The sequence below is a fragment of the Pasteurella oralis genome (assembly GCF_042681465.1).
Lineage (GTDB): Bacteria > Pseudomonadota > Gammaproteobacteria > Enterobacterales > Pasteurellaceae > Pasteurella > Pasteurella oralis.
The window spans coordinates 378,573-436,243 of the sequence record NZ_JBHUFP010000004.1 but is presented as its reverse complement, the minus strand read 5'-3'; the positions used below and the strand labels follow the sequence as shown (position 1 = coordinate 436,243).

54 protein-coding genes and 1 tRNA gene are annotated in these 57,671 nt (G+C 37.8%); 30 read left to right on the top strand and 25 right to left on the bottom strand.

What is annotated here, in order from left to right:
- Window positions 1–84 precede the first annotated feature (84 nt).
- The 7 genes from ACFSAV_RS03835 (at window position 85) to ACFSAV_RS03805 (ending at window position 6,588) form a co-directional block, all read left to right on the top strand.
- Window positions 85–765 carry a TIGR00153 family protein gene (locus ACFSAV_RS03835; RefSeq protein WP_101774765.1) on the top strand — a complete coding sequence of 227 codons (681 nt, stop codon included), beginning with the start codon at window positions 85–87 and terminating at the stop codon, window positions 763–765.
- A gap of 27 nt (window positions 766–792) precedes the next feature.
- Window positions 793–2,055, top strand: a complete 1,263-nt coding sequence (locus tag ACFSAV_RS03830) for an inorganic phosphate transporter (RefSeq protein ID WP_101774764.1) — start codon at window positions 793–795, stop codon at window positions 2,053–2,055.
- A gap of 70 nt (window positions 2,056–2,125) precedes the next feature.
- Window positions 2,126–2,737: a TIGR04211 family SH3 domain-containing protein gene (locus tag ACFSAV_RS03825; RefSeq protein ID WP_101774763.1), complete on the top strand. Its 612-nt coding sequence runs from the start codon at window positions 2,126–2,128 to the stop codon at window positions 2,735–2,737.
- 11 nt (window positions 2,738–2,748) lie between these two features.
- The gene (locus ACFSAV_RS03820; RefSeq protein ID WP_379096358.1) at window positions 2,749–4,026 is read left to right on the top strand and encodes a multifunctional CCA addition/repair protein; all 1,278 of its coding nucleotides are present in this window, start codon (window positions 2,749–2,751) and stop codon (window positions 4,024–4,026) included.
- Window positions 4,027–4,066: 40 nt separating this feature from the next.
- Window positions 4,067–4,684, top strand: a complete 618-nt coding sequence (gene lolB / locus ACFSAV_RS03815) for a lipoprotein insertase outer membrane protein LolB (RefSeq protein WP_379096355.1) — start codon at window positions 4,067–4,069, stop codon at window positions 4,682–4,684.
- Window positions 4,684–5,571, top strand: a complete 888-nt coding sequence (gene ispE, locus ACFSAV_RS03810; RefSeq protein ID WP_379096352.1) for a 4-(cytidine 5'-diphospho)-2-C-methyl-D-erythritol kinase — start codon at window positions 4,684–4,686, stop codon at window positions 5,569–5,571. Before lolB ends, ispE begins: the two co-directional genes overlap by 1 nt.
- A gap of 69 nt (window positions 5,572–5,640) precedes the next feature.
- Window positions 5,641–6,588, top strand: coding sequence for a ribose-phosphate pyrophosphokinase (locus ACFSAV_RS03805; RefSeq protein WP_101774759.1), 948 nt, complete (start codon window positions 5,641–5,643; stop codon window positions 6,586–6,588).
- Between the two features lie 212 nt (window positions 6,589–6,800).
- Here the strand turns inward: ACFSAV_RS03805 and mepM are convergent, their stop codons facing one another.
- Window positions 6,801–8,597, bottom strand: coding sequence for a murein DD-endopeptidase MepM (mepM, locus tag ACFSAV_RS03800; protein ID WP_417629281.1), 1,797 nt, complete (start codon window positions 8,595–8,597; stop codon window positions 6,801–6,803).
- A 192-nt stretch (window positions 8,598–8,789) separates the two neighbouring features.
- On the opposite strand from mepM, the gene znuC reads away from it, so the two are divergent.
- On the top strand, window positions 8,790–9,581 hold the full coding sequence (znuC, locus tag ACFSAV_RS03795; RefSeq protein ID WP_101774758.1) for a zinc ABC transporter ATP-binding protein ZnuC: 792 nt from the start codon (window positions 8,790–8,792) through the stop codon (window positions 9,579–9,581).
- Window positions 9,582–9,592: 11 nt separating this feature from the next.
- Window positions 9,593–10,378: a zinc ABC transporter permease subunit ZnuB gene (gene znuB, locus ACFSAV_RS03790; RefSeq protein ID WP_101774757.1), complete on the top strand. Its 786-nt coding sequence runs from the start codon at window positions 9,593–9,595 to the stop codon at window positions 10,376–10,378.
- Between the two features lie 64 nt (window positions 10,379–10,442).
- Here znuB and ACFSAV_RS03785 read toward each other — a convergent pair whose 3' ends face one another.
- The 6 genes from ACFSAV_RS03785 to metF form a co-directional block, all read right to left on the bottom strand.
- Window positions 10,443–11,423, bottom strand: coding sequence for a peptide ABC transporter ATP-binding protein (locus ACFSAV_RS03785; protein WP_379096347.1), 981 nt, complete (start codon window positions 11,421–11,423; stop codon window positions 10,443–10,445).
- A 23-nt stretch (window positions 11,424–11,446) separates the two neighbouring features.
- Window positions 11,447–12,442 carry a dipeptide ABC transporter ATP-binding protein gene (gene dppD, locus ACFSAV_RS03780; protein ID WP_379096344.1) on the bottom strand — a complete coding sequence of 332 codons (996 nt, stop codon included), beginning with the start codon at window positions 12,440–12,442 and terminating at the stop codon, window positions 11,447–11,449.
- Window positions 12,443–12,452: 10 nt separating this feature from the next.
- The gene (locus ACFSAV_RS03775; RefSeq protein WP_379096341.1) at window positions 12,453–13,346 is read right to left on the bottom strand and encodes an ABC transporter permease subunit; all 894 of its coding nucleotides are present in this window, start codon (window positions 13,344–13,346) and stop codon (window positions 12,453–12,455) included.
- A gap of 23 nt (window positions 13,347–13,369) precedes the next feature.
- Window positions 13,370–14,374 (bottom strand): ABC transporter permease subunit, encoded by a 1,005-nt coding sequence (locus ACFSAV_RS03770; RefSeq protein WP_379096338.1) that lies wholly within the window; start codon window positions 14,372–14,374, stop codon window positions 13,370–13,372.
- A 174-nt stretch (window positions 14,375–14,548) separates the two neighbouring features.
- Window positions 14,549–16,147, bottom strand: coding sequence for an ABC transporter substrate-binding protein (locus tag ACFSAV_RS03765; protein WP_379096335.1), 1,599 nt, complete (start codon window positions 16,145–16,147; stop codon window positions 14,549–14,551).
- Window positions 16,148–16,504: 357 nt separating this feature from the next.
- On the bottom strand, window positions 16,505–17,389 hold the full coding sequence (metF, locus tag ACFSAV_RS03760) for a methylenetetrahydrofolate reductase (protein WP_101774751.1): 885 nt from the start codon (window positions 17,387–17,389) through the stop codon (window positions 16,505–16,507).
- A gap of 205 nt (window positions 17,390–17,594) precedes the next feature.
- Here metF and ACFSAV_RS03755 point away from each other — a divergent pair, with 205 nt between their 5' ends.
- The 12 genes from ACFSAV_RS03755 (at window position 17,595) to secF (ending at window position 30,081) form a co-directional block, all read left to right on the top strand.
- Window positions 17,595–19,727 (top strand): hypothetical protein, encoded by a 2,133-nt coding sequence (locus tag ACFSAV_RS03755; RefSeq protein WP_379096332.1) that lies wholly within the window; start codon window positions 17,595–17,597, stop codon window positions 19,725–19,727.
- Between the two features lie 162 nt (window positions 19,728–19,889).
- Window positions 19,890–21,260, top strand: coding sequence for a prephenate-dependent tRNA uridine(34) hydroxylase TrhP (gene trhP, locus ACFSAV_RS03750; protein WP_379096329.1), 1,371 nt, complete (start codon window positions 19,890–19,892; stop codon window positions 21,258–21,260).
- A 177-nt stretch (window positions 21,261–21,437) separates the two neighbouring features.
- Window positions 21,438–21,851: an SRPBCC family protein gene (locus ACFSAV_RS03745; RefSeq protein WP_379096326.1), complete on the top strand. Its 414-nt coding sequence runs from the start codon at window positions 21,438–21,440 to the stop codon at window positions 21,849–21,851.
- The gene (locus ACFSAV_RS03740) at window positions 21,848–22,303 is read left to right on the top strand and encodes a MarR family winged helix-turn-helix transcriptional regulator (protein WP_379096323.1); all 456 of its coding nucleotides are present in this window, start codon (window positions 21,848–21,850) and stop codon (window positions 22,301–22,303) included. Before ACFSAV_RS03745 ends, ACFSAV_RS03740 begins: the two co-directional genes overlap by 4 nt.
- A gap of 281 nt (window positions 22,304–22,584) precedes the next feature.
- The gene (gene queA, locus ACFSAV_RS03735; RefSeq protein WP_379096320.1) at window positions 22,585–23,676 is read left to right on the top strand and encodes a tRNA preQ1(34) S-adenosylmethionine ribosyltransferase-isomerase QueA; all 1,092 of its coding nucleotides are present in this window, start codon (window positions 22,585–22,587) and stop codon (window positions 23,674–23,676) included.
- Window positions 23,676–24,440 (top strand): HAD-IIB family hydrolase, encoded by a 765-nt coding sequence (locus ACFSAV_RS03730; protein ID WP_379096317.1) that lies wholly within the window; start codon window positions 23,676–23,678, stop codon window positions 24,438–24,440. The genes queA and ACFSAV_RS03730 overlap by 1 nt, the downstream gene beginning before the upstream one ends.
- Window positions 24,441–24,927: 487 nt before the next feature.
- Window positions 24,928–26,079, top strand: coding sequence for a tRNA guanosine(34) transglycosylase Tgt (tgt, locus tag ACFSAV_RS03725; protein ID WP_379096314.1), 1,152 nt, complete (start codon window positions 24,928–24,930; stop codon window positions 26,077–26,079).
- Window positions 26,072–26,587: a hemerythrin domain-containing protein gene (locus ACFSAV_RS03720; RefSeq protein ID WP_379096311.1), complete on the top strand. Its 516-nt coding sequence runs from the start codon at window positions 26,072–26,074 to the stop codon at window positions 26,585–26,587. The genes tgt and ACFSAV_RS03720 overlap by 8 nt, the downstream gene beginning before the upstream one ends.
- A 16-nt stretch (window positions 26,588–26,603) precedes the next feature.
- Window positions 26,604–26,825 carry a sulfurtransferase TusA family protein gene (locus ACFSAV_RS03715; RefSeq protein ID WP_101774742.1) on the top strand — a complete coding sequence of 74 codons (222 nt, stop codon included), beginning with the start codon at window positions 26,604–26,606 and terminating at the stop codon, window positions 26,823–26,825.
- A gap of 101 nt (window positions 26,826–26,926) precedes the next feature.
- Entirely contained in the window at window positions 26,927–27,223 is a 297-nt protein-coding gene (gene yajC / locus ACFSAV_RS03710; protein ID WP_101774741.1) for a preprotein translocase subunit YajC, read from the top strand.
- Window positions 27,224–27,248: 25 nt separating this feature from the next.
- Window positions 27,249–29,099, top strand: coding sequence for a protein translocase subunit SecD (secD, locus tag ACFSAV_RS03705; RefSeq protein ID WP_379096308.1), 1,851 nt, complete (start codon window positions 27,249–27,251; stop codon window positions 29,097–29,099).
- Between the two features lie 10 nt (window positions 29,100–29,109).
- On the top strand, window positions 29,110–30,081 hold the full coding sequence (gene secF, locus ACFSAV_RS03700) for a protein translocase subunit SecF (protein ID WP_379096305.1): 972 nt from the start codon (window positions 29,110–29,112) through the stop codon (window positions 30,079–30,081).
- 188 nt (window positions 30,082–30,269) lie between these two features.
- Here the strand turns inward: secF and ACFSAV_RS03695 are convergent, their stop codons facing one another.
- The 6 genes from ACFSAV_RS03695 to ACFSAV_RS03670 form a co-directional block, all read right to left on the bottom strand.
- Complete coding sequence (locus tag ACFSAV_RS03695) at window positions 30,270–30,533, bottom strand: DUF1294 domain-containing protein (protein WP_379096302.1); 264 nt, start codon at window positions 30,531–30,533, stop codon at window positions 30,270–30,272.
- 13 nt (window positions 30,534–30,546) lie between these two features.
- Window positions 30,547–31,809, bottom strand: a complete 1,263-nt coding sequence (gene glyA, locus ACFSAV_RS03690) for a serine hydroxymethyltransferase (RefSeq protein WP_379096299.1) — start codon at window positions 31,807–31,809, stop codon at window positions 30,547–30,549.
- A 127-nt stretch (window positions 31,810–31,936) separates the two neighbouring features.
- A complete protein-coding gene (gene purD, locus ACFSAV_RS03685) occupies window positions 31,937–33,226 on the bottom strand; it encodes a phosphoribosylamine--glycine ligase (protein WP_379096297.1) in 1,290 nt (429 codons plus the stop codon).
- A gap of 73 nt (window positions 33,227–33,299) precedes the next feature.
- A complete protein-coding gene (gene purH / locus ACFSAV_RS03680) occupies window positions 33,300–34,901 on the bottom strand; it encodes a bifunctional phosphoribosylaminoimidazolecarboxamide formyltransferase/IMP cyclohydrolase (RefSeq protein ID WP_379096294.1) in 1,602 nt (533 codons plus the stop codon).
- A 153-nt stretch (window positions 34,902–35,054) separates the two neighbouring features.
- The gene (locus ACFSAV_RS03675; protein ID WP_379096291.1) at window positions 35,055–35,459 is read right to left on the bottom strand and encodes a DoxX family protein; all 405 of its coding nucleotides are present in this window, start codon (window positions 35,457–35,459) and stop codon (window positions 35,055–35,057) included.
- 149 nt (window positions 35,460–35,608) lie between these two features.
- The gene (locus ACFSAV_RS03670; RefSeq protein WP_379096289.1) at window positions 35,609–37,336 is read right to left on the bottom strand and encodes a protein-disulfide reductase DsbD; all 1,728 of its coding nucleotides are present in this window, start codon (window positions 37,334–37,336) and stop codon (window positions 35,609–35,611) included.
- A 468-nt stretch (window positions 37,337–37,804) separates the two neighbouring features.
- Between ACFSAV_RS03670 and arcA the strand changes: the two genes are divergently transcribed.
- A complete protein-coding gene (gene arcA, locus ACFSAV_RS03665; RefSeq protein WP_379096286.1) occupies window positions 37,805–38,515 on the top strand; it encodes a two-component system response regulator ArcA in 711 nt (236 codons plus the stop codon).
- Between the two features lie 131 nt (window positions 38,516–38,646).
- On the opposite strand, the gene ubiD is transcribed toward arcA, so the two are convergent.
- Window positions 38,647–40,119: a 4-hydroxy-3-polyprenylbenzoate decarboxylase gene (gene ubiD, locus ACFSAV_RS03660; RefSeq protein ID WP_101774731.1), complete on the bottom strand. Its 1,473-nt coding sequence runs from the start codon at window positions 40,117–40,119 to the stop codon at window positions 38,647–38,649.
- 217 nt (window positions 40,120–40,336) lie between these two features.
- Between ubiD and smpB the strand changes: the two genes are divergently transcribed.
- Window positions 40,337–40,819 (top strand): SsrA-binding protein SmpB, encoded by a 483-nt coding sequence (gene smpB, locus ACFSAV_RS03655; RefSeq protein WP_049216363.1) that lies wholly within the window; start codon window positions 40,337–40,339, stop codon window positions 40,817–40,819.
- 63 nt (window positions 40,820–40,882) lie between these two features.
- Here the strand turns inward: smpB and ACFSAV_RS03650 are convergent, their stop codons facing one another.
- From ACFSAV_RS03650 to ACFSAV_RS03640, 3 genes are all read right to left on the bottom strand, one after another.
- The gene (locus ACFSAV_RS03650; RefSeq protein WP_101774730.1) at window positions 40,883–41,092 is read right to left on the bottom strand and encodes a TOBE domain-containing protein; all 210 of its coding nucleotides are present in this window, start codon (window positions 41,090–41,092) and stop codon (window positions 40,883–40,885) included.
- A 93-nt stretch (window positions 41,093–41,185) separates the two neighbouring features.
- Entirely contained in the window at window positions 41,186–42,601 is a 1,416-nt protein-coding gene (gene qseC / locus ACFSAV_RS03645; protein WP_101774729.1) for a quorum sensing histidine kinase QseC, read from the bottom strand.
- Window positions 42,570–43,241: a response regulator gene (locus ACFSAV_RS03640; RefSeq protein WP_379096280.1), complete on the bottom strand. Its 672-nt coding sequence runs from the start codon at window positions 43,239–43,241 to the stop codon at window positions 42,570–42,572. Before ACFSAV_RS03640 ends, qseC begins: the two co-directional genes overlap by 32 nt.
- A 363-nt stretch (window positions 43,242–43,604) precedes the next feature.
- Here ACFSAV_RS03640 and ACFSAV_RS03635 point away from each other — a divergent pair, with 363 nt between their 5' ends.
- The 4 genes from ACFSAV_RS03635 to ACFSAV_RS03620 all read left to right on the top strand — a co-directional run bounded on the left by ACFSAV_RS03635 (window position 43,605) and on the right by ACFSAV_RS03620 (window position 46,090).
- Window positions 43,605–44,066 (top strand): HvfX family Cu-binding RiPP maturation protein, encoded by a 462-nt coding sequence (locus tag ACFSAV_RS03635; RefSeq protein ID WP_379096277.1) that lies wholly within the window; start codon window positions 43,605–43,607, stop codon window positions 44,064–44,066.
- 39 nt (window positions 44,067–44,105) lie between these two features.
- Window positions 44,106–44,399 carry an oxazolone/thioamide-modified RiPP metallophore HvfA gene (gene hvfA / locus ACFSAV_RS03630; protein ID WP_101774725.1) on the top strand — a complete coding sequence of 98 codons (294 nt, stop codon included), beginning with the start codon at window positions 44,106–44,108 and terminating at the stop codon, window positions 44,397–44,399.
- 64 nt (window positions 44,400–44,463) lie between these two features.
- Entirely contained in the window at window positions 44,464–45,384 is a 921-nt protein-coding gene (locus ACFSAV_RS03625; protein ID WP_379096273.1) for an HvfB family MNIO-type RiPP peptide maturase, read from the top strand.
- The gene (locus ACFSAV_RS03620; RefSeq protein WP_101774723.1) at window positions 45,374–46,090 is read left to right on the top strand and encodes an HvfC family RiPP maturation protein; all 717 of its coding nucleotides are present in this window, start codon (window positions 45,374–45,376) and stop codon (window positions 46,088–46,090) included. The genes ACFSAV_RS03625 and ACFSAV_RS03620 overlap by 11 nt, the downstream gene beginning before the upstream one ends.
- A gap of 537 nt (window positions 46,091–46,627) precedes the next feature.
- Here ACFSAV_RS03620 and ACFSAV_RS03615 read toward each other — a convergent pair.
- The 7 genes from ACFSAV_RS03615 to ACFSAV_RS03585 form a co-directional block, all read right to left on the bottom strand.
- Window positions 46,628–46,822 (bottom strand): anti-sigma factor family protein, encoded by a 195-nt coding sequence (locus ACFSAV_RS03615; protein ID WP_101774722.1) that lies wholly within the window; start codon window positions 46,820–46,822, stop codon window positions 46,628–46,630.
- Window positions 46,823–47,374 carry a sigma-70 family RNA polymerase sigma factor gene (locus tag ACFSAV_RS03610; protein ID WP_379096269.1) on the bottom strand — a complete coding sequence of 184 codons (552 nt, stop codon included), beginning with the start codon at window positions 47,372–47,374 and terminating at the stop codon, window positions 46,823–46,825.
- A gap of 131 nt (window positions 47,375–47,505) precedes the next feature.
- Window positions 47,506–47,591, bottom strand: a tRNA-Leu gene (locus tag ACFSAV_RS03605).
- 20 nt (window positions 47,592–47,611) lie between these two features.
- Window positions 47,612–47,959 carry a preprotein translocase subunit SecG gene (gene secG, locus ACFSAV_RS03600; RefSeq protein ID WP_379096266.1) on the bottom strand — a complete coding sequence of 116 codons (348 nt, stop codon included), beginning with the start codon at window positions 47,957–47,959 and terminating at the stop codon, window positions 47,612–47,614.
- 116 nt (window positions 47,960–48,075) lie between these two features.
- Window positions 48,076–50,043, bottom strand: a complete 1,968-nt coding sequence (locus ACFSAV_RS03595; RefSeq protein WP_379096263.1) for a DNA topoisomerase III — start codon at window positions 50,041–50,043, stop codon at window positions 48,076–48,078.
- Between the two features lie 9 nt (window positions 50,044–50,052).
- Window positions 50,053–50,655: a recombination mediator RecR gene (gene recR, locus ACFSAV_RS03590; protein WP_101774718.1), complete on the bottom strand. Its 603-nt coding sequence runs from the start codon at window positions 50,653–50,655 to the stop codon at window positions 50,053–50,055.
- A gap of 466 nt (window positions 50,656–51,121) precedes the next feature.
- Window positions 51,122–51,451: a YbaB/EbfC family nucleoid-associated protein gene (locus ACFSAV_RS03585; RefSeq protein WP_005546714.1), complete on the bottom strand. Its 330-nt coding sequence runs from the start codon at window positions 51,449–51,451 to the stop codon at window positions 51,122–51,124.
- A 222-nt stretch (window positions 51,452–51,673) separates the two neighbouring features.
- Between ACFSAV_RS03585 and acnB the strand changes: the two genes are divergently transcribed.
- The 3 genes from acnB (at window position 51,674) to ACFSAV_RS03570 (ending at window position 56,510) form a co-directional block, all read left to right on the top strand.
- Window positions 51,674–54,280, top strand: coding sequence for a bifunctional aconitate hydratase 2/2-methylisocitrate dehydratase (gene acnB, locus ACFSAV_RS03580; protein WP_379096258.1), 2,607 nt, complete (start codon window positions 51,674–51,676; stop codon window positions 54,278–54,280).
- Between the two features lie 93 nt (window positions 54,281–54,373).
- Complete coding sequence (locus tag ACFSAV_RS03575) at window positions 54,374–55,459, top strand: metallophosphoesterase (RefSeq protein WP_379096255.1); 1,086 nt, start codon at window positions 54,374–54,376, stop codon at window positions 55,457–55,459.
- Window positions 55,460–55,481: 22 nt separating this feature from the next.
- On the top strand, window positions 55,482–56,510 hold the full coding sequence (locus tag ACFSAV_RS03570) for an ABC transporter substrate-binding protein (protein WP_379096252.1): 1,029 nt from the start codon (window positions 55,482–55,484) through the stop codon (window positions 56,508–56,510).
- Between the two features lie 79 nt (window positions 56,511–56,589).
- On the opposite strand, the gene epmA is transcribed toward ACFSAV_RS03570, so the two are convergent.
- Window positions 56,590–57,561 carry an elongation factor P--(R)-beta-lysine ligase gene (epmA, locus tag ACFSAV_RS03565; protein WP_379096249.1) on the bottom strand — a complete coding sequence of 324 codons (972 nt, stop codon included), beginning with the start codon at window positions 57,559–57,561 and terminating at the stop codon, window positions 56,590–56,592.
- Between the last annotated feature and the right edge of the window lie 110 nt (window positions 57,562–57,671).

Sequence of the window (57,671 nt, the reverse complement as noted above, 5' to 3'; positions counted from 1 at the left end):
TTTCGATTAAAATCGTGAATTTTTAGCGGACATAAGGTAAGATTCGCCTGAAAAATACATCAACCTCTATTTGGGAGTTATCTTATGGCAATTAATAATATCCTTGGATTATTTGCACATTCGCCGTTAAAGCCATTGCAGAGACATTCAGAAAAAGTCACTGAATGCTGCAACTTGCTTATTCCTTTCTTTGAACATACCTTCCGTGCTGAATGGGACAAAGCCGAAGAATTACGCGCTAAAATTTCAGAATGTGAACGCCAAGCAGACACCTTAAAACGCGAAATTCGATTGAAATTACCTCGTGGTTTATTCATGCCAATTGATCGTACTGATTTACTTGAATTAGTTACTCAACAAGATAAATTAGCTAACTTTGCCAAAGATATCTCTGGGCGAATGATTGGTCGTCATTTTGCCATTCCCCAAGAAATGCAGCCTGAATTTGAAAAATATTTGAAACGCAGTTTAGATTCAATTGTACAAGCACATCGCGTGATTGATGAAATGGAACAATTACTTGAAACTGGTTTCAAAGGTCGCGAACTGGATCTTGTCAATCGAATGATCAATGAACTTGACGCCATTGAAGATGATACAGATCAAATGCAAATCCATTTAAGAAAAATGTTGCTTGGTATTGAATCTCGCTATAACCCTATTGATGTCATGTTTTTATATAAAACCCTTGAATGGGTTGGAGTGTTAGCAGATCAAGCTCAACGCGTAGGCTCACGGATAGAGTTAATGTTAGCTCGTTCATAACCCACCGGTTTATAGGAAGAACAAAAAATGGAACTACTTAATCAATATGGTACTGTGCTCGTTCTTATCACTGCAGTTTTTGGTTTTTTCATGGCATTCGGTATCGGGGCCAATGATGTCTCTAACGCAATGGGAACCTCAGTCGGCTCAGGGACTATTACTGCCAAGCAAGCCATTATTATTGCAATGATTTTTGAATCTGCTGGTGCTTATTTAGCTGGTGGCGAAGTAACAGAAACAATCAAAAGTGGTATTATCGATCCAATGCAATTCGCTGCTACTCCCGATATTTTAGTATTAGGCATGATGGCGGCGTTATTCGCTTCTGGACTATGGTTATTAATTGCCTCACGCATGGGATGGCCAGTCTCAACCACCCATTCTATTGTTGGCGCAGTTGTTGGTTTCGCTTGTGTGACTGTAGGTAAAGAAGCGGTTGAATGGGGAACAATTAAAAGCATTGTCGGAAGTTGGTTTATTACCCCTATTATCGCAGGTATTGTCGCTTATGGTATTTTTGCTAGCACTCAGAAATTAATCTTTGATACTGATCAACCACTTAAAAATGCCCAAAAATACGGTCCATATTACATGGGATTAACTTCATTTATCCTTTGTATTGTGACATTTACTAAAGGTTTAAAACACATTGGTTTACATTTAAATGGCTTTGAAGTGTTTTTAATTTCTTTAGTTATCGGCATTGTCTCTATCGTGTTTTGCCACTTCTATTTCAAAAGCCCAACGTTCATACAAAAAGTACAACGAGGTACTTTTGGTGGAGTTGAAAAAGTATTCAGTATTTTAATGTTATTAACTGCCTGCGCTATGGCATTCGCACATGGTTCAAATGATGTTGCTAATGCAATTGGACCGCTTTCCGCCGTCGTATCAATTGTTGAACATGGTGGACAAATCTTACCAAAAACACAGCTTGCTTGGTGGATTCTACCACTAGGTGCAGTAGGTATTGTTGTTGGTCTGATTGTGATGGGATATAAAGTCATGGCAACAATTGGAACAGGTATTACCGATTTAACACCAAGTCGTGGTTTTGCTGCACAATTTGCTACAGCAATCACAGTTGTACTTGCTTCAGGCACAGGATTACCAATCTCAACAACACAAACACTAGTTGGTGCCGTATTAGGTGTAGGCTTTGCACGTGGAATTGCTGCATTAAACTTAAATGTGATCCGTAATATTATTGCCTCTTGGATTGTCACACTGCCAGCAGGTGCATTTTTCGCCATTATCATTTATTATGTGTTAAGCTTCATTTTTCACTAATCTTGCTTAAAGTGCGGTGAAATTTGACCGCACTTTTCTTTCGTAATTGCTTTATATAGGATATTGTTTTATGCAGAAAATCACCAAAGTCTTACTTTCTTGTCTTTTTCTCGGTGTATCCATTCAATTGGTTCATGCTGAAACCAAATATGTCACAGAAAATTTAACTACATTTCTACGTAAAGGTGCTGGTGAGCAATATAAAATTGCAGGCGCAATTCGTGCAGGTGAACCAGTCACCGTATTAGATCAAAAAGATAAATATAGCTTAATCCGCGATAGTAAAAATCGTGATGCATGGATTTTAACCAGTGAATTAACCTCAACACCAAGTAGCAAAGAAGAAAATCCGCAATTAAAAACACAAATCCAAGAACTCACCATGAAACTTAACCGCTTAGACAGTGATTGGCAACAACGCACCAGTGAAATGCAGCGCAGAGCAAACCAAGCGGAACAACAAAGCAGCCAATTATTAGAACAAAATTCTCAGTTAAAACGTGAATTGGAAATTACTAAAAATAAAAATCGTGATCTAGAAGCGATGCTTGATGCAGGAAAGCGTGAAATTGCGATTCAATGGTTTATTTATGGTGGTTCAGTACTTGGTGTTGGTCTGCTACTTGGTCTTATTATTCCATTAATCTTACCAAGACGTCGCCGTAATAATGGTTGGGCATAATTTCTAAACCAATGCAAAAAAGCAACATTCAAATTTACTTAGTAGGAGGCGCTGTGCGAGATCAGCTCCTCCAGCTTCCAGTCAAAGATCGTGATTGGGTTGTCGTTGGCGCTACACCAGAATATTTAATTGCACAAGGTTATCAACAAGTCGGTAAAGAGTTTCCAGTCTTTCTCAATCCATGTACAAAAGAAGAATACGCACTTGCACGTACAGAACGAAAAGCAGGTAGTGGTTATACGGGTTTTATCTGTGATTTTTCTCCGACTATTTCACTCAAACAAGATTTAATGCGGCGTGATTTAACAATTAATGCATTAGCACAAGATTCAGCAGGAAAAATACATGATTTTTATGGTGGCGTACAAGATCTGAATAATCGCATCTTGCGCCATGTTTCCCCTGCATTTGCAGAAGATCCACTACGTGTTTTACGTGTTGCTCGCTTTGCTGCCCGTTATCATTATCTTGGCTTCAAAATTGCAGCAGAAACTGTTGCATTAATGCAACAATTAACGCAAACAGGTGAACTTTGCCGGCTTACTGCTGAACGAGTTTGGTTAGAAACAGAAAAAGCACTCTTAGAAAAAAATCCCGAAATCTATTTTGAAACGCTACGCCAAATTGGTGCGCTGAATATACTCTTTCCAGAATTAGATGCGTTATGTGGTGTCCCAAATCCAGCTAAATACCACCCAGAAACAGACTCGTTTATTCATACGATGCTGGTTTTAAAGCAAGCTGTCTTGCTCACTGAAAATACACATTATCAGAAAAGTGCGGTCCGTTTTGCAGCAATTTGTCATGATTTTGGCAAAGCATTAACACCTAAAGCCATTCTGCCTCACCATTATGGACATGAAAAAGCAGGCATAAAGCCCATCAGAATGCTGTGTCAACGCTTTAAATTACCAAATACGATTCAAACCTTTGCTGAACTTTGCTGTCAATATCATTCACATGTCCATAAAGCTTTTGAATTACGCCCCGAAACTATCATCAAATTATTTAATGCCTTAGATGTATGGCGTAAACCCCAGCGTTTTGCAGAACTATTAGTTGTTTGTGTCGCAGATAGTCGCGGACGAACCGGATTTGAACAAGCCGCTTATCCACAAAAAGGTTTCCTATGGCACCTTTACCAAACTGCACGGCAAGTTGATGTACAAGCAGTGATTGCTGATGGCTTTGAAAAACAAGCTATTCGCGATGAACTTAATCGTCGTCGCATGCATATAGTTAAACAAAAACGCGCCGAAATTCTACCGCGCTTTACTAATGTAAGTTAAGCTCGTAAAATACCCATAATTTTTAGCCTCCTTTTATGTTATGAAAAAACCATACTTCTTTTTTTCAGTTATCATTAGTCTTATTTTAAGCGCTTGTACGCTTGATACAGAGCGTCCAATAAATATAAAGTATATTGATAAAACAAACCCAAATTGGCAGCAGCACCTCAGTCAAATAAAAAAAATCCAACAATATAGTAATCAAGGACAACTAGGCTACATCAGCACACAAGAACGCTTTTCAACGCGTTTTAATTGGCAATATCAAAATTCAGCAAACTATCTGTTGACTCTTTCATCGACTATCAGTAGCACAACTCTCACACTTGAAATGCATAACAATCTAATGCGTGTTTATGATAATAAAGGCAATCAACGTGCTACACCAGATGCTAAACAACTATTAAAAGAGATGATTGGGGTAGATTTTCCATTAGAACAATTTGCACTATGGCTAAAAGGTCAACCAGATGAAAAACTTGATTATAAAGTTGGAGAAAACCATTTATTAGCAAGTTTTAGTTATCCACTTAACAACAGGATCTGGACAGCAGACTATCTGAGCTACCATCAACAAAATTTACCTTTACCCAAAGATATTTTGTTAAAAACAGAAGGGCAAACCTTGAAAATTCGTATCGATAACTGGAAGTATTAATGCAAAATTATCAATTTTCTACCACACTTTTATCATCACAAGAAAACAAGTTACGTTTTCCCTGCCCTGCTAAACTGAATTTATTTCTTTACATTAATGGTAAACGACCTGATGGCTATCACGAACTACAAACCTTATTTCAATTCCTGAATTTCGGTGACTGGCTAGAAATTGAAATTCGCCAAGATGATAAAATTTATCTTACGCCAGAAATACCAAATTTAAATACCGAAGATAATTTAGTCTATCGAGCCGCTAAACTACTCCAACAAAAAACAGCCTGTAACTTAGGTGCTAATTTACATTTAGATAAAATTTTGCCGATGGGGGCAGGTATTGGTGGCGGTTCATCAAATGCAGCAACGACTTTACTTGCGCTCAATCACCTTTGGAATACCAGATTAACTATTGCGCAATTAGCAAAATTAGGACTGACACTAGGTGCTGATGTGCCAATCTTTGTACATGGCCATGCTGCTTTTGCAGAAGGTGTAGGTGAACAAATTACTTATTGTGATCCACCAGAAAAATGGTATGTCGTATTAAAACCAAATGTGGCTATCTCGACAGCAGCTATATTTTCTGATCCCAATTTAACACGGAATACAGCAAAAAAATCACTGGAACAATTACTCGCGCAAAAATATGAAAACGATTGCGAAAAAGTTGTCATAAATCATTATCCAGAGGTTGAAGAAATACTCCACAGGTTGCTACAATATGCGCCGTCAAGATTAACGGGTACTGGCGCCTGTGTATTTGCTGAATTTAATGATGAAGAAAGTGCTAAAGTAGCCTTTCAAGCCATGCCAAAACAATATTTTGGCTTTGTCACACAAGGATTAAATATTTCACCTTTGCATAAAATGCTCACGCAATTAAGCTAGCTTAATGCAATAACAGACTAACTCAACCATTTTATTCTTTACAATCTAAACCTCGAGGTTCAATTAACAATGCCTGATATAAAACTCTTCACTGGTAATGCAACTCCAGAACTAGCAAAACGAATTTCTGAACGTTTATATCTCTCATTAGGTGATGCGACAGTTGGTCGTTTCAGCGATGGTGAAATCCAAGTTCAGATCAATGAAAACGTACGTGGTAGTGATGTGTTCATTATTCAATCTACTTGTGCACCAACAAATGATAACCTAATGGAGTTGATTGTAATGGTTGATGCGCTACGCCGCGCATCTGCAGGTCGAATTACTGCCGTCATCCCTTATTTCGGTTATGCTCGCCAAGATCGCCGTGTGCGCTCTGCACGTGTGCCAATTACAGCCAAAGTTGTGGCAGATTTCTTATCCAGCGTCGGTGTAGATCGTGTACTGACTTGTGACTTACATGCGGAACAGATTCAAGGTTTCTTTGATGTACCTGTAGATAACGTATTCGGTTCCCCGGTACTCGTACATGATGTGTTAAAGAAAACTGATATAGAAAACCCTATTGTCGTTTCACCAGATATTGGCGGTGTTGTACGTGCGCGTGCGATTGCGAAGCTATTAAATGATACTGATATGGCAATCATTGATAAACGTCGTCCTCGTGCTAATGTTGCTCAGGTCATGCATATTATTGGTGATGTAGCTGGTCGTGATTGTATTTTAGTTGATGATATGATCGATACTGGTGGGACATTATGCAAAGCAGCTGAAGCGTTAAAAGAACGTGGAGCTAAACGCGTGTTCGCTTATGCAACACATGCTGTTTTCTCTGGCTCAGCCGCCAAAAACTTAGCAAGTGATGCTTTAGATGAAGTAGTAGTTACTGATACTATTCCACTTTCACCAGAAATCAAAGCACTGAATAAAGTACGTGTATTGACCCTTTCTGGCATGCTAGCAGAAGCAATTCGTCGTATCAGTAACGAAGAATCAATCTCTGCGATGTTTACCTAAAACACATCGAAACAATGAAGGCGAACCATAGCGTTCGCCTTTTTTATGTATTAGAAAACCATCTTAACTTGATCAAAATAAGTCATGATATTCATAAGAACCTTCCTTAACCTAGACCAATACTGTCAACTATTAGATATTGAAAAGTAAAGTGCGGTCAAAATTTCAATATTTTTGATCGCACTTTAATGTAACAAAGGATCACAGAATAACTATAGCTTTAATTGCCGTTCAACGTCTTTCGCTCTAACTAAGAATTGTTTACGCTCAGCTGTCCCCATTCCACTACTCGTGCCTGGTAATTTCACACTTAATGGATTCACTGCTCGCCCATTAATATGAAATTCATAGTGTAAATGCGGCCCAGTAGAACGTCCTGTATTCCCCGAAAGCGCAATACGTTGACCACGCTTCACATTTTGTCCTGCTTTCACTAACGGACGACTTAAATGCATGTACACTGTTTGGTACTCACGACCATGTCGCATCACAATATAACGCCCTGCGCCATTTGCCTGATATGCTACTTTCTCTACAATACCATCGGCAGGCGCAATAATTGGCGTGCCTACTGGCATGGCAAAATCAACGCCTTTATGTGGGGCAATACGTCCTGTAACAGGATGACGACGATAAGGATTAAAATGAGAAGAAACACGTGCTTGACGCTGCAAAGGATAACGGGCAAATCCTTTACCTAAAGTTTCGCCTTGGCGATTATAATAACGCCCATTGCTGGCTTGAATCGCATAATAGCTTTTCCCACCAGAAATAATGTGAATACCATCCACATTCCCCTGCCCAGTACGCTTGTTATCGATATATTCTCTCGTGACAAGTACTGCAAATTTATCCCCTTTTTTCAGGCGCTTTAAGTTAATTTGCCACTGTAACGCATTTGCAAGCTGATTAATTTGACGTAACTCTAAACCTAATGTTCTTAAAGTCGTATTAAAAGAGCCATCAATTTTGCCTTTTAACACTTCTTTTTTCCACACACTTTGTTTTTTTAAAATTTCACGTTTAAACTTGCCCTCTTCTGTTTTTTCATAAATACGTTCTTCACGTTCAGAAACTAACCAGTTTAAATATTCTAATTCGCCCTGATTATCTAATATCCAATAAAATTGCTGACCAGGCTTAAGATTCTTAAATTCTGGATAGCTCTTTATTAATGCCTCGCTGACATGTACATCTAACCCAGATAGTTCTAGCACATCTTTTAATGTATCGCCCTTAACCACAGTATGACTAAACTGGTTTTTAATGCGCATGGCTTGATCCATCACATCAAACAGATCATTTAAAGCATTGCGTGCTGATTCTGGAAATTCAGCTAATTCATCAATGCTATCAGGCTTAATTTCATCAACTTCATCATCTTTCGCCTCGAGATCATCGTAATACGAAGTCGCATCGAGCGCATTAACATCTAACTTATTTGTCGATACATGCTCCATTTCATCCTGCTTAGATAACGTATTTTCAACAGAAACTGAAGTGGTACTTAAAGAAGAGGATGCAGGGCTAACCGCTGTTGGAGTAAGCTCTGCCGATGCAGGCGTTGTTGACATTAATGAGGTTGACTCACTCACTGCAACGTCATTTGCTGCTGTTTCTGTCTTGAGTTCATTATCTGCTATCTCAAGTGAAGGTTGTGATTGGGTAGAAAATGGTAATGTGTCAAAAGATTGTGATGTACGAGAATCTTCTGTTGCAACAAAAGATTCCGCTCTAACAGAGGGTAAGCTTTCAGGCGGATTAAATGTTGAATTTGATTCAGATGACAAACTTGCCTCTGAAAGCTTATTCGTGGATTCTAATTCAGACAGTTGAGTATTCTCTTGTACTTGACCAGCAACCGAGTTAAGCTTTGGTTCAGATGTCTCTTGTTTATCTTCTAATAAAACACCAGTAATAATTAATAAAATGGCGGCAAAGAAAATCATCGCTTTTACTTGCAACTTTTTTCTTCGTCTCTCTCTTGCTAACTTAACATGTCGCACCATTTTATTCCTTTATTCCTATAATTTCGTTTTATTATGACCAAGCAAATGATAAAAAATTCTACAACTCTTTAAAAAAAGCCAATAAATGCTGAAATTGTATCCATTCTACTCATTTTCATACAGCAAACTTGTTAAACAGCGAAAAATAAGCTATTTTTACTGCAATTTTTAAGCCGTCAAGTCTAGCAAATAATGCAAATTCATTCTATCAAATTACCTCTAGTTGAACTAAAAAATATTAATGTCACTTTTGAACAGAAAAAGGCATTACAAGATATCAATCTTACAATTTATCCAAATTCAATCATTACGATCGTTGGTCCAAATGGTGGCGGTAAATCGACCTTATTAAAAGTGTTACTTAAACTATTAGCACCAACATCCGGTCAAGTGCATTATAGTAAAAATGTGCGTATTGGTTATGTGCCACAAAAAATTCATTTAGACCAAAGCTTGCCTATTACCGTAGAACGATTTTTATCACTCAAAAAAGGGATTTACCCACAAGAAATCCAAGCAACACTGACTTTATTGTCAATTTCTCATTTGAGCACAAATAACATGCAAAAGCTCTCTGGTGGTGAAATGCAGCGAGTATTACTTGCCAGAGCTATTTTAAACAAACCTAACTTATTAGTGCTTGATGAACCAACTCAAGGTGTTGATATTAACGGGCAAGCAGAACTTTACCAATTAATTCATCAAACACAACAAAAACTGAATTGTGCGATTTTAATGGTGTCCCATGATTTAAATATTGTAATGGCTGACACACATGAAGTATTGTGTATCAATCAACATATTTGTTGTGCTGGTACGCCTGAAACTGTATCGAATGATCCCACATTTATTCATTTCTTTGGTGATCAATTTGCTAAGAATGTTGCACTTTATACCCATAAGCATAATCATAAACATGACATACATGGTGATATATGTTGTGCACCCAACTTTACATCACAGCAATGTACACATCAAAAATAACGAGATAAATCATGTTTGAAATTCTTTTCCCCGCTTGGTTAACTGGTATTTTACTTTCTCTGATTACAGCGCCACTCGGTGCTTTTGTAGTATGGCGCAAAATGGCATACTTCGGCGATACCCTAGCACACTCCGCCTTACTCGGTGTGGCACTTGGTATTTTTCTGGAAATTAATCCTTATTTGTCCATTGTCATTTTAACTCTGATTCTTGCTGTCAGCATGGTATGGTTAGAAGGAAAAACACAGTTTTCAGTCGATACTTTGCTTGGCATTATCGCACACAGTTGCTTATCCTTAGGTGTAGTAACGGTGGGTTTATTACAAAACGTACGTGTTGATTTAATGGCATATTTATTTGGTGACTTACTGGCGATGAATTATGACGATCTTATTTTCATCGGATTAGGTGTCACCATCGTGTTAGTCACTTTACTGTATTTCTGGCAACCGTTGCTCTCGACAACAGTCAGTCCAGAATTAGCGCAAGTAGAAGGGATTAATGTACAAAAAATGCGCTTTATTTTAATGATTCTCACCGCATTAACTATTGCACTCAGTATGAAATTTGTTGGTGCATTAATTATTACATCACTACTTATCATTCCTTCTGCAACCGCGCGTCGATTTGCTAAAACACCAGAAAATATGGTGATTATTGCTGTTTTTGTCAGCATGGTAGCAATCAGTTTAGGGTTATTACTTTCTGCCTTCTACGATACAGCTGCGGGACCTTCCGTAGTGATTAGTGCCAGCTTATTATTTTTACTCTCTTTATTTAAAAAAGAGAGAACTTAAAGTGCGGTCGATTTTCTATAAATTTTCAAGATTAAAAAGCGAACATAATATTCGCTTTGTTCAATTAATCGACGATAAAACAAGCGATTTTAGTCCCATCTGCATAGGTTTTTAATGTAGGTTTTTCAATGGCACATTGTGCTGTAGCAAAGCGACAACGCGCATGAAATGCACAACCTTTAGGCGGACTCAATGGGCTAGGTAATTCACCTGTCAACTTAATCCGCTCTCTACGATGTTCCGCTTCTAACCTTGGTGTTGCAGATAATAACGCTTGTGTATAAGGATGGCGCGGGTGACTAAAAATGGTTTTTGTATCGCCTTGTTCAACACAGCGTCCTAAATACATTACCATGACTTCATCAGCAATGTGCTCTACAACAGAAAGATCATGAGAAATAAACACATAAGACAGCCCCATTTCTTCTTGTAAATCCATCATTAAATTGAGTACTTGAGCTCGGACAGAAACATCAAGTGCTGAAACGGGTTCATCCGCCACCACAATATCTGGATGTAACATTAAGCCACGTGCAATTGCAATACGCTGACGCTGACCACCTGAAAACATATGTGGATAACGATCATAAAACTCTGGTTTTAAACCTACTTTCGACATCATCTCCAAGACTTGTTGTTTACGTTGTTGAGCAGACAAATTGGTATTAATGAGTAAAGGTTCTTCTAAAATTGTCCCTATTTTTTTACGTGGATTTAAAGACGCATAAGGATTTTGGAAAACAATTTGAATTTTTTTACGGCGTAATTTCTGCGTCGCGGTATCATTCACTAAAAAGTTTTGCCCTTTGTAAAATAATTCCCCATAAGTTGGTTGTTCAATCATTGTTAGCATTCGACCAAGTGTCGATTTACCACAGCCTGATTCCCCAACAATAGCAAGAGTTTTACCTCGTTCAAGAGTAAACGAAACACCATCTACGGCTTTAACCAACTTTGGTTTACTGAACATCCCTTTTTTGACGGGATAATATTTTTTGAGATTTATCGCATCCAAAAGTGGTGCTTGTAATTGATTTTGTTGCATATTGCTCTCTTTTATTATCGTTATCACACAGCAAGTGCGGGTGTGCTTGGAATCCCTTGTGCATTTAATGGTGTATGGCATTTCACTCGATGACCATTCACAACTTGTGTTTCAGGCTCTTGCTGGCGACATAATTCTGTTGCATACGGACAACGTGGGTTAAGTAAACAACCTGTTGGGCGATCATATTTACCCGGCACTACACCTGGTAAGGATTGTAAGCGAGATTTTCCTTCTGCAAATTCAGGCAGTGCACGCAATAATGCTTGAGTATAAGGATGTAATGGCGTGCTAAAAATTTCTTCCGCTTTACCTTCTTCTACAACTTGCCCTGCATACATCACAATAATACGATGTGCTGCTTCTGCCACTAAAGCAAGATCATGCGTAATCAAAATTAATGCCATGTTTTTTTTACGTTGCAATTCAAGTAACAAATCAATAATTTGTGCTTGAATCGTCACATCCAGCGCGGTAGTCGGTTCATCGGCAATTAATAATTTTGGATTACAAGCAATCGCCATCGCGATCATCACTCGTTGGCTCATACCACCAGAGAGCTGGTGAGGATAAACATCTAAACGAGAAGTCGGATCTGGAATACCCACTAACGTTAATAATTCAATTGTTCGCTCATGTCGCCATGCTTTGCTCCCACCTTGGTGGACTTTCAACGCTTCCATGATCTGATAACCTACAGTATAGCTTGGATTTAAGCTAGTCATCGCATCTTGGAAAATCATGGAAACATCTGCACCTACAATTTTCTGTTTTTGCTTCGCATTCAGTGTAAGTAGGTCACTTTGATTAAAGGCTAACTTGTCAGCATACACACGTCCTGGGTAATCAATTAAGCCCATAATTGCTAATGAACTGACGGATTTTCCAGAACCAGACTCGCCTACAATCCCTAATACTTCACCTTCATTTATCGTGTAGTTAATTCGGTCAACGGCTTTAAACGGGGTGTTTTCATCACCAAAATGAACAGATAAATTTTCTACATTTAATAATGCCATGCTTTTCCCCTTATTGTTTTAATTTTGGATCGAGCGCATCTCGTAAACCATCGCCCATTAAATTGAAAGCCAGTACGAGAGAAAGAATTGCTAAACCGGGAATTGTGACGAGCCAATGTGCTGTTTGCATAAAGCCACGGGATTCCGCTAACATCGTACCTAATTCAGGTGTTGGTGGCTGTGCACCAATACCTAAGAAATCCAATGCAGCAAGTTCAAGAATTGCATTAGAAATGCCCATTGTCATTTGTACAATTAATGGCGCTAAACAATTCGGTAAAATAACAATAAACATTAGGCGAAATACGCCTGCCCCAGCAACACGAGAAGCAATTACATAGTCACGATTTTTTTCACTTAAAACTGAAGCGCGTGTTAAACGAACATAACTTGGAATAGAAACCACAGCAATCGCAATCGCAGCATTGGTTAAAGAAGGTCCAAGAATCGTTACCACCCCAATAGTTAATAATAAACTTGGAATAGCCAACATAATATCGACAAAACGCATAATCATTGTATCAATTAAGCCACCATAATAACCCGCGAGTAAACCGAGAATCACGCCAAAGAAACAAGACAATAAAACAATGGTCAAGCCAATAAACACAGAAAGGCGTGCACCATAGATAATACGCGATAAAATATCACGTCCAATATCATCAGTGCCTAATAAATAAGCACTATTTCCGCCTTCAATCCATGCAGGAGGAAGCAATAAGGCACTGCGATCCTGTGTAATAGGATCAAAAGGGGCGATTACCCCAGCAAAAATACAAACGATTAACACAATCGTAATAAAAGTCAGCCCAATCACTGCACCATGATTTTGTTTAAAATAAAACCAAAATTCTTGTAATGGCGTTTTCGGTGCAGGTGAACTCACTGTGGTTACACTTGACATGTTTCACTCCAATCAAATCAAAATTAAGTATGGCGAATACGCGGATTAACAACGCCATAAATTAAATCAACCGTTAAATTCACTAAAATAATCAGTGTAGCGATAATCAGTACGGAACCTTGTAACACAGGATAATCACGTGAATTAATCGCATCAATAATCCATTTACCAATCCCAGGCCAAGAGAAAATATTCTCAGTTAATACCGCACCAGAAAGCAATTGCCCAATAATTAATCCGACTACTGTTACAACAGGAATTAATGCATTACGTAATGCATGTACAACAACAATTCGAGTTGTATTTAGTCCCTTAGCTTTTGCCGTACGAATATAATCTTCGCCAAGTACTTCTAACATCGAGGAACGCGTCATACGTGTAATGACAGCCAGCGGAATAGTACCGAGTACAATAGCAGGCAAAATTAACGATTTAATGGCAGCTAAGAATGCACCTGGTTCATCAGAATTCCAAGTGTCAATCAGCATAAATCCTGTCTCAGCTTCAATCCAATACTCAGCGGGTAGACGACCCGAAGCAGGCAAGCCCAAAGGTGTGGAAAAATAGAGGATTAAAATCAGCCCCCACCAAAAAATCGGCATAGAATAGCCTGTGAGAGAAAGTGCCGTGACGGTATGCGATATCCAAGAATCTTTTTTTACGGCGGCAATTACCCCTAAGAAAATACCCAAAATTAACGACCACAATAAAGCAAAAAAAGCTAATTCGACTGTGGCAGGAAAGAGCGTAAAAAATTCTTTGAGTACAGGTTCGTTATTACGAAATGAAGTGCCTAAATCCCCTTGTAACACACCTTTAACATAGGTGAAATACTGCTCTGGTAAAGGTCTATCCAATCCAAGTTTTTGCATCATTTCAGCATGGACTTCTGGTGTTAAGCCACGCTCGCCCATGCGAATTTCTATTGGATCACCCGGAATCATGTGGACTAACGCAAAAGTAATGAGGGTTATTGCAATAAATGTTGGAATAACCATTAAAAGGCGTTTAAAAATAAATTGAAACATCGAAGACTCTCTATATTTATAATTTTGAATCCCTGTTTCCTCTCATGAGGAAAATCATCAGCGGTCACACTGAAAATGGAATAAATAAAAATCAATGTAGGATAGCACAAGCCTGATCAACTCGCCCTATCCTATCTTGCCAAATCCTCAAAAATTTGACCGCACTTTCAAAGCTTACTTCACTAAATCAACTAAATAGAAGTTATGTAAACCAAATGGATCAATCACATAGCCTTTCACTTCTTTACGTACTGGGAAGTAAGTAGTTGAATGCGCAATGGTGATCCATGGTGCCTGTGCTTTAAATACGACTTGGGCTTGCTTATAAAGCGCAGTACGCTCAGTCGGATCAGTCACTTGTGCAGCTTTTGTCACAAGATCATTAAATTCTTGATGACAGAATTTCGCATAGTTGGAACCCGATTCTACTGCGGCACAGCTTAATAACGTATTTAAGAAGTTATCGGGATCACCATTATCTCCTGTCCATCCCATCATACCTGTTTGGTGATCGCCTGCACGCATACGTTTAAGATATTCACCCCATTCGTAGCTAACAATTTTTGCTTTTACCCCTACTTTTTCCCAATCAGCTTGTACCAATTCTGCCATACGGCGTGCATTTGGGTTATATGGACGCGAAACTGGCATTGCCCACAAATCCGTGTCAAAGCCATTTTCAAAACCCGCTTCTTTTAATAAGGCTTTTGCTTTCTCTGGATCGTATTCATAATCTTTCACATCATCATTATAAGACCACATTGTTGGTGGAATTGGGTTTTTAGCGACCTGTCCTGCCCCTTGATAAACTGACTCAATAATCGCTTCTTTATTCACTGCATAATTCAATGCTTGACGCACTTTGACATTATCAAAAGGCGCTTTTTTTACATTGAAATTTAAATAACCTACATTCAAACCCGGTTTAGTCAATAAGTTGATATTTGGATCTTCTTTTAATTTTGTAATATCTGCAGGATTTGGATATGGCGCAGCATGACATTCCCCTTTCTGTAATTTGGCATAACGCACTGAAGCATCTGGTGTAATAGAGAAAACTAAGCGATCAATTTTCGCTTTACCTTGCCAATAATTTTCAAACGCTTTAAAACGTACAGAGGAATCTTTTTGATACGAAACAAATTCAAATGGACCCGTACCAATTGGTGCGCTATCTAATTTTTCTGGCGTTTTCGCTTTTGCCATTGCAGCTGCGTATTCCGCAGAATAAATGGAGGCAAAATCCATCGCTAAATTCGCTAAAAATGGTGCATTAGGCACTTTCAAGCTGATTTTCACTGTGTAGTCATCCAGTTTTTCTACTTTATCAATGATATTTTGCATATCCATACCGATAAAATACTCGTAATTCCCGCCAGAAACTTTGTGATAAGGATGATTTGAATCTAATTGACGATTAAAAGAGAAAACCACATCATCAGCATTAAAATCACGACTTGGTTTAAACGCTTTATTACTGTGGAATTTCACCCCTTTACGTAAATGAAACACATAGGTTTTACCATCATCTGCCACGTCCCATTTTTCTGCTAGTGCAGGAATCACATTCGTGGTACCACGCTCAAATGTCGTTAAACCATTGAACATGGCTTGTCCAGAAGCATCAATAGTTGCACCATCAGTACCAAGCACAGGGCTTAAATAAGAAGGTGAGGCTTCAGAACAGTAAACAAATGTTTTCGGACCCGCTGCAAAGGCTGCTGTCGAAGTCATCGCTACTGCGATAAGAGAGAGTTTGGTTAATTTTTTCATTTTTCACTCCAAGATGTTGTTGGTTTGGTACCAAACAGTACCTTTTGTTTGCATATGCTTTTACGAATATGGCAAGTTTTAAATCAAATAGCAATCCCTAATGTAAACAAAATGTGAAATAACGTGGATTTTTATTGAATCTTTTTCAAAAAAAAAGCCATATTTTTAGATAAAACTCATTATTTATCTCTAAATATGGCTATACATAGATTACAATTTTTCTATTTGTGACATTCAAAATAGCATTTTTATCTATTTTCTAAAAAAATTTTAGCATAAAACACAAATATTGAATTTTTAAGTCTTATTTTTAGCATTAACAACTAAAATTTTGTTAAAACAGACCGCTCTTTTATCCTATTCTGTTGGACGTACGCCGAGTGTATGACAAATTGCATAAGTCAATTCACTGCGGTTTAACGTATAAAAATGAAAGTCTTTCACACCTTCACGAGAAAGTACACGCACCATATCCATCGCCACGCTCGCAGCGACTAAGTTACGTGTTGTTTGATCATCATCTAAACCCTCATAGTTTTTAGCCAACCAAGCAGGAATTTTGACATTAGTGAGTGCTGCCATTTTAACCAGCTGTTTAAAATTAGTGACAGGTAAAATTCCCGGTACGATCTCCGCATCAATACCAATTGAAGCACAACGGTCACGAAAACGTAAATAACTGTCAATATCAAAGAAAAATTGAGTAATCACATGGTTTGCCCCTGCATCAATTTTACGTTTTAAATTAATCAAATCTGCTTGAGCAGATTTCGCTTCTGGATGGACTTCAGGGTAAGCCGCAACTGAAATATCAAAATCGGCTACAGAGCGTAATAATGCGACTAAATCAGCCGCATAAAATGGCTTTTTCACATAGCCTGCTGGCTCATCACCACGTAATGCAACAATACGACGAATACCGCTCTTCCAATAATCTTTAGCAATTTCAATTAATTCTTCTGCCGTCGCATCAATGCCAGTCAAGTGAGGAGCTGCTTCTAATCCAGTTAACTGCTTAATATTTTTCACGACTGAATGCGTACGATCGCGCTCACCTGAATTCGCCCCATAAGTCACCGAAACGAATTTAGGTTTAAGCACTTTTAAACGATGAATAGAATCCCACAAAATCGTTTCCATCTTTTCATTTTTAGGTGGAAAAAACTCAAAGGATACGTTGATCCTCCCGTCTAAATCTGCAACATGTTGATTAAGTGTATCAATCTCTTTCGCGTAACTCATCATTCACCTCATGAACAAAATTATTTTTAGATGTCTATATGGCTAAATTAAAGAGAAAAAGCGATTATGTCAATGCTAAAAAATTTCATTCAATCAATGAATTCGATTCATAATCGAACTGAGTACTGGAATTTGTACTCACAATATGAATTGGTTATACTTTGCATTATGTAAATCACGTCGAAACAGACGGAGTAGGGAAAACATGAAGAGAAAAGCCAAAATCACCCTTATTTTATCCAGTATTACGCTTGCCTTAGCTATTACGGCACAATATTACACTAATCATAAAATTAATCGCAGTTTACAAAGTTTTCCTTACCATTTAAAAGATCAGCTAACATTACATGTGACGGAAAAAAATGCGAATTTTTTCCAACGCGAGTTAGTTTTTAGTCTTGAAGATGATAAACAACGTAAAACAGATATTATTTCAACAAAACTCACCGCACTTCCTTTTACGATTATTGCTGAATCTCATGTCCCTGAACCACTTATTAGCGAGTTAAATAAAAAACTCAATATCACTATTGATAAAAATAGTATTAACAGCAAATTCTCTGTCGTCGGTGATTATTTACAGTCCAACATCGTGACCCAATTTAGAGATCTCGCGAACAAACCACAAGATCTACAAATTCATATTAACTATGCGGCAAAAACAAAATCAATGGAAATCCAAAGTCAGCTTTCTGGCTTTAACTATGATGCCAAAACGAAATTCGACGGCTTAACTGGGCAATATGTGTTAATTCCAACTGGTGATCACCAATATGATCTGGCTGAGTTAGAATTAAAAGTAAAAAGCGCAGACATTTACTTATTAAATGGCGAAAATACCAATATTAAACTAGAACAGCTGAACTACTCACTGAGTAAATCCTTAAATGAACAACATTATGATTTGAGTACAGAATTTAATAGCAAAAAAATCAATATCTCAAACAAAAATAAAAGTTCAGAACAAGATCAAACTGACATTGATGAATTTGTTTTCTCATCTAAACATACACAAATTCCCAATAGTCTAAGCTTCTACCGTGAATTCAGCAATATCATTGAAGAAAATAAAACCTTACCAGAGGCCATTAATTTACTCATTGATACGCTATTTAATAATGATACTGTCGAAGCAAAAGTGACGATGAAAGCATTAAGTCTGCCAGATAATCCTCACCAAAATAAATTTCTAAAACTAAAAGATCTTGCTCTCTCTTTTGAAGCAAATAATAAAGATCGCCAAAATATTAATGCAGAACTAGCACTCAATGCTAAACAAATCATACTAGACGGAGATGGAAAAGAAGCATTAACAATCAAAGGATTATCTGCAACACATAAACTCGATCAAATAAACTTAACTGATCGCTTAAGTTTGCTCCCATTCTATACTGATCTATTTAAAAATACGTCAACAATGAAGACCTTCCCAGAGAAAGATAATCCCGTTTTCATTGAAAAATTAAAACAAAGCTTAGATAATTTTAACGAAAAACGTGAATTTACTCTCAATATAGATGCACTGAGCTATGCCAATACAAAATCAGAAAAAAAATTGGCGTTCGACAAGCTCAACATGACATATTTTGAGGACCAACAGCAAGCTAAATATGGCTATACCTCGACGTTTTCTATTGAAAAATTTGTCGATAACGCTCTCGGATTACAAGTCAACGATTTGAGTAATCGAGTCCCATTTCGTCTATCACCGCGTACAACACCTTCACCATTAGACTTATGCTATGACAATAGTTATCGAATGTTGTGTGTATTCTATCTTTCAGAAAAAACCTACCAAAAATGGCAAAAAAGTTTTATCAAAGAAACGGCACCAACAATTCACAATGCAGAACTTAAAGCTGCTTTGGATACATTACCTAACAGCCAAGCTTATCCGATTAGTGCTAACTTCACCATTGGCTTTATGCCATCTGAAAATGAAATGATGTCTTTCAATATTATCGATATGCTACCCAACTTGATGAATGCGAATGTGGATATTAAATTAACACTTGCAAAAGGCTTGATCAAAGACGCTCAAACGTTGCTTCAAATAGACTCTAAAGAGCGACGCGTTTGGGATATGTTACATGTTTTCGTTAAACCAAATGATCAACTCGCGCCTTATTTTATCGAACAAAATGATAGTTATGTCATGCATTATGTGCAACAAGATGATGTTAAAACAGTTAATGACCAACCATTTGATGACATAATGAATAAACTCAATTCATCACCAGAGCCAAAAACGAACGATGAATCATCTTCTTCTTTTGAACAGTCAAGTTCTGAATTGCCATCAACATTAGAACAAGAGAATCAATCTGTTGTGCCGTAAGCAAAAGTGCGGTCTGTTTTTGCCAAATTTTTAAAATAGACCGCGCTTTTTATCTCAGTTAAAGCTTTCTACTTTACAAAGTACAAAATCCTCCTACAATATTGCCCTTTAATTATTCACTACAGTGAATACCTGACTTGTAATCAGACTAACGGAAAAACGATGACAACTTTCACTCCAGAGCTACTCTCACCTGCTGGCTCATTAAAAAACATGCGCTATGCGTTTGCTTATGGTGCAGATGCCGTCTATGCAGGGCAACCACGCTATAGCTTGCGTGTACGTAATAATGAATTCAATCATGCTAATTTAAAAATTGGGATTGATGAAGCCCATGCGCTAGGCAAGAAATTCTATGTTGTGGTTAATATTGCACCACACAATTCAAAATTAAAAACATTTATTCGTGATTTAGAACCCGTGATCGCAATGGGACCTGATGCTCTTATCATGTCCGATCCCGGTCTTATCATGTTGGTGCGTGAACATTTTCCGCAAGTAGCCATTCATCTTTCTGTACAAGCAAATGCAGTTAACTGGGCATCAGTGAAATTCTGGAAACAAATGGGCTTGACTCGTGTGATTCTATCGCGTGAACTTTCACTTGATGAAATTGCTGAAATTCGCCAGCAAGTACCCGATATGGAAATTGAGGTATTCGTCCACGGCGCATTATGTATGGCGTATTCAGGGCGTTGTTTGCTGTCAGGTTATATTAATAAACGTGACCCAAATCAAGGCACATGCACCAATGCGTGCCGTTGGGAATATAGCGTGACAGAAGCGAAAGAAGATGACATCGGCAATATTGTCAATGTGGGCGAAGAAATTCCAGTGAAAAATGTCGCACCAACCCTTGGTGAAGGTGATACCACTAGCAAAGTATTCTTACTTGCAGAAAGCCAACGCCCAGAAGAGCAAATGTCGGCCTTCGAAGATGAACATGGTACTTACATCATGAACTCCAAAGATCTACGTGCTGTACAACATGTGGAAAAACTGACCGCACTTGGAGTACATTCACTTAAAATTGAAGGGCGGACTAAATCTTTCTATTACTGCGCAAGAACAGCACAAGTGTATCGCAAAGCGATTGATGATGCGGTGGCAGGTAAACCATTTGATGAAAGTCTGATGCATACGCTAGAATCTCTTGCACACCGTGGCTATACCGAAGGTTTCTTACGTCGTCATACACATGATGAATATCAGAACTATGACTATGGTTATTCGATTTCTGAACGCCAACAATTCGTTGGTGAATTTACAGGCAAACGTAACGTACAAGGCATGGCAGAAGTGGCCGTCAAAAATAAATTTTTACTTGGCGATGAAGTGGAAATGATGACACCGAAAGGTAATATTGTGTTTAAAATTCAACGTATGCTCAACCGTAAAAATGAACAAGTGGAAGCTGGTTTAGGTGATGGACATTTCGTATTCTTAGACGTACCAGAAGATGTACAATTAGATTATGCGCTGCTCATGCGTAATTTAGTCAATACCAATACTCGTCAGCCTCACAGCGCATAATCTCTCTATTCAATATAAACCAAAGGCATGCATTCATTTGCATGCTTTTGCTTTGTATTAGTCATAAAAAATAAACATGACATTTGACAATAACAACTCCCTCCCACATAATAAAAATACTTATTATAAGTTAACTTATAATAAGCAAACGTACACAATAAACACGAGGAGAGTAACATGTTTGAATTTGAGCAAAATATCAAAGGGTTAGCCAAAGCCGAAAGCGTTTGGCAATTATATGTGAATGTGAATAAATGGGCGCATTGGGATAAAACAATTCGCTCAGTTAGTCTTTCTGGTCCATTCAAAAATGGCACTGATGGTGTCATGTATATGCAAAATAAGATGAGTATTCCTTTTACTATTATTGAATGCACACCGAATAAAAGTTTTACTACAAAAGCAGAATTAGGTAATCTTTGTATTAATTTCGTTCATCGATTAGAACAAAAAAACAATGACATAATCATTTATCATAAAGTGATTATTCAAAGTGAAGATGAACAACAAGCAAAAATGCTTGGTAATAAATTATCCCATGACTTAACTGAGAGCTTACAAAACTTAATTCACTTGGTAAATCAAGAATGAAATATTCTCACTACAAAAAGACAGAGGAAAGCACGGGACTCTTGTTTTGGCAAACGACCGTGTTATGGCAAAGAAAAATTAAAGAGGTATTACAACCTTTAGATCTTACTCATACTCAATTTGTTATTTTGGCTGTAGTCGAAGAATTGTCCGAAAAAGTGGATGAAATCACACAAAAAATGATTTCCGATTTTTCCATGATTGATGTCATGACAGTTTCCTCAACAGTAAGATTGTTGGAAAAAAAGCATTATATTGTGCGTGTACAAAGCAAAAATGATACCAGAGCTTACTCTATCTGTAATACAACACAAGGAAAAGAGCGACTTATCCAAGCTATTAAGCAGGTAGAAGATGTAGACAGTCAGTTCTTTTTTGCCAACAAGCAAGCACTCACACAATTCCAAGAAGAGTTACGCACGTTGATTAGTAACAATACAAATTCCGTATAAATTTTTAGCAAATCATATTTCTATAAATTTGAAATATGATGAAGTTCATTTTTGTTAAAAAAATGTTGCATTTGTTATTTTTATGTATATAATCTTGCTCATACCCTAAAAAGTATGACTCCAAATATATTTTTGCCCTTTCATATTGAAAGGGCTTTTTTTTGCCTTGCATCAGACTAAATCAGTTCTTCGCATAAAATACTGGATTTTTCCTTGTACAATGTCCGAATTCACAATAGACTTACGCCCACCTTTTTTAGATAACTGTGATAACAATTTTTATGCGTGTTGCTGATTTCAATTTCAACTTACCTGATGAGCTTATTGCTCGCTATCCTAAAACTGAACGCACATCTAGCCGTTTACTCCAACTCAATGGTGAAAATGGTGAAATCTCACATCGCACTTTTGCGGATATCATTGATCAAATCAATGCAGGCGACTTACTTATTTTTAACAATACACGAGTTATTCCAGCTCGGATGTTTGGTCGTAAAGCCAGTGGGGGGAAAGTAGAAGTCTTGGTAGAGCGGATTTTATCTGACACGCGATTTTTAGCTCATATTCGTTCCTCAAAAGCGCCAAAAGAAGGGGCGCAACTTTGGCTGGGTGAAGATAAGTTAGGTGAAAATAATGGCGTAAAAGTGTGCATGATCGCACGTCATGACACTTTATTTGAACTCGAAATTACAGAAAAACAGACCGCACTTTTAGATGTCCTACAACAAATTGGACATATGCCTCTCCCCCCTTATATCGATCGCCCCGATGAGGAAGCCGATAAAGAACGTTACCAAACGGTTTATAACAAAGTCCCCGGTGCAGTGGCGGCACCAACTGCAGGTTTACATTTTGATGATGCATTATTAGCACAACTAAAAGCCAAAGGAGTGAATTTCGCCTTTGTCACACTACATGTCGGCGCGGGTACATTCCAACCTGTGCGTGTTGAACAAATTGAAGATCATAAAATGCATGCAGAGTATGTCGAAGTGCCAGCCGAAGTTTGTGAGGCAATTATCGAAACTAAACGGGCGGGTAAGCGTGTCATTGCAGTAGGTACGACCTCTGTCCGTTCCGTAGAAAGTGCTGCTTTGGCTGCCGAACAACAAGGGAGTGCACAATTAATTACACCTTACTTTTCTGACACCTCAATTTTTATTTACCCAGGTAAAAAATTCCGTGTAGTGGATTGCTTAATTACTAATTTCCACTTACCCGAAAGTACATTAATTATGCTAGTGTCGGCATTTGCAGGTTATAAACATACAATGACAGCCTATCAAAGTGCGGTCGAAAATCGCTATCGTTTTTTCAGTTATGGCGATGCGATGTTTATCAACAAAAATCCGAATGTCACTGGATTAGATTAATGATTTTTGTATTTGATTTGGACGGGACAATTTGCTTTGATGGTAAACATATCCCATCTGAAATTGAAATTGCCCTTGAACAGTTGATGATCACAAATCATCAACTGATTTTTGCTTCCGCCCGTCCTATTCGAGATTTGCTCCCGCTTTTAAATACTGAACTAAAGCAAGCCTTATTAATTGGTGGTAATGGTTCAATTACACAAGTAAACCAGCAAATTCAAGCCAATAATCCTATTGCGCATAACGATTTCAATCAAATAAAGCAATGGATTCAAGAATATGATTTAGATTACCTCGCAGATGATCTTTGGCACTATAGTAAACGTATTCGCCAACCTCATAGTATTGAGCATAAAATTGACAGTGCAAAACTCGCTGAAAACCGACCGCTCTTTACAATTCAACACCCCATCAAAACAATATTGCTCAATCTTTCTACAACACATTACTTTTCTTTAAAGCAGAATCTCAGCCAGTTAGATCTAAATATCATTGAACATACAGAACAAAATGGCTCATTTAATCTGGACATTACTGCAAGTCGTATCAACAAATACAATACGTTAACTAGATTAATCGGGCATGAAAAATATATTGCATTTGGTAATGACATCAATGATTTTGAATTACTACAACATGCAACTTATGCGGTTTGCATTGGTAATTTTGCACCATTACAATCAGCTGCGGATATAACGCTACCCGCAAATCCAACGCTTATTGCCGATAAAATCATACAATTAATAGCGAATGATGGCTAATTAACCCATTGAATCATCATCTTACATACCGACTCATCCCAAGCTCATAAACCTTAAATGTTGACCACTGCTTATGGTTCATTTCTAATGTACTAGTGTTGATTGTGTAAAAACATTGACGATATTAAAGACTAAAAACCTATATATCCCATATAGTTAAATTTTGTTACTCTCTATTGTTGTTATAGAAATGACGATACGTGTTGGCTGCGGAAATTTGACTTATGCGTACTGAGCACATACAATGCGCAACATAATTATGCGTTTCATATTTTTATCCTCATATTAAAAATATAACGTTTGGATCAACTAAACAAAGCAACCCAACAGCAACAATTGGCAAACTAAATTTTAGCAGATCCACCACTGTTCTCACTTATACCCAGTCAGAACATTGAAAAAAATCATAGTATAAAGCCTGTTTATTGACACAGGCTTTTTTATTCATAAAACACTTCGAACTGTTTATTCGTTGAAAGGAAATTAAATGAAATACGAACTTGATAAAACAAGTGGTAATGCAAGACGTGGACGCCTTGTTTTTGAACGCCCGCAAGGAACCTTTACGGTTGAAACCCCTGCTTTTATGCCCGTTGGTACTTATGGCACAGTAAAAGGCATGACCCCAGAAGAAGTCCGTGCTACTGGCGCAGAAATCTTATTAGGCAACACTTTCCATTTATGGTTGCGCCCAGGTCAAGAAGTCATGCGCAAGCATGGTGATTTACACGATTTTATGCAATGGCATCGTCCAATTTTAACTGACTCAGGCGGCTTCCAAGTCTTTAGCTTAGGTAAATTACGTAAAATCACTGAAGAGGGGGTGAAATTTCAAAATCCAATTAATGGTGAACATATTTTCTTATCACCAGAAAAATCGATGGAAATCCAATACGATCTTGGTTCAGATATTGTGATGATTTTCGATGAATGTACACCTTATCCAGCCACTTTTGACTACGCCAAAAAATCGATGGAAATGTCATTACGCTGGGCAAAACGTAGTCGTGTTCGCTTCGATGAACTGGGTAATAAAAACGCATTGTTCGGTATTATTCAAGGTGGCGTTTATGAAGAATTGCGTAAGGTTTCAGTAGAGGGCTTAGTGAATATTGGTTTTGATGGTTATGCCGTTGGTGGCTTAGCTGTTGGTGAACCTAAAGAAGATATGCACCGCATTTTAGAATATGTTTGTCCACAAATTCCTGCAGACAAACCGCGCTATTTAATGGGTGTTGGTAAACCTGAAGATCTAGTCGAAGGCGTACGTCGCGGAATAGATATGTTCGACTGCGTCATGCCAACTCGCAATGCTCGTAATGGTCACTTGTTTGTCAGCAATGGCATTGTCAAAATCCGCAATGCCAAATATCGCGATGATACAACGCCATTAGATCCTGAATGTGACTGCTATACTTGCAAAAATTACACTAAAGCTTATTTATACCATTTAGATAAGTGCAATGAAATTCTGGGTGCAAGATTAAATACCATCCATAATTTACGTTATTATCAACGTTTAATGGCTCAAATTCGTGAGGCTATCGAACAAGATCGCTTTGATGATTTTGTACATGAATTTTACGCTAAAATTGGTAAACCTGTTCCACCAATGCAATTGGACGCTCAACATGCTTAATCTGTCACCGCAACAATTTGTGACTTGGGAGCAACCGATTGAGATGCTTTACGCTTGCCATAGTAAAGTCAAGCGTTTTTGCCATCAATTGAGTATATTACCTAGTTATTTGGCAGAACACGGCTGTAACCAAGCAGTAAAAAATGATGTCCAACAAATTCTGACTTATTTTAATCAATCTGCGCCATTACATCACCAAGATGAAGAAGATGATTTCTTTCCTGCATTACTAGCAAAAGCCCCACAAGTGCGGTCAGAAATTGAAAAATTAGCAGCGCAACATAGCCTATTGCATCAAAATTGGGCAGAATTATCCGTGCAATTGAGCGCATTGCTAAGCAATCAACGTGCCAACATTGATGTTGAGCTTATCAGTAAATTTATTGCAAGCTATGATGAACATATTGCAATTGAAGAACCACTATTTGAACTGGGTAAACAGTATTTATCTATTGAAGAATTAAATAGTATGGGCAAAATCATGTTTGCACGTCGTTGCGTAAAATAAGCAAAGGGCAAGTAATATGGATTATTTTCTTGATTTAACCTCATTTACTTGCCCTTTACCTCTGCTAATGAGCCAAAAAGCATTAAAGCAGCTTAATCCAGCAGAAACGCTCACGCTTATACTTAATAATGAAAGCACGATAAATGATATTAAATTACTTTGTCAGCAACAAAATTATCAATTACTGAACATTGAACAAATCAATCGTTGTGCTTATCGCCTAACCCTTCAAAAATAATGCCAATTCCTTTCACTTCACCTGATTTTATGGTATTTTTAGCAAGCGATTTTTTCGTCAAATTTATGTTTTAATTTTACTTTTAAGAAGGGAAATAACAAATGGAAGCTCAACAAGGTAGTCCAATGTCAATGTTATTTATTTTCGTGATCTTCGGATTGATTTTCTATTTTATGATTTATCGTCCGCAAGCAAAACGTAATAAAGAACACAAAAAGTTAATGTCTGAGTTAGCAAAAGGTACAGAAGTATTAATCTCAGGTGGCTTAATTGGTCGTATCACCAAAGTATCACCAGATAGCGACAGCATCATCATTGCATTAAATGACTCTACTGAAGTCACCATCAACCGTAACTACGTTGTTGCAGTGTTACCAAAAGGCTCATTAAAATCTTAATTTTTTCATTCCTAAAGGGAAAACTATGTTAAATCGTTACCCTCTTTGGAAGAACCTAATGGTGATCCTTGTGATCGCCATTGGTGTTTTATATTCTCTTCCAAATCTTTATGGTGAAGATCCCGCTGTTCAAGTTTCAGGAACGCGAGGACAAGAAGCCAATACACAAGTGTTTAGTGAAGTACAAGCTTTATTAAATCAAAATAAGTTAGAAACAAAATCAATTATCTTAGAAAACGGTTCTATTCTTGCACGTTTTCACAATACCGACGATCAACTTCTCGCCAAAGATAAATTGTCTGAAAAGCTCGGCAATAGTTATTCTGTTGCACTTAATCTTGCGCCTGCCACACCAAAATGGTTAACTTCAGTAGGTGCCTATCCAATGAAATGGGGTCTAGACTTACGAGGTGGAGTTCGCTTCTTAATGGAGGTTGATATGAACTCTGCTTTAACTAAGCGTCAAGAACAACTACAAGATGCGTTACGCACTCAATTACGTAAAGAAAAATATCAATATACTGCAATTAAATCGGGTGATAATTTCAGCACCTTAGTCACGTTATTAAAACCAGAACAATTAGACGATGTACAACGTTTCTTGCGTAAACAACATCACAATTTAGATATCAAAGCTATCTCAGACAATACTATTTCTCTAGAACTTTCTGAGGCAGCATTGAGTGAATCACGTGAAAGTGCAATCGAACAAAACTTAACTATTTTGCGTAAACGTGTTTCAGAGCTAGGTGTTTCTGAAGCAGTTATTCAGCGCCAAGGTGCAGAACGCATTGTGGTTGAATTACCCGGTGTACAAGACACAGCTCGCGCAAAAGAAATTTTAGGAGCAACAGCAACGTTAGAATTTCGTTTAGTCAATGAGAATGTTAATCTTGATTCAGCAACACGTGGTTTTGTACCAAATGATTCTGAAGTGAAACTTGATCGTCATGGTCGCCCAGTCGTACTTTATAAACGTGCAGTACTCGGTGGTGAACACATTACTAATGCGAGTTCAGGCATTGATCAACAAACTTCACGTCCACAAGTGAGTGTAACTTTAGACAGTGAAGGTGGTGAAATCATGTCACAAGCGACTCGTTTGAATCTAAAAAAACCAATGGCAACCTTATATGTTGAATATAAAGACAGTGGTAAAAAAGATGAAAACGGTAAAGCTATCTTAGAAAAACATGAAGAAGTCATCAATGTTGCAACAATCCAAGGGCGTTTTGGTAGCCAATTCCAAATTACTGGAATTGATAGCCCAGCAGAAGCATTAAATCTTGCGGTGCTATTACGTTCTGGTGCCTTAATTGCGCCAATCCAAATTGTTGAAGAGCGTACAATTGGACCATCACTTGGTGCAGAAAATGTCCGTCAAGGATTAGAAGCGAGCTTCTGGGGACTGTTGGCTGTTATTGTGTTCATGACCATTTACTACCGTAAATTTGGTCTGATTGCCAATATTGCACTTATTGCGAATATTGTGTTAGTCGTTGGCTTAATGTCATTACTGCCAGGTGCGACCCTTTCTATGCCAGGTATTGCAGGTATTGTATTATCGGTGGGAATGTCGATTGATGCGAACGTACTTATCTTTGAGCGTATTAAGGAAGAAATTCGCCATGGTAGACCAATCCAGCAAGCAATTCATGAAGGATATTCTGGTGCATTTACCAGTATCTTTGACGCAAACTTAACTACTATTTTAACCTCAATTATTCTTTATGCAGTGGGTGCTGGACCAGTCAAAGGTTTTGCAATTACGCTCGCACTTGGGGTAGGTATTTCCATGTTTACCGCCATTGTAGGCACTCGCGCTATCGTAAATTTCTTATACGGTGGCAAGCGCGTAAACAAATTGTCGATTTAGCGAGGATATTGTGAGTTTATTTACAAATAAAAAAGAAACTTCTGAAGTCGGAAATATCAAACTACCATATCGTTTAATTCGCTTTATGGATTTTCGTAAATGGGGCTATCTCGTTTCTGTGCTGGTCATGGTTGCCTCTATCTTCTTCATTGTCACTAAAGGCTTTAATTGGGGGCTAGACTTTACTGGTGGAACAGTGATTGATATAAGCTTTTCACAACCAGCCGAATTAGATAAAGTACGAGTAACTTTAGAGCAAAATAGTATTCAAGGTGCCATCGTACAAAATTCAGGTAGTGTAAGAGATATTATTATTCGCTTACCCGCAGCAATTAGTGATGCCAATATCGGTAACAATGTGAAAGAAATGCTTGCAGTTGCAGTAGATAAAAATGTGACAGTACACAGTATTGAATTCGTTGGTCCAAACGTAGGTGAAGAATTAACACAATCTGCTATTTATGCCACTTTGGCTACCTTACTCATGTTACTAGTCTACATCGGTATGCGCTTTGAATGGCGTTTAGCTGTTGGTGCTGTTGCTTCACTAACACATGATGTAATTGTCACACTTGGTTTCTTCTCGCTATTGCAAATTGAGATGAATCTGACTTTCGTTGCAGCAATCTTAACGGTTGTGGGTTATTCATTAAATGATAGTATCGTCGTATTTGACCGTGTTAGAGAGAATATGCGTAAGATCAGACGTACCGAAGTCATTGATATTATCAATATTTCGCTTTCACAAACTTTATCGAGAACCTTAATGACGTCAGCAACAACAGTAATTGTTGTCGTATCATTATTGGTCTTTGGAGGACCAAGTATCCATAGCTTCTCTGTTGCGTTATTAATTGGGATTGGCTTTGGTACTTACTCTTCTATCTTCGTCGCTATCGCGTTAGCTTATGATTTGGGTTTAAAACGTGAACATATGTTACCGCCAAAAATTGATAACGATGATTTAGATGATATTCCATAACAAATTGTTTTTAAATCGGAAAAAGGTGAAACATCTGTTTCACCTTTTTTATTAAGCAACCAAGTTAAAATAATAATACAGCTTGACGACTTCAATAAATCTATGGACTAGTAAGATGAAATTACCATTGAAGAAACAAGATGCTATATGTTAAGCAAAAGTGCGGTCTGTTTTAGCAAAATTTTGCTTTAATGGTTCAAAATCAGAAAAGATAACGGCACAAGCACAATCCACAAAATTCCCGCAAAACAGACCGCACTTTTAAAAGCAAGCTGTGTTGTTTTATGTTGAAAATGTTGTATGCCTAAGTGTACACCAATGAATCCACCAACAAGACAAAGTAGCCAAAACAGGTATTCAGCAATACGCCATTGTTGTTTAATTGCATGCTGCTTATCTTTATACATCAAAAAATAAGCGGTGACATTTGCCACCGCGAAATAAATAAACATCCAAAGCCAAAGATTAAGCATAGACAGGAAGGCGCTGACAAACTGCTAAAACCTTTTCTTTTGTTTCCGCAATCACTTGTGTTTCATTTTCCTTACCCATCGCATCTAATACATCACACATCCAGCCTGCTAATTCAGCAGACTCTGCTTCTTTAAAGCCACGACGCGTAATTGAAGGTGTTCCCACACGAATACCTGAAGTCACAAATGGTTTTTGTGGGTCATTTGGTACCGCATTTTTGTTTACCGTAATGTTTGCACTACCTAATGCCGCATCTGCGGCTTTACCCGTTAAACCGTGACTGACTAAATCCACTAAGAATAAATGGTTTTCTGTACCATTTGAAACCACGTTATAACCACGCTGTTTAAATACGTCTACCATTGCTTTAGCATTTTTCACCACTTGTTGCTGATATATTTTATACTCAGGCTCAAGTGCTTCTTTAAAGCAGACTGCTTTGGCTGCAATTACATGCACTAATGGACCACCTTGATTAGCAGGAAACACCGAGCTTTGTAATTTTTTATACAGTTCTTCATCTTTTGCTGCCGAAAGAATTAAACCACCACGAGGTCCACCTAAAGTTTTATGCGTTGTTGTGGTAACAACATGTGCATGTGGTAATGGGCTTGGGTAAACACCTGCCGCAATAAGACCAGCAACATGCGCCATGTCAACGAAAAGATAAGCGCCCACTTCATCAGCAATTTCACGCATTTTTGCCCAATCAACGACTTGAGAATAGGCAGAGAAACCCGCGACAATCATTTTGGGTTTGCATTCTAACGCCTTCTGACGAACATCTGCATAATCAATTAAACCGTCAGCAGTGATACCATATTGTACAGCGTTATAGATTTTACCCGAGAAGCTCACTGATGCACCGTGCGTTAAGTGCCCCCCGTGTGCAAGGCTCATACCTAAAATCGTATCATGTGGTTGTAATAATGCGCCATAAACAGCCGCATTTGCTTGTGAACCTGAGTGAGGTTGTACATTGACATAATCTGCGTTGAATAACGCTTTTGCACGATCAATTGCCAATTGCTCAACAATATCCGCATACTCACAACCACCGTAATAACGCTTACCCGGATAACCTTCCGCATATTTATTAGTAAATTGAGAACCTTGCGCTTCCATAACACGAGGGCTAGCATAGTTTTCAGATGCAATTAATTCAATGTGTTCTTCTTGACGGCGATTTTCATCTTGAATTGCTTGCCATAAAACGGGATCGTAATCAGCGATGTTCATACTTCTTTTTAACATTATGATTTCCTCTTTAAGTAAAGATGATTGTGAATTTTGTTAGTGTACAGGTTTATAGCGTATTTTTTAATTAAAATTTAGTCGGAATTTTTTCATTGTTTTAATGAAAAAAATTCATCATGCCAAATTAGCCTTTTTGTTGCTCTCTCGCTACGGCTCGATAACCAATATCACGACGATAAAAACGCCCTGTCCAGTTGACTTTTTCAGCTAAGCTTAACGCTTGTTGTTGCGCATCATAAACGCTATCACCTAATGCGGTCACACATACCACACGTCCGCCATTTGTGACTAATTTGCCTACTTTATTTTCCACACCAGCCAAGAAAACTTTTTGATTTTCGACCGCACTTTCAAGCCCTGTAATCTCATCGCCTTTGCGATAATCACCTGGATAACCTTCTGCTGCCAATACAATACCAAGTGCGGCTTTTTCACACCAGTGTGATTTTTTCTCATCTAACTTACCATCACAAGCAGCAAGGCAAAGCTCGACTAAATCAGACGTTAAACGCAACATAATTGGCTGGGTTTCGGGATCACCAAAACGACAATTAAATTCGATTACTTTTGGCTGACCATTTGGCATAATCATCAGACCAGCATAAAGGAACCCTGTATAAACATTACCCTCTGCCGCCATGCCATTTACTGTTGGATAAATCACTTCCTGCATAATGCGCTCATGAATTTCTGTGGTTACTACTGGTGCTGGTGAATAAGCTCCCATACCGCCTGTATTCAACCCAGTATCATTTTCACCTACACGTTTATGATCTTGACTGGTTGCCATCGGTTCTACATTTTTACCGTCCACCATCACAATGAAACTGGCTTCTTCACCTTCTAAAAATTCTTCAATCACGACACGGCTACCCGCTTCACCAAAGGCATTGCCTGACAACATATCTTTCACTGCGGCTTCAGCTTCTTCTAATGTCATCGCCACAATCACGCCTTTGCCTGCGGCAAGCCCATCAGCTTTAACTACAATTGGCGCACCCTTTTCACGTAAATAAGCCAACGCAGGCTCAACTTCGGTAAAGTTTTGATATTCAGCCGTTGGAATGTTATGACGCGCTAAAAAATCTTTGGTAAAAGCTTTGGACCCTTCTAATTGCGCGGCGGCTTGAGTTGGTCCAAAAATTTTCAAACCAGCTGCACGGAATGCATCTACTACGCCAATAACAAGTGGCGCTTCTGGTCCAACAATCGTTAAACCAACCTTCTTCTCTTGTGCAAAAGCGACTAATTTTTCAACATCTGTCGCCGAAATAGCTATGTTTTCAACTTTATCTTCCAACGCCGTTCCCGCATTACCGGGAGCCACAAAAATTTTACCTGCTAATGGTGATTGTGCTACTTTCCAAGCAAGAGCATGTTCACGACCGCCATTTCCGATGATGAGAATATTCATAATGTTTTCCTGTATTGGTTTATTTCATTCGGTTACTTTTCTTTACGGAAGTAAAGAAAAGTAACAATCCATCCTAATGTCTAAAATGACGCATTCCCGTCAATACCATCACCATATTATGCTCATCTGCCGCATCAATGACCTCTTGATCGCGCATTGAACCACCAGGGTGAATAACACATTGAATGCCCACTTTCGCAGCAGCATCAATACCATCGCGGAATGGGAAGAATGCATCAGAAGCCATTACGCAACCAGCCACTTCCAAACCTTCATCTTGTGCTTTAATTCCCGCAATTTTGGCAGAATACACACGACTCATTTGTCCCGCACCAATACCAATCGTTTGATTATTTTTGGCATAAACAATCGCATTGGATTTGACAAATTTCGCTACTTTCCAACAAAATAATAAATCTTTTAATTCTTGCTCTGTAGGTTGACGCTTACTCACCACTTTTAAATCGGCAAGCTCAACCATACCTAAATCGCTTTCTTGTACTAACAAGCCACCGTTTACTCGTTTAAAATCTAAACGTTGCTCTGCTTGCGCCCATTGACCACAAGCTAAAACTCGCACATTTTTTTTCGCTTTTAATAATATTTTTGCTTGTTCAGACACCGTTGGCGCAACGATCACTTCTACAAATTGACGATCAATAATAATTTGTGCCGTCTCCGCATCAAGTTCACGGTTGAAGGCAATAATGCCACCAAATGCAGAGGTTGGATCGGTTTGATAAGCACGATCATAAGCTTCCAAAATATCTTTACCTAAAGCCACACCACATGGGTTTGCATGCTTCACAATGACACAAGCTGGTTCAACAAAACTTTTTACACATTCTAGTGCGGCATCTGTATCTGCAATATTATTGTAAGAAAGGGCTTTACCTTGTAATTGCGTTGCCGTTGAAACAGAAGCTTCCTTCACTTCTTTTTCCACATAAAATGCCGCTTTTTGATGACCATTTTCACCATAACGCATGGTTTGTTTACGGATAAAATTTAAGTTTAAAGTACGTGGAAATTGACCGCACTTCGCTTCCGTATCTTCTTCCTCTGCCACAAAATATGGTTTGACTAATTGACCAAAATAGTTCGCAATCATTGAGTCATATTGTGCGGTGTGCTCAAACGCCTTAATAGCAAGATCAAAACGCGTTTCTAAAGTTAAGCTGTTTTGGTGCTGATCCATTTCTGCCAGAATCGCTGAAAAATCCTGATTATTGACCACAATCGCTACATCTTTATGATTCTTTGCCGCAGAACGTACCATTGTTGGTCCACCAATATCAATATTTTCAACGGCTTCTTCTAAGGTACAATTCGTTTTTGCTACCGTTGCTGCAAAAGGATATAAGTTCACCACAACCATATCAATAGCATCAATACCATGTTGGCTCATCACCGCATCATCCGTGCCACGACGACCTAAAATACCACCATGCACCTTAGGATGTAAGGTCTTCACACGCCCATCCATCATCTCAGGAAATCCTGTATAATCTGATACTTCGATTACGGGTAAGCCATTATTAGTTAATAATTTTGCTGTGCCACCCGTTGAAAGTAATTTCACACCACGTTGCACTAGGCCTTGGGCAAATTCAACGATACCAGTTTTATCTGAAACGCTCAGTAATGCCTGACGGATAGGACGATTAGCTTGCATTGAAAAATCCTTAAAATTGAGAGTTAAAAATGAGTCATAAAAGAGAAGCACGCATTATAACGCAAACGTTTGCGCTTGTGTGAAAATTTTCAATAAAAAAACGGTCTATTTCCATCTACTGAAACAGACCGTTTTAGCTTATGAAATAGAAAATTAGCCTTTATTATGTCTATTATCAAATGCAAACGCACCTGCACCAGAAACTACAAAATAGCAGAAAACTAAAGCATAAAGCGCCGCTAACTCACCTTGATTAACTACTGGTAACAATACATTTTCTACTGAAGCATGTATGAAAAAATAAGCATAGGCCATTTGACCAGACAACATAAATGCTGCTGGACGAGTGAATAAGCCAAGTATAATCAAAATTCCCCCTGTAATTTCAATTAGCCCACCAATCCCATAAAGTGAAAAAAATTCAACTGCCCCATTACCGCCAGCCATAGAAATAGGGAACTCAAAAAATTTCGCGGTACCATGTAATAAAAACATATAACCAGCAATAATACGTAATAAGGCTAACATATAAGGTTGAAATTTGTTTAATGAATCCATTTTGCTTTCCTTCAATCAATAAAAAAGGTTAACTTCAATTCTATTCGTTGAACTAAAGTTAACCCTATCTTAACAATCATCTAAAAAGCAAAAAACCAGTAAACAAGAAAAGGATTTTTTACTTTAAGTTAATAATTTACATTTGAAAACTAAGGTTTAATTTGTTGTAACCAAGTAGCAAAAGGGGCCGCTTGCATAAAACCTGTCACTCGGCTTCCCACAATTTCATTGCCTTGCTGATCAAAGAAAATAAGTGTAGGTAATCCGATAACTTGTAACTTCTGTAATAATTCACGATTTTGTTCCGTGTTTTTCGTCATATCCACTTGCAATAATAAAATATGCTCAAACTGCTTTTGTACTAGTGGATCAGAAAAAGTATATTTTTCAAATTCTTTACATGCCACACACCAATCTGCATACAAGTCTAACATAGCCATTGCTTTAGGATTTTGTTGTAACACTTGTTGTAACTGTGCATAACTTGTGACTGACTGAAACGGCACATGTTGTGAAATTTCTAATTTTTTAACCGCACTTTTTCCTAACACCTCACTCTGCAATGGAAAATAATAAACTTTACCTAATACTAAAGCTGCAAAAAGTACGAACCAAATCCAACGACGATGTCTCAATTGAAATAATAACCATAATACAAAGCCAACAGCTAAACTAAACCATAGATGACTTTCTATATCAGGAAAAACACGAGAAAGTAAGAATACAGGTAAGGCAAGTAATACAAAGCCAAACGCATTTTTTACTTGAATCATCCAATCACCAGATTTTGGTAAAACTTTATTGCCAAAAACAGTAATTAAAATTAACGGCGTTCCCATACCTAACGCTAATAAATACAAAGTAATCGCCCCAGTAAATAAATCGCCACTTTGTGCTACATACAGTAACGCCCCCGACAGAGGCGCAGAAGTACAAGGCGAGGCAACTAAGCCTGCAATCATCCCCATCACAAACACACCACTAAACGCACCACTTTTCTGTTGCTGGCTATACTGCGTTAATTTCGTTTGTAAACGGCTTGGTAGCTGTAAAGTGAATAAACCAAACATCGATAGTGCAAGCAAAGTAAAAATAATAGCAAGCGCAACTAAAACATAAGGGCTTTGTAGTGCGACTTGAAATGGCAAGCCTATTGCCGCAACAATCAAACCAAGTAAAGTATAAGTCAATGCCATTCCTTGTACATATGCGATACTGAGTCCTAATGCGCGTGTTGTTGAAGGTCGCTGATTAGCACCAATCACAATCGCAGAGAGCAAAGGCAACATCGGGAGTACACAAGGAGTAAATGCAAGACCTAAACCAAATAAAAAGAACCAAAATACGGCATACTTACTTTGGAATAAACTGGCAGCTAGGCGATCTTGTTCTGCTAACACGGGTGGTTGAAGTGCGGTCGATTTTGGCGAAGTTTCAATCTTTTCTAACACATTTGCTGTAAATATTGGATTGATATCAACAACTTTTGTTTCTGGTGGGTAACAAAATCCAGTTGTACAACCTTGATAGCTGATTTGTAATTGAGCATGCTGATTAATTTTTGATAGAGGAACTTGTAATATCACGTCATTACGATAAATTTCCACTTCACCAAAAAAATCATCTTGGTACTTTTCGGCAGCAGGAAAATCTATTTCGCCGAGTCCAACATTGATCCCGTTAATCTCGAAAGATTGCTTATATAAATAGTAGTTTTCCGCAATTAACCAATTCAGTTCAATCATTTCTGCTTGTTGGCTACTAGAAAAAATAAATGCTTGATCTGCACTTAAAAAACGTGGTTTTTTATCAAAAAAACTAGCTTGTGCCATTAATGCCACTGACAAAAGCAATAAAACTGAGAATATTTTTTTCATAAATACATCATTACAACGAAAATTCATAAGTTACATTCTAGCATAAGCCACTTTCAAATCTAAAAAATATTCAGTAAATAAGCTAAAATTCAGCTAACTTATTTTTTTTATAAAAATAAGTTTTGATCAGGACAGAAAATTATTGTAGGATAGCCTTTATAGTGATATTCCTCAAAATAAACCCATTTTCTGACTACAATGTTGAGGAAAAACTCATCCAAAATATCACGTTATTCACAATTTTGTATGTAACTTAAACGAGCATTCAGCTCTGCTTATTCCCTCAATAACCTCACTCTATTGAGGGATTTTTTTATGATCTAGGTCATGAAATGACTATCTAATTTAACAAAACTCACTTTTTCTATTGTTACAATTATGTTGCAACTATACAATGAGCACGTTAATTTTGTTCTTATCTTGCTAACAAAATTATTAACTTTTAGAAAATTGTAATAGGAAATACAAATGGGAACGCCACAAATTTTAATTGTTGAAGACGAAGCAATTACAAGAAATACGCTAAAAAGTATTTTTGAAGCTGAGGGTTATGAAGTATTTGAGGCTGCAGATGGTGCACAGATGCACCGTATTCTGTCTAATAAAGTCATTAATCTTGTCATTATGGATATTAACTTACCTGGTAAGAATGGTTTAATGCTTGCACGTGAATTACGTGAAACAACTGATACAGCATTAATGTTTTTAACCGGACGCGATAATGAAGTCGATAAAATTTTGGGTTTAGAAATTGGTGCCGATGACTATATCACTAAACCATTTAACCCGAGAGAATTGACTATTCGTGCAAGGAACTTATTGCAACGTACCATGCAAGAAAATACGAAAGAAGTGGCACAAACTATTGATCAATATCGTTTCAATGGTTGGACATTAGATCTCAATAGCCGGACTCTAATCAATCCAGAAGGTGAAGAATATAAATTACCACGTAGCGAATTCCGCGCTATGTTACATTTCTGTGAACATCCAGGCAAAATCCAAACGCGTGAGGAATTATTGAAGAAAATGACGGGACGCGAATTAAAACCGCAAGATCGGACTGTTGATGTCACTATCCGCCGTATTCGTAAACATTTTGAAGATCATCCAGCAACACCCGAAATCATTACCACAATTCACGGTGAGGGCTATCGTTTCTGTGGTGAATTAGAATAAAAATTTAACAAAGAAAAAGCCTACCAAAGTACTTTTGGTAGGCTTTTTAATTACCAATAAACAACTATCTTTATTTAAGCATTATCTTCTTTTCAAATCATAGACGGTTAGACTTGCTTTTTCTGCCAAAATCAATCTACGATAATGCCTAAACTTTGCCAAATTTCATCCACTCGTTTAACAACCTCAGGATCTTTTTTAATTGGAATGCCCCACTCTCGTTGAGTTTCGCCTGCCCATTTATTGGTTGCATCAATCCCCATTTTTGAACCTAACCCAGCAACTGGCGAAGCAAAATCAAGATAATCAATAGGCGTATTCTCTACTAAGGTTAAATCACGTACAGGATCACAACGCGTCGTCATTGCCCAAATTACATCTTTCCAATCACGTGCATTCACATCATCATCACAGACTATGACAAATTTCGTGTACATAAACTGGCGTAAAAATGACCATACCCCCATCATCACACGTTTCGCATGTCCCGCATATTGTTTCTTAATCGTGACCACAGCTAACCGATAAGAACAGCCTTCAGGCGGCAAATAAAAATCAACAATTTCAGGAAATTGTTTTTGCAAAATAGGAATAAAAACTTCATTTAGTGCTTCCCCTAATACTGCGGGTTCATCTGGTGGACGCCCTGTATAAGTCGAATGATAAATTGGATCCTTACGCATCGTAATATGGGTAACAGTAAACACAGGGAAGTACTCTTGTTCATTATAATAGCCGGTGTGATCGCCATAAGGACCTTCAAGTGCAGTTTCATTTGGATCAATATAGCCTTCTAACACAATTTCTGCACTCGCAGGTACTTCTAAATCATTACTGACTGACTTAACAACTGCCGTCTTAGTTCCGCGCAATAATCCAGCAAACGCATATTCTGATAACGTGTCAGGTATAGGCGTTACTGCACCTAAAATTGTCGCAGGATCAGCCCCCAACGCCACAGACACAGGAAAAGGTTTATCTGGATGTGTTTCTTTCCACTCTTGAAAATCTAATGCACCACCACGATGCGATAGCCAACGCATGATTAACTTATTTTTAGCAATTAATTGCTGGCGGTAAATGCCTAAGTTTTGACGTTTTTTCAAGGGACCTTTAGTAATAGTTAATCCCCATGTAACCAACGGTGCGACATCGTCTTTCCAGCACTGCATAATCGGCAATTTGTACAAATCAACCTCATCCCCTTTCAAAACGACTTGTTGGCAATCAGCTTTGCCCAATACTTTCGTTGGCATATTTAATACTTGTTTAAACTGCGGTAAGCTAGATAAAAAATCTTTAAATCCTTTTGGTGGTTCTGGTTCTTTCAAAAAAGCCAGCAACTTGCCAACATCACGTAATGCTGCAACATCCTCCTGCCCCATCCCCATCGCTACACGTTTTGGGGTACCAAATAAATTACACAAAACAGGAATAGCAAATCCTTTTGGGTTCTCAAATAACAGCGCAGGTCCTCCCGCACGTAACGTGCGGTCAGAAATTTCCGTCATTTCTAAATAAGGATCGACTTCTTGTTTAATACGTTTCAATTCACCACGTTGTTCAAGTAAATCCAAAAAATCACGCAAATCTTTATATTTCATGTTTATTACCTTTTTATTTCAAAATTTTGCAAAAACAGACCGCACTTTTAATCGGCTATCTGCAAAACGACATGTGCTAATACTTAAACACACTTTGATTAAGCGCTGCAACATGAATTGCACTAAGCTGGTTATATTATATCAATCCATCTAGTTTTGCTATCTCAACAAAGTTTAGGTAGAATTCCCCAATTCATAGTTGATAAAACGGATAATCATGACAAAGAAAAAAGCCAAAGTAGCCTCAAATACGATTGCGCTAAATAAACGTGCAAGACATGACTACTTTATTGAAGATGAAATCGAAGCTGGGCTTTCATTACAAGGCTGGGAAGTTAAATCAATGCGCGCAGGCAAAGCTAATATCAGCGACAGCTATATTATTTTCAAAAATGGCGAAGCCTATTTATTTGGTGCAACAATTCAACCATTAAGCCTCGCCTCGACACATATTGTGTGTGATCCTACTCGTACGCGTAAATTGCTATTAAACCAAAAAGAATTAGCTTCTTTATTTGGTAAAGCGAATCGCGACGGCTATACTATTGTTGCTCTCTCCCTTTATTGGAAAGGTGCCTGGGCGAAAATAAAAATTGGTTTAGCCAAAGGGAAAAAACAACATGATAAGCGTGAAGATATTAAAGAGCGTGAATGGAAAGTCACTAAAGATCGGATCATGAAAAACGCTCGACTTGGTTAAAATAACAATTAAAAAAGCCTTGTGACTGTATCTACAAGGCTTTTTTACGCACTTAAACAGAAATTACTCAACGCCAACCATAACAGAAGTTGCTTTGATAATCGCATAAGCTTCTTTGCCGACTTCAAGTTGTAATTCTTGTGCCGCAGCAAGAGAAATTGTGGAAGTAATGATGTTACCCGCACCAATATCAATACTCACTACCGCATTTACTGCTCCTTTTTCTAAGCCAACAACTTTACCTTTCAATTGGTTTCTTGCACTGATTTTCATTATGTTTTTTCCTCTTTAAGAATTAAGTGAATAAAATTCAGTAAAAATGTGTCTTGATTATAACCAATAATAAAAATCAAATAATCACTCTTTCTAGGTTTTATCAAATAAAATCAAAACGCTAAATCCACTAATAATGCCTTGCGAATTTTTTACATTTTCTAACTGTACTTGATAATGGTGTAATTCCGCAATACGATGTACGATCGATAGCCCCAGCCCACTGCCCTTATCATTCTGCCCCGCAGGACGATAAAAACGTTGACCTAATTTCACTAAATCAGCCTCACTTACCCCTTCACCATTATCCTCAATTAATAATCTATCTCGCTGTAAAATCACTTTAATTGTACTGCCATCTGGGCAATATTTAATAGCATTATCAATCAAATTACGCACCATCAAAGATAATAATAATGGTTGTCCTTGCATAATTGCAGGCTTAGAAATCAATTCAAATTGCAACTCAATTTGACGTTTTTGTGCAGCAAAATATCGCTCTCCTATTAATGAAGTGACTAAAGCTTGCCAATCTACATTTTCAACACTTTCTAATTCATTTAAATTATCTAAACGTGAAAGCGTTAATAATTGGTCAATTAACTGGCTCGCACGATCAATTCCTTTAGTTAGATTCTCTAGCGCTTCCTGTCGCAACGCAGCATCATCACCAACAATTTGTGCCACCTCTGTTTGAACCCGTAGTGCTGCTAAAGGGCTTCTTAATTCATGTGCTGCATCAGAAGTAAAACGCCGTTCGCGCAGTAACATCGTTGCCGTACGATCAAAAAATTGGTTTAAGTTCTGTACTAATGGCAAAATTTCTTTCGGCAAATGTGCTGTTGCAATTAAAGTATTATCATCTGGACTACGTTGTTCTAATTGCTCACTGACCCGTCTTACACTTTGTAATTCACGCGTGACTACCCAAACAATAATCCCTAATAAGAAAGGCAAACTAGCAAACCAAATCCACATTTGACCAAATACCATCTTATTAATTAAATCATTGCGATAATCTAGCTCCTGCCCTACAGCAATGACTAGACGCCCATTATTTACAGGTAACCAAAAAATACGCCATTTATCATCATCACCTAAAATATGGTTTACTGAAAAACCTTTTTTAGGCGTAAAAATAAAATTATCGCCATTATGACCATCACTTAATAAGATGTTGCCATCTTGTGTAAATACTGCAAAACCAAGCGCATCATCATCAAAACCGACTTTCTTAAACTTCACTGGCTGATACTTTGAGGCTCTATTCTCAATTAAAATATTACGTAAATTCGACGAAGCTAAACGTTGTGCAAACAGTACTTGTTGCGCATCAAATAGTTCATTAACTTCCTTGCGAACTTGAAGCCAAGCCACGGCTGTGGAAATAAGCCAAGTCGCTAATGCAGTCAATGACAGCACAAGAATTAAACGAAAACGCAAACTTTTATTTGAAATCACCCTTTTTTCCAATGATTCAGAGCGCGTCATCATTTTTCCCCAATGCATACCCAACACCATGTACTGTACGAATAAATTGCTTACCTAATTTTTGGCGTAAATTATAAATATGCACTTCAAGGGCATTGCTACTCACTTCATCATCCCAAGTGTACAATTTTTCTTCAATTAATGTACGAGCTAGAACACGCTCTTTATTGAGCATAAATAATTCAAGCAACTTATATTCCCTTGTTGTCAGTGATATTTCTTCATTTTTTAAAAATACTTTACGTTGATTTGGATCGAACTTCACTAAACTGTGTTCAATTACAGGATTAGTTTGTCCATAACGACGGCGAATCAACGCTTGCAAGCGCGCAACAACTTCAGCCAAGGCAAAAGGTTTACATAAGTAATCATCTGCACCACGTTGTAACCCAGTAATACGCTCATCTAAAGTATCGCGTGCTGTCAAAATCAATACTGGTACGTCATATTTTTCTCGGCGCCAAATTTGCAAAATATCAAGCCCATCCATTTTTGGTAAAGTCAAATCAAGCACGACTGCATCATAAGGTGCACTTTTCACTGCTTCTAATCCCGTTTTTCCATCTTTAAACCAGTCCACCGTAAAACCTGATTTAGTTAACCCTGTCTGTATCCCATTACCAATCAGCGTATCATCTTCTATTAATAAAATTCGCATATTTCACACCGCACTTTTTCGCTCAATTCAACCAATTGTACACAAAATAAGCATACAAATCTCAATCAAAATCAAACATAACAAACAAAACTGAAGAAATACTTAATAAATTTAATATTGATAACCAATTGTATTGAGAATGACAACCATAATAAAAACTGCATCAAAACTGACCGCACTTAGCTTTTCTCTACTCATTTTCGATATAACACAATTTTTTAAAAAAAGTTGTAAGAAAAAGATAATAGGCGCGACTAATACCCCAGAATAAGGAAATTCAATAAGAAAAATTAAAAAAAGTTGTAAGAAAAACATTTTTAATTCGACTAATTCAACGTAAACGGATTTATAAGGACAAAAACAATGGATAAACAGAAATGTTATTTTCAAGCAGTAAGCACAGGGACTGGCTTGTTAGGTTTACGCCTTTTTCTCGCTTGGGAGTTTTTTGAATCGGGTATGGAAAAGTTGAATGGAGAGAACTGGTTTATGGAAGTACAAGATAGCTTTCCATTCCCATTCAATTTACTGCCAACAGATTTGAGCTGGCTATTAGCAATGAGTGCAGAATTATTACTACCAATATTTCTTGTACTTGGCTTAGCAACTCGTTTTAGCACTTTAAGTTTAGCAATTTTAACCGCTGTTGCATGGTATACCGTACATGCTGGAGCAGGTTATAACGTGTGTAGCAATGGTTACAAAATGGCATTAATTTACTTAGTGGCACTACTACCATTATTTACGCAAGGAGCAGGGATGCTTTCTTTAGACTCTCTATTACAGAGAAAATTTTCAACCAAAAATTGGTTGAAGTTCCTTTAATCATTTAGTTCAACACAATTAATAATAGGAGATTTAAGTATGAAAAAATTAGCAACTTTAGCAGCATTAGCAGGCGCATTAACTATGGCAGTTTCAGCACCAGTAAGCGCAGAAACTAAAATGGCAGATAAAGCTGAGCAATGCGTAGAAGGCAAATGCATGAAGACTAAAGCTGGTGAAGGTAAATGTGGCGAAGGTAAATGCGGCGCACATGGCGACAAAGCAAAAGCTGGCGAAGGTAAATGTGGTGAAGGCAAATGCGGCGCACATGACCATAAAAAAGCAAAAGCTGGTGAAGGCAAATGTGGCGAAGGTAAATGCGGTTCTAAATAATCTTATTTTGCTGGTGTAACGTTTTTTGCACCAGCGCTTTTTCAAAATTAATGGAGTCAATACGATGTTAAAAGGTGCAGGATTGGGCTATCGTCGCGACTTAGCCGATGATTTTTTATCACTTCCAACAGAAAATGCAATTCAATTCATGGAGGTCGCTCCTGAAAACTGGATAAAAATGGGTGGTGCAGCACGCTATAAATTTGATCAGGCTGCTGAACGTTTTCCATTAGCAGTACATGGATTATCACTTTCTCTAGGTGGACAAGCTCCTTTAGATCGTGAATTGTTAAAAGGCATTAAAACATTGATGACACAATATAATTCAGTCTTTTTCTCTGAGCATCTAAGTTATTGTGAATGTGAAGGTCATCTTTACGATTTATTGCCGATGCCATTCACAGATGAAGCAGTTAAACACGTTGCACAGCGTATTCGTGAGGTACAAGACTTTTTAGGGTTACGTATTTCACTTGAAAATACGTCTTACTACTTACATTCACCAACAAGTACAATGAACGAAGTTGAATTCTTAAATGCCATTGCTCAAGAAGCAGACTGCGGAATTCACTTAGATGTTAATAATATTTATGTGAATGGTGTCAATCATGGTTTACTTGATCCTTATGTATTCCTTGATAAAGTGGATGTAAAACGTGTAGATTATATTCACATTGCAGGTCATGATGAAGAACACGCATCTGCGAAGCCAATCCAAGAAACGGGTGAATCTTTTAACAAAGTAAAAGGTGAATATCGCCATTTACCTGAACTCTTAGTGGATACGCATGGAGAAGCCGTTAAAGGGAGTGTTTGGGATTTATTAGAATACACTTACCAACGCTTACCACAAATTCCACCGACATTATTAGAGCGTGATTTTAATTTTCCACCATTTGCTGAATTATATGCGGAAGTTGAGCATATTGCGAAATTACAGCAAAAATATGCGAAACCAATGCAGGAAAATCGTTATGCAGCCTAAATCAAATCTTGTAAAAACACAAAATGCGTTGGCACAAGCCGTTCGTTTAGGTAATGCAGATCCGCTTAATAATTATGCACCCAATCGTTTAGCTATTTATGCGCGTTTAGTACGCAACAATACTTTTAGTTTTATTGATCGTTGTTTTGTTGAGGCACCTCGCCATATTGCAGCAGATGCTTGGCAAGAAGTAAAAGAAACCTTTGTCAGAGAAGGCAAGGCGCATTCTCCTTATTTCCAAGATATTGCAGGCGAGTTTCTTACTTTTTGCCAACAAAGAAAAGTATTCAATGCCAATGTCCTTGCGTTAATGGATTTTGAAAATACACAGCTACTTGCTGAGGTTGTCACCACTACCGTACCTGAGACATTTGTATGGGATAGAAATACAGAAATGGGCTTATCAAAAACAGCCTTTCTAAAAAGCTATGACGTTGATTTTTTATCTAGTGATTTCGCTACCTTTGCAGAAACACCTTGCCAGCTTATTGTATGGCGAGATAGTGATTTCGCAGTAAATCAGCAACAATTATCAGAGCTTGATTTCTGGTTACTTACTTATCTTGCAGAACAAACGATATCCTTAGAAAATCTGCTAAATGCATTAAGTACCATTATTGATGATAGTGAACCATTAAAACCCTTATTGGAACAAGCTTGGGTTAAATGGGTAAATGCAGAAGTAATTTATCCAATGGAAGGGTAAATTCAGCTAAGGCTGATTTTAAAAGGACTTAATTCTAAGTGCGGTCGAAATTTTCAAAATTTTTACCGCACTTTTTTATTACAACTGAAAACTATCTTCGCTGAAAATAGTCACCGCCTTAAACGGTTTTACTTAAATAAAAAACACATAAAAATTTTGCTGAAAAGTTAATAATCATCATAAAGAAAAAACTTATGAAGCAATTCAATACCACAAAAGTAACTTCTCTGAAAATACTATTCACTTTTTAAATGCCGTCTTTAGCAATTTAACTACTAACAACCTGAACATGCTAATTGCAGAACACAACAAACTATTTTTTTACTCTTATTTGTGTTGAAATATAGGTTATATAGATTTCTGAAAGCACTAATCCAAGCTACTACTCTCTTAATGTGAGTCTTTATTGAATAAGCACAAAATGAGCAAATTATATTTGCTAAAATCACTATCCAACGAAATCATCTATCATTTATGCAATAAAAAAGCCTAGTGCGACAGCTAGACTTCCTCTTACTTTAAATATAACAACATTGATCATTTATTTTCTGCTTTATCCTGTTCTGTAGCAAAATCTTTCATCATTTGACTTAAGCTTTCACAGTTCTTACCAAAATTATCACATCTTGGACACATTAAACGATGTAAACGTACCCCAACACTTTCCGCAAATGAGAGTTGCCTTTCATGAGACTCTGAAATTAATTTAGTTACTTTGAAACAATACTTCATTTATCTCTCCCCCATTTTTGTTGTCAAACAATGTTGCAATTGTAAACGCGCCCGATAGAGCAATACATGTAAATTAGACACTGTAATTTGTTCAGACGAGCAAATATCATCTGTAGTACATTCTAAATATTCACGCATCATAAACACTTTAGCTTGTACTGCAGGCAAACGAGTCAAACAAACTTCAAACAATGCCCAAAATTGCTCTGAATAAACTGTATTTTCATCTTCTTGTAAACGTGATAGCGCATATTCTTTCTTCCAACGACCACTTTCAAAGAAACTATTTTCATCTTCATCACTTACTAAATCACTTTCTACAACAAAGCGATTATTAACACGTAGATAATCAATAATCTTGTTCTTCAGGATAGCAAAAATCCATGTTTTTAATGCAGATTGTCGCTTAAAACTCTCTATATTTTTCAATGCACTAACAAATGCTTCTTGCACAATGTCTTCAGCTAAAACTGGATCTTTTATCTGTAATTCTGCAAATTTCAACATCTGCCCACGGATTGCTTCAAGTTCTTCCGATGAAATACTTTGCATATTCATTTCCACCTTTATTTAATTCATTAAATTTTATCAAATTTTAGCCATATCACAAACTAGTTTATTACTAAACTAAAGTCGACAAAAAAGGCTAGAATTCTAAAAATTCTAGCCTAAATAAATCTATTTGGTGCTCTGAGCGAGACTTGAACTCGCACGTCCTATGGACACTACCCCCTCAAGATAGCGTGTCTACCAATTCCACCACCAGAGCAAATTTAAATTCTTTTTAATTTATTGAGGAATATCACTATTTTTACTTTCAACAGCTGGCGCTTCTACTTTTTGTTGCTGTTGAATTTGTTCAGCCGTTGAAGATAAATCATCAAAAGCACCTTGCTTCACATTGTTACGATGTGAGTTGATATTACCAATCACAATACTAATAACAAAAAATGCTGTTGCTAAAATTGCAGTCATTTTAGATAAGAAGTTACCTGAACCTGCTGAACCAAAGATAGTACCAGACGCGCCACCACCAAAAGATGCACCTGCATCTGCACCTTTACCCTGTTGAAGTAAAATCAGAACAATCACAGCAAGTGAAATTAATAGATAACCAATTAATAGTGCTTGATACATTATACTTTTCTCTACATTCGCAAATTAGCATTGAAAATAACGTGCGGATATTAGCGGACATCCACACATTTTGCAAGTTTTTTCATGAAAAATGACATCATTTGGTGGTATTTCACTCAATCATCTGTTTTTTCATTTTTTTTAATCGTACTTCTCCGTTTTTTAGGTAAATGTTGAGCTGTCTTCGCGGCAACTTGGCTTAATTGTCTCAATGCAGCAAAATTAACATAGCGCATTAATTCAGGCAAAGAATGAGTTAATGCGGACATAAATTGCTGATAACTCATTTCTTTTTGGCTAATACTTGTTAATTGGGACTCCCAATGTGCAGTCATATCAGGCTGTGTAGCAATATCAGGCAAAGCTTCAATCAAAATTCGCCCCGTTTCACTACTATGGATATTACGCCCTTTCTTATATAAAAATCCCCGCTTAAATAACAATTCAATAATGCCAGCTCGAGTAGCTTCTGTGCCTAGTCCATCTGTTTCACGTAGAATTTTCTTTAATTCTTTATCTTGAACAAAACGTGCAATTCCAGTCATTGCGGACAACAATGTTGCATCAGTAAAAGGTTTTGGCGGTTGTGTTTTTTTGCTCACAATTTCACCTTGCTTACAAAACAAAATCTGTCCTTTTTTAACGACTGGCAATAAAGGCTCTTGCTGCTCATCCTCATCTTCTTTCCCCCAAAGCTGTTTCCAACCCGCAATTTGTAGATTTCGTGCTTGTGCAATAAATGTTCCACCAGCAATATTGAGAGTAATTTTACTTTTGCGATATTCCGCATCAGGACAAAATTGCATTAAATATTGTCGCGCAATGAGGTGATAAATTTGCCATTCTTGCTGCGTCAAATTCACCAATCTATTTTTTGCTGTTGGAATAATGGCATGATGCGCTTCTACTTTTTTATCATTCCAACAACGATTTTTTTGTTCAGGCTGAACAATATCTGGTAAAGGTTGATATTCATTAATGTGCGTTGAAATTGCTTTTAATACATGAAATCGTTCAGCAAAATGTTCTTCTGGTAAATAACGACTATCAGAACGAGGATAAGTAATTAAACGATGTGTTTCATACAAACGCTGACAAATATCCAATACATCTTGCGCCGATAAACCATAACGTTTAGCTGCATCAATTTGCAAAGCTGATAAAGAATAAGGTAATGGCGCAGTTTCTTTTTCACGCTTATCGATATATTCCACTACTTCCGCAGGCTGTTCAGTAATGCGTTTAACTACATTTTCCGCCAATCCTAATGACAGTACTCGTCCATCTTCATCTTGATAGTCTTCACAGGCTTTACTTGGTTGCCATAACGCTTTAAATACAGGAATATTTTCTCGTTCTTGCTCAGAAAGTGCGGTCACTTTTTCAGGTGTTTCAGGCTGGACATGTGCTAGTACTTCATAAAAGTCTTTGGGCTTAAAATTTTCAATTTCCAGATCACGACGTACGATCAACCCCAATACAGGCGTTTGTACACGTCCGACAGAAAGCACACCATTATAACCAGCTTGCCGACCACGAATCGTATAAGCACGTGTCATATTAATACCATATAACCAATCAGCGCGTGCACGCGCAAGCGCAGATGTAGCAAGAGGGATAAAGTGGCGATTGGGTTGTAATTTATTGACTGCTTTTACTACTGCGTTAGGATTTAAGTCACTAATTAAACAACGTTGGATTTGATTCAGTTTATCCACACTTAATTGTGTATAACTAAACACTTCATCTACTAACAATTGCCCTTCACGATCAGGGTCGCCTGCATTGATTAATAGATCCGCTTGATGAATAAGTTTTTCTACAATCTTCAGTTGTTTATATACTGCTTTACGTGGAATCAGTTGCCATTTATCAGGAATAATAGGTAAATGTTCTAAACGCCATTGTTTAAATTTAGGATCATAAACATCAGGCTCTGCTTGCTCAAGCAAGTGCCCCACACACCAAGTCACATAATCTTGTTCACCACATTTAATAAAACCATCACCACGTTGATGTGGTCTTGGCAATACATCTGCTATCGCACGTGCAAGACTTGGTTTTTCCGCTATAAACAATCGCATGAAATCAATTTATCCCAGTTGACGACGACCTAAGAAAGAATGCGTTAAAGTCGTCCCATCAACCATTTCTAACTCTCCCCCAACCGGAATACCATGTGCAATACGAGTAACTTTAATATTTTGCTGGACACAAAGTTCAGCAATGTAATTGGCGGTCGCATCCCCTTCAACGGTTGGATTCGTCGCTAAGATCACCTCATGGAAGCTTTCATGTACTAAACGCTTTTGTAATAAATCAAGTCCTATTTCACGTGGCCCAATACCATCTAAAGGTGATAAATGCCCCATTAATACAAAATAGCGCCCTGAAAACTGTCCAGTTTGTTCAATCGCTTGAATGTCAGAAGGTTGTTCAACAATACACAATTGCCCTGAATTTTGACGACGCGGATTATTACAAATAGTACAAATATCTTCTTCAGTAAAAGTACGACAATGCTGGCAATGACCAATTTTTGACATAGCTTCCATGAGTGCTCGAGCTAAATCCATTCCACCATGCCGATTACGTTGCAGCAAGTGATATGCCATACGCTGCGCTGATTTTGGTCCAACCCCCGGCAAGCAGCGTAAACTTTCGATAAGGTGTTCGAGTAATGGGCTTGTTTGCATTATTTTTTCTCTTTTGATTAGGATTTAGGTTAGATTTCGCCTTAACGTAATTTACTTTTCTTTTTGCTTATATCAAGCACAGTAAGCAAAAAAACACACGCCAACTAAGTTGCTTCGTTCTGACGATATCATGATTTGATTGGTTAACATAGCTTTCCTAAAAAGCCTCTATACGGACAAACTATGCAGCGTTCAAATCATTTAACAACATATTGCTAAATACTGATAAAAAACAGACCGCACTTTAAAAAAGTGCGGTCGAATTGAACAACGTTCTTATACTTGGATAAGTATTAATTCGCCATACTATTCCCTGTGTAGACTACCCGAATATAGAAAAATTTTTAGGAAAATGAAAGTTGTTTGAAACTTCATTTTCTATGAAAAAATTTCCTGTAATGAGCTAACACTATTTCGTCAGGGCATAATCTTTAGTTACATTTTTGTACGAGCAAAAAGTAATAAATCAAAATGGCATTTTAAATCCTGGCGGCAATGACATACCAGCTGTCACTGATGCCATTTTTTCTTTCTGCAATTCTTCCGCACGACGAACTGCATCATTGAATGCGGCAGCGATCAGATCTTCAAGCATTTCTTTGTCATCTTCCATTAAAGAAGGATCGATTTCGACACGGCGGCAATTATGTGCACCGTTAATTGTAATTTTCACTAAACCTGCGCCAGATTCACCTGTTACTTCAAGCTGTGCAATTTCTTCTTGCATTTTTTGCATACGATCTTGCATCTGTTGTGCTTGCTTCATTAAGTTGCCTAAGCCACCTTTTCCAAACATAATTTTTTCCATCTGTTAATTAAAAATTGAGGGGCATTTTAACTAAAAATCGACGCATTGAAAATAAAGAAACGTGATCTAGACTGAAAATTCAACTTTTTCCTGTTGAGAGAGGGATTTTTCCGTATTATTATATTTTAACAATTTCGTAACGAAATCTTACCGCACCTACTCTAATGCGGTTTACCCTAACAGATAAAAGTAAAGCCGACGAGGTAACCTATGTCTAACTTTCTACAATCCTATCAACAACATATTGATGAACGCGCAGCATTAGGCATTGTGCCGAAACCATTAGATGCGGAACAAACAGTACAACTCATCGAACTCTTAAAAAATCCCCCCGCAGGCAAAGAAGTTTATCTACTTGATTTATTTGAAAATCGTATTCCTGCAGGTGTTGATGAAGCAGCTTACGTGAAAGCCTCGTTTCTTGCAGCAGTCGCTAAAAAAGAAGTCAGTTCGCCACTCATTTGTCCCCAAAAAGCTGTTAAATTACTGGGCACAATGCAAGGTGGTTACAATATTGAGCCCTTATTAAACGCGCTTGATGATGAAGAACTTGCGCCAATTGCTGCCGAAGCGCTCTCATTCACTCTTTTAATGTTTGATAATTTTCATGATGTAGCAGAAAAAGCCAAAAAAGGGAACTCGTTTGCACAGCAAGTTTTACAATCTTGGGCAGACGCTGAATGGTATTTATCTCGTCCTAAATTAGATGAAAAAATTACTGTCACTGTATTTAAAGTGACAGGTGAAACCAATACTGATGACTTATCTCCAGCTCAAGATGCTTGGTCGCGTCCTGATATTCCACTACACGCACTCGCTATGCTAAAAAATCCACGTGATGGAATCGAACCTGATGAAATCGGTAATGTAGGACCAATTAAACAATTAGAAAAATTAAAAGAAAAAGGGTTCCCATTAGCTTACGTAGGAGATGTAGTAGGAACAGGTTCTTCACGTAAGTCAGCGACCAACTCAGTACTCTGGTTTATGGGTGAGGATATTCCTTATATTCCAAACAAACGTGCTGGTGGTGTGGTGCTTGGCGGTAAAATTGCACCAATCTTCTTTAATACGATGGAAGATGCAGGTTCACTCCCTATTGAAGTCGATGTAAGTCAATTGAATATGGGTGATGTCATTGATATTTATCCTTACGCAGGCAAAATTTGCCGCCATGATACAGAAGCGGTATTAGCTGAATTTACCTTGAAAACGAATGTATTATTAGACGAAGTCCGTGCTGGTGGGCGTATCCCATTAATTATTGGTCGCGGCTTAACCCATAAGGCACGCGGTGAATTAGGCTTACCTGAAACAGATGTTTTTGCTAAACCACAATGTAGTACTGAAAGTCACAAAGGCTTTACCCTTGCACAAAAAATGGTAGGTCGCGCCTGTGGTGTAGAAGGTATCCGTCCAGGACAATATTGTGAGCCTTGCATGACATCTGTCGGTTCACAAGATACAACGGGACCAATGACACGTGATGAGTTGAAAGATCTTGCCTGTTTAGGCTTTTCAGCCGATCTCGTCATGCAATCGTTCTGCCATACAGCTGCTTATCCGAAACCTGTCGATGTCGTTACTCACCATACTCTCCCTGACTTTATTATGAATCGTGGCGGTGTATCATTACGTCCAGGTGATGGTGTCATTCACTCATGGCTAAATCGTATGTTATTACCTGATACTGTAGGCACAGGTGGTGATTCTCATACACGTTTCCCGATTGGTATTTCTTTCCCAGCAGGGTCTGGTTTAGTTGCGTTTGCTGCTGCAACAGGTGTAATGCCATTAGATATGCCAGAGTCTGTCTTAGTCCGCTTTAAAGGAGAAATGCAGCCGGGTATTACATTACGTGATTTAGTACATGCCATCCCTTATTATGCGATCAAACAAGGGTTGCTCACTGTAGAGAAAAAAGGGAAGAAAAATATTTTTTCTGGTCGTATTTTAGAAATTGAAGGTTTAGAAAATTTAAAAGTAGAACAAGCTTTTGAGCTTTCTGATGCCTCTGCTGAACGTTCTGCTGCGGCTTGTACAATTAAACTGGCTAAAGAGCCAATTATCGAATATTTACAATCTAATATTGTGTTATTGAAATATATGATTGCTGAAAGTTATGGTGATGCTCGTACGCTTGAACGTCGTATTAAGAACATGGAACAATGGTTAGCAAATCCACAACTTATCGAAGCTGACCAAGACGCAGAATATGCTGCAGTAATTGATATTAATCTAAACGAAATCACAGAACCCATTTTATGTGCGCCAAATGATCCTGATGATGCTCGTTTATTATCAGAAGTGCAAGGCGATAAAATAGACGAAGTATTCATCGGTTCTTGTATGACGAATATTGGTCATTTCCGTGCCGCTGGTAAATTATTAGCCAAATTTAAAGGGATGATTCCTACACGTTTATGGATTGCACCGCCAACAAAAATGGATGCCGCATTGTTAAGTGAAGAGGGTTACTATAGCATTTACGGCAAAAGCGGCGCACGAATTGAAGTGCCGGGTTGTTCATTATGTATGGGCAACCAAGCCCGTGTTGCAGATAATGCGACTGTCGTTTCAACTTCAACGCGCAATTTCCCAAATCGTTTAGGACAAGGTGCCAATGTTTATCTTGCCTCAGCAGAATTAGCTGCGGTATCTGCCATTTTGGGTAAATTACCAAGCGCAGAAGAATATTTAGCATTCGCGGCAGATCTGCAACAAGATAAAGAAGACACTTATCGCTATATGAACTTTGATCAAATCAATAGTTATACTCAAAAAGCCGATAACGTTATCTTTCAAAGTGCGGTATAATTTGGCGAAATTTTGTTAAGATATTTACTAACACAAGGGGAACTGTGGTTCCCCTCTCTTTTGTTAAGCCATTAATCTCACTAGGAAAGTATTTTGGAATTACGACATTATATTATTTTCTTTGCAGCTACCCTCCTGCTACAACTTTTTATCTTTATTTTTAACCGCACTTTGAGTTGGCTATTGGCGGCTATACTGACAAGCAAAACCCGCAAAATTTTATTTGTATCTAATTATTTGATCGCAAATAGCATTATCTTATTGACAATCTTTCGTGTGTTTCCTTTATTCCGTTTTAGTGCATTTTTATTAGCATTTTTATTATTCTCTGCATTTATCAGCATAGGTTGTTTACTCTGTCATTATCTGCTCAAATCTTTTATTCCATTAAGTAAACTTCATACTGCGCTTCGTTTCGGCTATCCAATTGCACTATTGAGTTTACTTGGGCTAAGCGTGTATAACGCCTATACCCCTGTAGTTATTCACTATCAAATTACGCTCGATAAATCGATTAAACCAATACGACTAGGTGTGGCAAGTGATTTACATCTAGGCACCTTATTTGGTAGCCGTCAACTAGACAAGCTCGCGGAACTCATGCAACAACAAAACGTTGATATTATCCTCATGCCCGGCGATATTATGGATGATAATACACATGCTTATGTAGCTGAAAATATGCGCCCCCATTTAGCAAAATTACGAGCACCATTAGGCGTTTATGCAACCTTAGGTAATCATGATTTTTTTGGTCATCAACAAGCCATTAAACAAGAATTAGAGCAAGCTGGCATTGAAGTATTATTCGATCAAAGTAAAGTGATTAATCATGAATTTGTCTTAGTTGGTCGCAATGACGATCTACTCAAAACTCGCCCAAGTGCAGAACAACTACTACAAAATGTCAATACAGAACTGCCTGTCATTCTACTTGATCATCGCCCAACTGAAATAGAAAAACATGCCAAACTACCAATTGATATTCAAGTTTCTGGTCATGCACATAAAGGGCAGATTTTTCCAGCAAACATCATTACTCATCTTCTCTACCCTTTAGATTACGGTTATGAGAGAATAGGCAACGGACATTTTTTCGTCACCTCAGGATATGGCTTCTGGGGTATTCCAATGCGTTTAGGCTCACAATCTGAAATCTTTATCATTGATGTCAACTAAAAACAGTAAAAGGAATTCTTAAATGAAAATTGCAACCAAACTGACCGCACTTGGCTTAGCATTACCAATCCTCTTATCTAATCATGCTTCTGCTGAAGGAAAATTAACGGTGTATTGCAGTGTACAAAATACAACCTGCGAAAAAATGATACAAACCTTTAGTAAAAAATATGATATTGAAACTAAATTCATTCGTAACAGTACTGGCGCAACATTAGCTAAACTGATTGCTGAAAAAAATAATCCACAAGCAGATATTTGGTATGGCGGTACAATTGAACATCATTTCCAAGCAGGCGATTTAGGTTTATTCACTCCTTATCGTTCTCCACGCCAAGCTGAAATTATGCCGCAGTTTAAAGCGTTAACAGACAAACGCGGTGATCTGACGTCAATCGTTTATCTCTTAGTACTCGGTTTTGGTGTAAATACCGAAAAGCTTAAGCAATTAGGTATCACTGAACCACCAAAATGTTGGTCAGATCTGCTTGACCCTCGCTTACAAGGCTATGTCCAAATGCCAGATCCGCAAATTTCAGGCACAACTTATACTGCTATTGCTACGTTAATTGAACTGTGGGGAGAACAGGAAGCCTTTGACTATCTCAAAAAACTGAATGCTAACGTATCCGAATATGTGAAAAGTGCGTTAGTGACAACGAATCTTTCGCGTGGTGAATCTGCTGTTGCAGTGGGGTTTATCCATAGCTATGCTACTGAAAAAGAAAAAGGCGCACCAGTTGAAAGCATCTTGCCTTGCGAAGGTGATGGCTATTCTTTAGGTGGGATGAGTATTATCAAAAATGCACGTAATCTAGATAATGCTAAATTATTCGCTGATTGGGCATTAAGTAAAGAAGCGCAAGAACTTGTCTGGCGTGAAACCAAAGTTTATCAAATTCCAACGAATATTCATGCAGAAGCGTCGCCACAATCCGTTAATCCAAAACAATTGAAATTAATTAACTATGATTTCGATCGCTTTGGTGCAAGTGCAGAAGGAAAACGTTTGACCGATAAATGGGTTAAAGAAGTAAAACTGATGAAATAACACAACTAAATAGGCAGCTTATCAAGGCTGCCTATTTTTTATTGAATAAGTAACGTATTTTTATTGAATAAGTAACACACTAGGCATTTTCGATACCAAATGCAATAACCTCTTTAATTGTTTGTGCACCTAATGCTATCATCAATAAGCGATCAACCCCTAATGCAACGCCCGAACAATTTGGTATACCTGCTTGTAACGCAGCTAATAAGCGCTTATCAATCACACGTTGCGCCAACCCCATTTTTTGACGTTGCACATTATCTTGTTCAAAACGGTGTAATTGTTCATTTGCATCAGTGAGCTCATGGAAACCATTGGCTAATTCCAATCCTTGATAATAAAACTCAAAACGCTCTGCAACACGATGATCTTCTGAGCTAATTTGAGCCAATGCAGCTTGTGTCGCGGGAAAATGATATACGGCGACGGGATGGTCTTTACCAATATTGGGTTCAACTACTGTACTAAACAAAAATTGCAATAAAGTATCTCGATCTTCTTCAGTAGCACTCAACAAGTTATATTGCTTCGCTTTAGCTATTAATTCCGCCTTCTCCGCAGAAAGTGGATCTAAACCGACATATTCTTGGAAAACAAACTGGTAGCTTAAACTTTCTGTTGGTTTACAATCTAAAATTTGCTGCAACAAGTCATCCACTTCATTGATCAAACGATACATATCAAAGTGCGGTCGATACCATTCTAACATGGTAAATTCAGGATTATGACGCTGCCCAGATTCTTCATTCCTAAATACATGACAAAGCTGAAAAATAGGACCACTGCCAGCAGCTAATAAGCGTTTCATATGATATTCAGGACTGGTAGAAAGCCATAACCTTTTTGATTGCGCTGCAAAAGGAGAAACAAACTCCGTATGAAAAGTTGATAAATGTACATCTGTGACACCGAATTCACTTAACACCGGTGTTTCAACTTCAAGCAAGCCACGATCAGTAAAAAAACGGCGAATTTCCGCGATAATTTTTGCACGTGCGAGCAAATTTTTAATTGGGGCAGAAGGCTGCCATTGTTCAGATTCAAACATAATCTTATCCGCAATATAAATTGAATTAGCGTATTCTAACCAGCTAACCCACTTATTTCAAATTAAGCCATAGCGCAAACAAAGAATATTGTTATGCAAAATCCGTTTTT

Bases quoted from the DNA above. Each gene is read 5' to 3' on its own strand.
- secG (WP_379096266.1), bottom strand. From the start codon at position 47,959: ATGTATCAAGCACTATTAATTGGTTATCTATTAATTTCACTTGCTGTG.
- ubiD (WP_101774731.1), bottom strand. From the start codon at position 40,119: ATGAAATATAAAGATTTGCGTGATTTTTTGGATTTACTTGAACAACGT.
- ACFSAV_RS03775 (WP_379096341.1), bottom strand. From the start codon at position 13,346: ATGTCAAGTGTAACCACAGTGAGTTCACCTGCACCGAAAACGCCATTA.
- ACFSAV_RS03740 (WP_379096323.1), top strand. From the start codon at position 21,848: ATGAAATATTCTCACTACAAAAAGACAGAGGAAAGCACGGGACTCTTG.
- epmA (WP_379096249.1), bottom strand. From the start codon at position 57,561: ATGTTTGAATCTGAACAATGGCAGCCTTCTGCCCCAATTAAAAATTTG.
- ACFSAV_RS03765 (WP_379096335.1), bottom strand. From the start codon at position 16,147: ATGAAAAAATTAACCAAACTCTCTCTTATCGCAGTAGCGATGACTTCG.
- ACFSAV_RS03835 (WP_101774765.1), top strand. From the start codon at position 85: ATGGCAATTAATAATATCCTTGGATTATTTGCACATTCGCCGTTAAAG.
- arcA (WP_379096286.1), top strand. From the start codon at position 37,805: ATGGGAACGCCACAAATTTTAATTGTTGAAGACGAAGCAATTACAAGA.
- ACFSAV_RS03805 (WP_101774759.1), top strand. From the start codon at position 5,641: ATGCCTGATATAAAACTCTTCACTGGTAATGCAACTCCAGAACTAGCA.
- ACFSAV_RS03770 (WP_379096338.1), bottom strand. From the start codon at position 14,374: ATGTTTCAATTTATTTTTAAACGCCTTTTAATGGTTATTCCAACATTT.
- ispE (WP_379096352.1), top strand. From the start codon at position 4,684: ATGCAAAATTATCAATTTTCTACCACACTTTTATCATCACAAGAAAAC.
- znuB (WP_101774757.1), top strand. From the start codon at position 9,593: ATGTTTGAAATTCTTTTCCCCGCTTGGTTAACTGGTATTTTACTTTCT.
- ACFSAV_RS03830 (WP_101774764.1), top strand. From the start codon at position 793: ATGGAACTACTTAATCAATATGGTACTGTGCTCGTTCTTATCACTGCA.
- trhP (WP_379096329.1), top strand. From the start codon at position 19,890: ATGACAACTTTCACTCCAGAGCTACTCTCACCTGCTGGCTCATTAAAA.
- glyA (WP_379096299.1), bottom strand. From the start codon at position 31,809: ATGTTAAAAAGAAGTATGAACATCGCTGATTACGATCCCGTTTTATGG.
- ACFSAV_RS03785 (WP_379096347.1), bottom strand. From the start codon at position 11,423: ATGCAACAAAATCAATTACAAGCACCACTTTTGGATGCGATAAATCTC.
- ACFSAV_RS03755 (WP_379096332.1), top strand. From the start codon at position 17,595: ATGAAGAGAAAAGCCAAAATCACCCTTATTTTATCCAGTATTACGCTT.
- hvfA (WP_101774725.1), top strand. From the start codon at position 44,106: ATGAAAAAATTAGCAACTTTAGCAGCATTAGCAGGCGCATTAACTATG.
- yajC (WP_101774741.1), top strand. From the start codon at position 26,927: ATGGAAGCTCAACAAGGTAGTCCAATGTCAATGTTATTTATTTTCGTG.
- ACFSAV_RS03745 (WP_379096326.1), top strand. From the start codon at position 21,438: ATGTTTGAATTTGAGCAAAATATCAAAGGGTTAGCCAAAGCCGAAAGC.
- recR (WP_101774718.1), bottom strand. From the start codon at position 50,655: ATGCAAACAAGCCCATTACTCGAACACCTTATCGAAAGTTTACGCTGC.
- ACFSAV_RS03620 (WP_101774723.1), top strand. From the start codon at position 45,374: ATGCAGCCTAAATCAAATCTTGTAAAAACACAAAATGCGTTGGCACAA.
- ACFSAV_RS03625 (WP_379096273.1), top strand. From the start codon at position 44,464: ATGTTAAAAGGTGCAGGATTGGGCTATCGTCGCGACTTAGCCGATGAT.
- ACFSAV_RS03615 (WP_101774722.1), bottom strand. From the start codon at position 46,822: ATGAAGTATTGTTTCAAAGTAACTAAATTAATTTCAGAGTCTCATGAA.
- znuC (WP_101774758.1), top strand. From the start codon at position 8,790: ATGCAAATTCATTCTATCAAATTACCTCTAGTTGAACTAAAAAATATT.
- ACFSAV_RS03820 (WP_379096358.1), top strand. From the start codon at position 2,749: ATGCAAAAAAGCAACATTCAAATTTACTTAGTAGGAGGCGCTGTGCGA.
- secD (WP_379096308.1), top strand. From the start codon at position 27,249: ATGTTAAATCGTTACCCTCTTTGGAAGAACCTAATGGTGATCCTTGTG.
- ACFSAV_RS03695 (WP_379096302.1), bottom strand. From the start codon at position 30,533: ATGTTTATTTATTTCGCGGTGGCAAATGTCACCGCTTATTTTTTGATG.
- ACFSAV_RS03635 (WP_379096277.1), top strand. From the start codon at position 43,605: ATGGATAAACAGAAATGTTATTTTCAAGCAGTAAGCACAGGGACTGGC.
- dppD (WP_379096344.1), bottom strand. From the start codon at position 12,442: ATGGCATTATTAAATGTAGAAAATTTATCTGTTCATTTTGGTGATGAA.
- ACFSAV_RS03675 (WP_379096291.1), bottom strand. From the start codon at position 35,459: ATGGATTCATTAAACAAATTTCAACCTTATATGTTAGCCTTATTACGT.
- metF (WP_101774751.1), bottom strand. From the start codon at position 17,389: ATGAGTTACGCGAAAGAGATTGATACACTTAATCAACATGTTGCAGAT.
- ACFSAV_RS03720 (WP_379096311.1), top strand. From the start codon at position 26,072: ATGCTTAATCTGTCACCGCAACAATTTGTGACTTGGGAGCAACCGATT.
- ACFSAV_RS03585 (WP_005546714.1), bottom strand. From the start codon at position 51,451: ATGTTTGGAAAAGGTGGCTTAGGCAACTTAATGAAGCAAGCACAACAG.
- lolB (WP_379096355.1), top strand. From the start codon at position 4,067: ATGAAAAAACCATACTTCTTTTTTTCAGTTATCATTAGTCTTATTTTA.
- ACFSAV_RS03595 (WP_379096263.1), bottom strand. From the start codon at position 50,043: ATGCGATTGTTTATAGCGGAAAAACCAAGTCTTGCACGTGCGATAGCA.
- ACFSAV_RS03650 (WP_101774730.1), bottom strand. From the start codon at position 41,092: ATGAAAATCAGTGCAAGAAACCAATTGAAAGGTAAAGTTGTTGGCTTA.
- smpB (WP_049216363.1), top strand. From the start codon at position 40,337: ATGACAAAGAAAAAAGCCAAAGTAGCCTCAAATACGATTGCGCTAAAT.
- ACFSAV_RS03825 (WP_101774763.1), top strand. From the start codon at position 2,126: ATGCAGAAAATCACCAAAGTCTTACTTTCTTGTCTTTTTCTCGGTGTA.
- tgt (WP_379096314.1), top strand. From the start codon at position 24,928: ATGAAATACGAACTTGATAAAACAAGTGGTAATGCAAGACGTGGACGC.
- qseC (WP_101774729.1), bottom strand. From the start codon at position 42,601: ATGCATTGGGGAAAAATGATGACGCGCTCTGAATCATTGGAAAAAAGG.
- purD (WP_379096297.1), bottom strand. From the start codon at position 33,226: ATGAATATTCTCATCATCGGAAATGGCGGTCGTGAACATGCTCTTGCT.
- mepM (WP_417629281.1), bottom strand. From the start codon at position 8,597: ATGGTGCGACATGTTAAGTTAGCAAGAGAGAGACGAAGAAAAAAGTTG.
- ACFSAV_RS03640 (WP_379096280.1), bottom strand. From the start codon at position 43,241: ATGCGAATTTTATTAATAGAAGATGATACGCTGATTGGTAATGGGATA.
- purH (WP_379096294.1), bottom strand. From the start codon at position 34,901: ATGCAAGCTAATCGTCCTATCCGTCAGGCATTACTGAGCGTTTCAGAT.
- ACFSAV_RS03715 (WP_101774742.1), top strand. From the start codon at position 26,604: ATGGATTATTTTCTTGATTTAACCTCATTTACTTGCCCTTTACCTCTG.
- queA (WP_379096320.1), top strand. From the start codon at position 22,585: ATGCGTGTTGCTGATTTCAATTTCAACTTACCTGATGAGCTTATTGCT.
- ACFSAV_RS03670 (WP_379096289.1), bottom strand. From the start codon at position 37,336: ATGAAAAAAATATTCTCAGTTTTATTGCTTTTGTCAGTGGCATTAATG.
- ACFSAV_RS03730 (WP_379096317.1), top strand. From the start codon at position 23,676: ATGATTTTTGTATTTGATTTGGACGGGACAATTTGCTTTGATGGTAAA.
- acnB (WP_379096258.1), top strand. From the start codon at position 51,674: ATGTCTAACTTTCTACAATCCTATCAACAACATATTGATGAACGCGCA.
- ACFSAV_RS03610 (WP_379096269.1), bottom strand. From the start codon at position 47,374: ATGCAAAGTATTTCATCGGAAGAACTTGAAGCAATCCGTGGGCAGATG.
- ACFSAV_RS03570 (WP_379096252.1), top strand. From the start codon at position 55,482: ATGAAAATTGCAACCAAACTGACCGCACTTGGCTTAGCATTACCAATC.